47 protein-coding genes and 5 pseudogenes (1 of these 52 only partly in view) are annotated in these 57,671 nt (G+C 66.0%); 22 read left to right on the top strand and 30 right to left on the bottom strand.

The window, feature by feature from the left end; all coding sequences use genetic code 11:
- From addA to QO058_RS17235, 4 genes are all read right to left on the bottom strand, one after another.
- Positions 1–1,288 carry the 5' end (the start) of a double-strand break repair helicase AddA gene (gene addA, locus QO058_RS17250; RefSeq protein ID WP_284167513.1) on the bottom strand. 2,198 nt of this gene lie to the left of the window's left edge, so the window shows 1,288 of its 3,486 coding nt (coding positions 1–1,288); it begins with the start codon at positions 1,286–1,288; its stop codon lies off the left edge, out of view.
- Positions 1,285–4,389, bottom strand: a complete 3,105-nt coding sequence (gene addB / locus QO058_RS17245; protein WP_284167512.1) for a double-strand break repair protein AddB — start codon at positions 4,387–4,389, stop codon at positions 1,285–1,287. The genes addA and addB overlap by 4 nt, the downstream gene beginning before the upstream one ends.
- 4 nt (positions 4,390–4,393) lie before the next feature.
- Positions 4,394–5,128, bottom strand: coding sequence for a nucleotidyltransferase family protein (locus tag QO058_RS17240; RefSeq protein WP_284167511.1), 735 nt, complete (start codon positions 5,126–5,128; stop codon positions 4,394–4,396).
- Positions 5,129–5,428: 300 nt separating this feature from the next.
- On the bottom strand, positions 5,429–6,094 hold the full coding sequence (locus tag QO058_RS17235) for a nitroreductase family protein (protein ID WP_284167510.1): 666 nt from the start codon (positions 6,092–6,094) through the stop codon (positions 5,429–5,431).
- An 82-nt stretch (positions 6,095–6,176) separates the two neighbouring features.
- Here QO058_RS17235 and polA point away from each other — a divergent pair, with 82 nt between their 5' ends.
- From polA to QO058_RS17210, 5 genes are all read left to right on the top strand, one after another.
- The gene (gene polA / locus QO058_RS17230) at positions 6,177–9,209 is read left to right on the top strand and encodes a DNA polymerase I (protein ID WP_284167509.1); all 3,033 of its coding nucleotides are present in this window, start codon (positions 6,177–6,179) and stop codon (positions 9,207–9,209) included.
- Between the two features lie 92 nt (positions 9,210–9,301).
- Positions 9,302–10,477: an AI-2E family transporter gene (locus QO058_RS17225; RefSeq protein WP_284167508.1), complete on the top strand. Its 1,176-nt coding sequence runs from the start codon at positions 9,302–9,304 to the stop codon at positions 10,475–10,477.
- Between the two features lie 61 nt (positions 10,478–10,538).
- Entirely contained in the window at positions 10,539–10,901 is a 363-nt protein-coding gene (locus QO058_RS17220; protein WP_284167507.1) for a DUF883 C-terminal domain-containing protein, read from the top strand.
- 51 nt (positions 10,902–10,952) lie between these two features.
- Entirely contained in the window at positions 10,953–11,321 is a 369-nt protein-coding gene (locus QO058_RS17215) for a hypothetical protein (RefSeq protein WP_284167506.1), read from the top strand.
- Between the two features lie 12 nt (positions 11,322–11,333).
- Positions 11,334–12,812, top strand: coding sequence for a sensor histidine kinase (locus QO058_RS17210; protein WP_284167505.1), 1,479 nt, complete (start codon positions 11,334–11,336; stop codon positions 12,810–12,812).
- Between the two features lie 10 nt (positions 12,813–12,822).
- Here QO058_RS17210 and QO058_RS17205 read toward each other — a convergent pair whose 3' ends face one another.
- The 4 genes from QO058_RS17205 to QO058_RS17190 all read right to left on the bottom strand — a co-directional run bounded on the left by QO058_RS17205 (position 12,823) and on the right by QO058_RS17190 (position 15,998).
- Positions 12,823–13,209 (bottom strand): response regulator, encoded by a 387-nt coding sequence (locus QO058_RS17205; protein ID WP_284167504.1) that lies wholly within the window; start codon positions 13,207–13,209, stop codon positions 12,823–12,825.
- A gap of 152 nt (positions 13,210–13,361) precedes the next feature.
- Complete coding sequence (locus QO058_RS17200; RefSeq protein WP_284167503.1) at positions 13,362–13,823, bottom strand: DUF992 domain-containing protein; 462 nt, start codon at positions 13,821–13,823, stop codon at positions 13,362–13,364.
- Between the two features lie 426 nt (positions 13,824–14,249).
- Positions 14,250–15,050 (bottom strand): extensin-like domain-containing protein, encoded by an 801-nt coding sequence (locus tag QO058_RS17195; protein WP_284167502.1) that lies wholly within the window; start codon positions 15,048–15,050, stop codon positions 14,250–14,252.
- A 153-nt stretch (positions 15,051–15,203) separates the two neighbouring features.
- Positions 15,204–15,998: a response regulator gene (locus QO058_RS17190; protein ID WP_284172936.1), complete on the bottom strand. Its 795-nt coding sequence runs from the start codon at positions 15,996–15,998 to the stop codon at positions 15,204–15,206.
- Between the two features lie 224 nt (positions 15,999–16,222).
- On the opposite strand from QO058_RS17190, the gene QO058_RS17185 reads away from it, so the two are divergent.
- From QO058_RS17185 to QO058_RS17170, 4 genes and pseudogenes are all read left to right on the top strand, one after another.
- Complete coding sequence (locus tag QO058_RS17185) at positions 16,223–16,549, top strand: NepR family anti-sigma factor (protein ID WP_284167501.1); 327 nt, start codon at positions 16,223–16,225, stop codon at positions 16,547–16,549.
- Positions 16,536–17,096 (top strand): sigma-70 family RNA polymerase sigma factor, encoded by a 561-nt coding sequence (locus QO058_RS17180; protein ID WP_284167500.1) that lies wholly within the window; start codon positions 16,536–16,538, stop codon positions 17,094–17,096. The genes QO058_RS17185 and QO058_RS17180 overlap by 14 nt, the downstream gene beginning before the upstream one ends.
- Entirely contained in the window at positions 17,096–17,974 is an 879-nt protein-coding gene (locus tag QO058_RS17175; protein ID WP_284167499.1) for a hypothetical protein, read from the top strand. The genes QO058_RS17180 and QO058_RS17175 overlap by 1 nt, the downstream gene beginning before the upstream one ends.
- Positions 17,971–18,396: pseudogene (locus QO058_RS17170) on the top strand (histidine kinase dimerization/phosphoacceptor domain -containing protein); the annotation flags it as partial. The gene QO058_RS17175 and the pseudogene QO058_RS17170, both read left to right, overlap by 4 nt.
- Before the next feature lie 420 nt (positions 18,397–18,816).
- On the opposite strand, the gene QO058_RS17165 reads toward QO058_RS17170, so the two are convergent.
- The 3 genes from QO058_RS17165 to QO058_RS17155 all read right to left on the bottom strand — a co-directional run bounded on the left by QO058_RS17165 (position 18,817) and on the right by QO058_RS17155 (position 22,007).
- Complete coding sequence (locus QO058_RS17165) at positions 18,817–19,689, bottom strand: transglutaminase family protein (RefSeq protein ID WP_284167498.1); 873 nt, start codon at positions 19,687–19,689, stop codon at positions 18,817–18,819.
- Between the two features lie 119 nt (positions 19,690–19,808).
- Positions 19,809–20,084, bottom strand: coding sequence for a hypothetical protein (locus QO058_RS17160; RefSeq protein WP_284167497.1), 276 nt, complete (start codon positions 20,082–20,084; stop codon positions 19,809–19,811).
- Between the two features lie 111 nt (positions 20,085–20,195).
- Positions 20,196–22,007, bottom strand: coding sequence for an ABC transporter ATP-binding protein/permease (locus tag QO058_RS17155; protein WP_284167496.1), 1,812 nt, complete (start codon positions 22,005–22,007; stop codon positions 20,196–20,198).
- Positions 22,008–22,129: 122 nt separating this feature from the next.
- Between QO058_RS17155 and QO058_RS17150 the strand changes: the two genes are divergently transcribed.
- The 3 genes from QO058_RS17150 (at position 22,130) to QO058_RS17140 (ending at position 24,569) form a co-directional block, all read left to right on the top strand.
- A complete protein-coding gene (locus QO058_RS17150) occupies positions 22,130–22,891 on the top strand; it encodes a Crp/Fnr family transcriptional regulator (protein ID WP_284167495.1) in 762 nt (253 codons plus the stop codon).
- 123 nt (positions 22,892–23,014) lie between these two features.
- The gene (locus QO058_RS17145) at positions 23,015–23,815 is read left to right on the top strand and encodes a class I SAM-dependent methyltransferase (RefSeq protein WP_284167494.1); all 801 of its coding nucleotides are present in this window, start codon (positions 23,015–23,017) and stop codon (positions 23,813–23,815) included.
- A 193-nt stretch (positions 23,816–24,008) separates the two neighbouring features.
- Positions 24,009–24,569, top strand: a complete 561-nt coding sequence (locus QO058_RS17140; protein ID WP_284167493.1) for an NADPH-dependent FMN reductase — start codon at positions 24,009–24,011, stop codon at positions 24,567–24,569.
- A gap of 15 nt (positions 24,570–24,584) precedes the next feature.
- On the opposite strand, the gene QO058_RS17135 is transcribed toward QO058_RS17140, so the two are convergent.
- A complete protein-coding gene (locus QO058_RS17135) occupies positions 24,585–24,950 on the bottom strand; it encodes a hypothetical protein (protein WP_284167492.1) in 366 nt (121 codons plus the stop codon).
- Positions 24,951–25,225: 275 nt separating this feature from the next.
- Between QO058_RS17135 and recQ the strand changes: the two are divergent.
- Positions 25,226–27,080, top strand: a pseudogene (gene recQ / locus QO058_RS17130) (DNA helicase RecQ).
- Positions 27,081–27,198: 118 nt separating this feature from the next.
- The gene (gyrB, locus tag QO058_RS17125; RefSeq protein WP_284167491.1) at positions 27,199–29,637 is read left to right on the top strand and encodes a DNA topoisomerase (ATP-hydrolyzing) subunit B; all 2,439 of its coding nucleotides are present in this window, start codon (positions 27,199–27,201) and stop codon (positions 29,635–29,637) included.
- A gap of 194 nt (positions 29,638–29,831) precedes the next feature.
- Here the strand turns inward: gyrB and QO058_RS17120 are convergent, their stop codons facing one another.
- The 6 genes and pseudogenes from QO058_RS17120 to QO058_RS17095 form a co-directional block, all read right to left on the bottom strand.
- Positions 29,832–30,212 carry a hypothetical protein gene (locus QO058_RS17120; protein ID WP_284167490.1) on the bottom strand — a complete coding sequence of 127 codons (381 nt, stop codon included), beginning with the start codon at positions 30,210–30,212 and terminating at the stop codon, positions 29,832–29,834.
- Between the two features lie 154 nt (positions 30,213–30,366).
- Positions 30,367–31,416, bottom strand: coding sequence for a methyltransferase domain-containing protein (locus QO058_RS17115; RefSeq protein WP_284167489.1), 1,050 nt, complete (start codon positions 31,414–31,416; stop codon positions 30,367–30,369).
- Between the two features lie 132 nt (positions 31,417–31,548).
- Positions 31,549–32,625, bottom strand: a complete 1,077-nt coding sequence (locus tag QO058_RS17110) for an alpha/beta fold hydrolase (RefSeq protein ID WP_347975387.1) — start codon at positions 32,623–32,625, stop codon at positions 31,549–31,551.
- Positions 32,626–32,986: 361 nt separating this feature from the next.
- Positions 32,987–33,856, bottom strand: a pseudogene (locus QO058_RS17105) (transposase); the annotation flags it as partial.
- A 292-nt stretch (positions 33,857–34,148) separates the two neighbouring features.
- Complete coding sequence (locus tag QO058_RS17100) at positions 34,149–37,259, bottom strand: efflux RND transporter permease subunit (RefSeq protein ID WP_284167487.1); 3,111 nt, start codon at positions 37,257–37,259, stop codon at positions 34,149–34,151.
- Positions 37,259–38,368, bottom strand: a complete 1,110-nt coding sequence (locus QO058_RS17095; RefSeq protein WP_284167486.1) for an efflux RND transporter periplasmic adaptor subunit — start codon at positions 38,366–38,368, stop codon at positions 37,259–37,261. Before QO058_RS17095 ends, QO058_RS17100 begins: the two co-directional genes overlap by 1 nt.
- Before the next feature lie 83 nt (positions 38,369–38,451).
- Here QO058_RS17095 and QO058_RS17090 point away from each other — a divergent pair, with 83 nt between their 5' ends.
- From QO058_RS17090 to QO058_RS17065, 6 genes and pseudogenes are all read left to right on the top strand, one after another.
- On the top strand, positions 38,452–39,057 hold the full coding sequence (locus QO058_RS17090) for a TetR/AcrR family transcriptional regulator (protein ID WP_284172935.1): 606 nt from the start codon (positions 38,452–38,454) through the stop codon (positions 39,055–39,057).
- Entirely contained in the window at positions 39,054–39,413 is a 360-nt protein-coding gene (locus tag QO058_RS17085; RefSeq protein WP_284167485.1) for a hotdog family protein, read from the top strand. Before QO058_RS17090 ends, QO058_RS17085 begins: the two co-directional genes overlap by 4 nt.
- On the top strand, positions 39,386–39,535 hold the full coding sequence (locus QO058_RS17080) for a PaaI family thioesterase (RefSeq protein WP_284167484.1): 150 nt from the start codon (positions 39,386–39,388) through the stop codon (positions 39,533–39,535). Before QO058_RS17085 ends, QO058_RS17080 begins: the two co-directional genes overlap by 28 nt.
- On the top strand, positions 39,535–40,791 hold the full coding sequence (locus QO058_RS17075) for a multidrug effflux MFS transporter (RefSeq protein ID WP_284167483.1): 1,257 nt from the start codon (positions 39,535–39,537) through the stop codon (positions 40,789–40,791). The genes QO058_RS17080 and QO058_RS17075 overlap by 1 nt, the downstream gene beginning before the upstream one ends.
- Complete coding sequence (locus QO058_RS31445; protein WP_432211946.1) at positions 40,792–40,950, top strand: beta-ketoacyl synthase N-terminal-like domain-containing protein; 159 nt, start codon at positions 40,792–40,794, stop codon at positions 40,948–40,950.
- A pseudogene (locus QO058_RS17065) lies at positions 40,877–41,215 on the top strand (Rossmann-fold NAD(P)-binding domain-containing protein); the annotation flags it as partial. The gene QO058_RS31445 and the pseudogene QO058_RS17065, both read left to right, overlap by 74 nt.
- A gap of 153 nt (positions 41,216–41,368) precedes the next feature.
- Here the strand turns inward: QO058_RS17065 and QO058_RS17060 are convergent.
- The 7 genes from QO058_RS17060 to QO058_RS17030 form a co-directional block, all read right to left on the bottom strand.
- Entirely contained in the window at positions 41,369–41,710 is a 342-nt protein-coding gene (locus QO058_RS17060; RefSeq protein WP_284167482.1) for a 2Fe-2S iron-sulfur cluster-binding protein, read from the bottom strand.
- Entirely contained in the window at positions 41,707–43,482 is a 1,776-nt protein-coding gene (locus tag QO058_RS17055; RefSeq protein WP_284167481.1) for a molybdopterin dinucleotide binding domain-containing protein, read from the bottom strand. Before QO058_RS17055 ends, QO058_RS17060 begins: the two co-directional genes overlap by 4 nt.
- The gene (locus QO058_RS17050; protein WP_284167480.1) at positions 43,374–44,750 is read right to left on the bottom strand and encodes a molybdopterin-dependent oxidoreductase; all 1,377 of its coding nucleotides are present in this window, start codon (positions 44,748–44,750) and stop codon (positions 43,374–43,376) included. The genes QO058_RS17055 and QO058_RS17050 overlap by 109 nt, the downstream gene beginning before the upstream one ends.
- A gap of 92 nt (positions 44,751–44,842) precedes the next feature.
- Positions 44,843–45,904 carry an ABC transporter ATP-binding protein gene (locus QO058_RS17045; RefSeq protein ID WP_284167479.1) on the bottom strand — a complete coding sequence of 354 codons (1,062 nt, stop codon included), beginning with the start codon at positions 45,902–45,904 and terminating at the stop codon, positions 44,843–44,845.
- Positions 45,905–45,914: 10 nt separating this feature from the next.
- On the bottom strand, positions 45,915–46,739 hold the full coding sequence (locus QO058_RS17040) for an ABC transporter permease (protein WP_284167478.1): 825 nt from the start codon (positions 46,737–46,739) through the stop codon (positions 45,915–45,917).
- A gap of 2 nt (positions 46,740–46,741) precedes the next feature.
- Positions 46,742–47,656, bottom strand: coding sequence for an ABC transporter permease (locus QO058_RS17035; protein ID WP_284167477.1), 915 nt, complete (start codon positions 47,654–47,656; stop codon positions 46,742–46,744).
- On the bottom strand, positions 47,653–48,717 hold the full coding sequence (locus QO058_RS17030) for an ABC transporter substrate-binding protein (RefSeq protein ID WP_284167476.1): 1,065 nt from the start codon (positions 48,715–48,717) through the stop codon (positions 47,653–47,655). The genes QO058_RS17035 and QO058_RS17030 overlap by 4 nt, the downstream gene beginning before the upstream one ends.
- Positions 48,718–48,894: 177 nt before the next feature.
- On the opposite strand from QO058_RS17030, the gene QO058_RS17025 reads away from it, so the two are divergent.
- Entirely contained in the window at positions 48,895–49,608 is a 714-nt protein-coding gene (locus QO058_RS17025; RefSeq protein ID WP_347976588.1) for a response regulator transcription factor, read from the top strand.
- Here the strand turns inward: QO058_RS17025 and QO058_RS17020 are convergent.
- From QO058_RS17020 to QO058_RS17000, 5 genes and pseudogenes are all read right to left on the bottom strand, one after another.
- Positions 49,589–51,721 carry a response regulator gene (locus QO058_RS17020; RefSeq protein ID WP_284167475.1) on the bottom strand — a complete coding sequence of 711 codons (2,133 nt, stop codon included), beginning with the start codon at positions 51,719–51,721 and terminating at the stop codon, positions 49,589–49,591. The two genes, QO058_RS17025 and QO058_RS17020, sit on opposite strands and share 20 nt — an antisense overlap.
- Before the next feature lie 319 nt (positions 51,722–52,040).
- Positions 52,041–52,457 (bottom strand): tannase/feruloyl esterase family alpha/beta hydrolase, encoded by a 417-nt coding sequence (locus tag QO058_RS17015; RefSeq protein WP_284167474.1) that lies wholly within the window; start codon positions 52,455–52,457, stop codon positions 52,041–52,043.
- A 2-nt stretch (positions 52,458–52,459) separates the two neighbouring features.
- Entirely contained in the window at positions 52,460–53,719 is a 1,260-nt protein-coding gene (locus tag QO058_RS17010) for a tannase/feruloyl esterase family alpha/beta hydrolase (protein WP_284167473.1), read from the bottom strand.
- A gap of 235 nt (positions 53,720–53,954) precedes the next feature.
- Positions 53,955–54,902, bottom strand: a complete 948-nt coding sequence (locus QO058_RS17005; protein ID WP_284167472.1) for a Bug family tripartite tricarboxylate transporter substrate binding protein — start codon at positions 54,900–54,902, stop codon at positions 53,955–53,957.
- A gap of 73 nt (positions 54,903–54,975) precedes the next feature.
- Positions 54,976–56,045 (bottom strand): annotated as a pseudogene (locus QO058_RS17000) (mandelate racemase/muconate lactonizing enzyme family protein).
- 168 nt (positions 56,046–56,213) lie between these two features.
- On the opposite strand from QO058_RS17000, the gene QO058_RS16995 reads away from it, so the two are divergent.
- Entirely contained in the window at positions 56,214–57,149 is a 936-nt protein-coding gene (locus tag QO058_RS16995; protein ID WP_284167470.1) for a LysR family transcriptional regulator, read from the top strand.
- The last annotated feature ends 522 nt before the right edge of the window (positions 57,150–57,671 follow it).

The raw sequence follows: 57,671 nt of genomic DNA, 5'->3' as shown, positions 1-57,671 counted from the left end.
CTCCGGCCGAGAACTCCTCGGAGAGGCGGCGCAGGATCGCCCATTGCGCCTCGCTGGTGTCCTGCGCCTCGTCAAGCAGGATATGATCGATGCCGGCGTCGAGCTTGTAGAGCGCCCAGGCCGGATCGACCCGGTCGAGCAGCGAACGCGTCTTGGCGATCAGATCGTCATAGTCGAGCAGCGAACGCTGCGCCTTCAACTTGCGATAGGCGGCAAGGATATGCGTCACCAGCACCGCCAGCGCCGCGCTGCGCTCGCGCACGGCGATGGCGTTGAGCTGGTCGATCGCTTCGGTCAGGCAGGCGGCGAGCGCATCGAGAGCCGCGTCGAGATCGGCCGGCAGCGCGCTGTTGCCCTTGCCGCGAACATGCTGGGCGACATTGCCTTCGGCTGTGAGCAGGCCGGCACGGCAGGCTGCGACCGGATCGATGCCGGGCGCGTCCGCAACTGCGACCCTGATCGCGACCGCGGCCTTGATGCGCGTCGCGCTGCCGGTCTCGAAGGTGGCGAGCAAGCGCTCGAGATCGGGTACGGTGACGAGTTCGCGCTGAAAGCGCTGGCGTGCTGCCTCGGCCGTCAGCTCCGGCGAGATGCCGAGGAAAGCACTGAGCCCCTCGACGATCTCCTCCGATTTCCGCGCCCGCCCTTCCGCATCGCTGAACACGGCGCGCTGGTGCAAGGCCTCGCGCATGATCTGGTCGAAGGTGTCCTGCGCCGCATGCTCGGCCATGAAACGCAGCGCCCTGGCCTGCGGGCCATCAGAATCGGCCTCGGCCGCTGCCAGCAGATCCCGCCTGGCGTCGCGCATCAATTCGCTCTGGGCGAGATCGTCGGCGACCTCGAAGCGCGGCGGGACGTTGGCCTCGAAGGGCGCGCTCTGCAGCACGCGGGTGCAGAAGGCATGGATCGTCTCGATCTTCAGCCCGCCCGGCGTCTCCAGCGCCTGCGCGAACAGCCGCCGCGCCCGGCCGATATCGCTCGGCGCAGGCAATTGTCCAGTCAGCTCCGTCAGCACCTTCCAGAGGATCGTATCTGTGGCCACGGCCCAGGCCGAGAGCGCCCTGAACACCCGGTTCGACATGTTGGCGGCGGCGGCCTTGGTATAGGTGATGCAGAGCATGCGGCCGGGCGCGACGCCGTCGAGCAGCAGCCTGAGCACGCGGTTGACCAGCACATGGGTCTTGCCAGAGCCGGCATTGGCCGAGACCCAGGCACTGAGGTCCGGCTCGGTCGCCAATGACTGCGCCCGGCTGGTCTGCGCGGGGATGGTCCAGCCGACCGGCGTCATGCCTCGTCTCCAGCTTCGCTGCCGAGATCGGGCGCGGCCGACCATTCCTTGACCCGGGCGAGCTGGTCATAGGGGCTGGCGTATTTGATGTAGGCCGGCGCGCGGCGCGACAGCCAGGGCTCGCGGCCGACGCGCAGCGCGGCAAGATGATCGAGCAACTGGGCGAGATGGCGGGCGGTGACGTCTGCCTGCTGCTCATCCTTGAACGACAGCTTCTTGTCCTTCTCCCAGCTCTTCGGATCGTGGTTGAGCCGCAGATACATCAGCGCCGCGACCGGGCCGGGCAGGATGTCGGGCGAGAAACCGTGGCGCTGGGCGAGTTCGGCTTCAAGCGTCAATTGCGGGGCGAAGCCGAGTCGGACCTGGTCATCGCTCGGCGGCGCGCCGGTCTTGAAATCGATGATGCGTAAGGACCCCTCGCGCGTGACCTCGACGCGGTCGGCGCGGCCGGTCAGCAGGATCGAAGAACCGTCCGCCAGTGGGAATTCGCCTTGTGTGTCGCGCTCGACCGCGATGCGGGCGAGGTCCGGCCGCCGCCTTTCCTCCCAGCCGAGGAAGTTCTGCGCAATCAACAGAAAACGCGGCCACCAGAAGGCGCGCACCTCGGGGGTGTCCTCATAGGCACGGAAGAAGCGCTCGCCGATCTCGATCAGGCTGCCGAGCGCGCCGGCAGGCACCTGCTCGGGATAGGTCTCGGCGAAGGTTCCGACGATATCGTGCAGCAGCGAGCCGCGATCGGTCGCGCCGGGATCCTCTACCAGCTCCGGCAGGGCATCGAGCCTGAGAATCTTGCGGGCATAGACCGCATAGGGGTCGCGATAGAGCGTCTCGACCTCGGTGACGCTGAACCGGCGCGGCTGCAGATGCGGCGCTGGATAGGGTTTTGGCCGCGGCACAGGCAAAAGATCGGCCGGCGCGGTCAGCAATCCCGCCCAGGTCACCAGCTCCTGGCCACGCGCTTCGGCTACCGCCCAGGCGTCCGCCGGCGCCACCGCCTTGAGCCGCTGCCAGAAGCGCGAGGGGATCGTCTCGGCCTCGCCCGCCTTGCGGGCGCGGGTCAGCGTCACCTTGCCGGCGAGCGCCGCCGCAACGAAGTCATGCGCGGTCTGGCCGATGCGCCGTTCCGGTGGCGAGAGGCCGAGCTCGGCCCGCATCGGCCGGTTGATGAAGGAATCCGTCTCCGCCGCCGGCGGCCAGACGCTTTCGATCAGCCCGCCGAGCACGACATGCTCGGCCTCGAGCAGACGGGCTTCGAGCAGTCCCCAGATCTTGACCCGGGGATGGCCGGGATCGCTGCGGTGCACGACGCGCTCGCCGATCAGCCCTTCGAGGATCGCGATCCAGTCGCGGGCGCGGCCCTCGCCCGGCGCCTCCGGCAGTGCGGCGTCGAGATCATCGAACAGGGCGGTCAATGCCTCGCCATCCGGGCCGCGCCAGGCGAGGATTGCGCCGGTCTCGTCGCAACTCAGTGTCTCGATCGCATGGCGAGCTTGCGCCGCGATCTCGCGCAATCCCGGCGAGGAACCCGCCAGTGCCGCAGCGAGCGGGGCGAGCGCGTCCTCCAGCGCAGCGAGCACCTCTTCAGCGGCGCCGATATCCTCGTCGGTCAGCCTGCGGCGCGGCCGCGGAGCGTAGGTCGCCTCGCGCAAATCCGGCATCGCCTCGAAGGCGCGGCGCAGGCCTGCAAAGCCGGGACCGACCGCCTCGCCGCGCCAGCAGCCGATCTCCAGCGCCGCAGCGCCCTGTCGCAAGCGCGGCTCGGGCAGGCCCAGCCGGCAGTGCGGATGCGCCAGCAGCGCGACCAAGCTCGCAGGCGAGAGCTCCGCCTCGACCGCATCGAGCGCGAGGCGCAGCAGAGCGCCGGCCGGCCAGCGCCCAAGCGGCATTCCGGCGGAATCATCGGCCTGGATGCCCCAGCGCCGGAGCTCGACGGCGACGCGTTCGGCGAGGCCACGATCCGGCGTGATCAGGGCGGCGCGGGCGCCCGGTTCCTCCAGCGCCTCGCGCAAGGCAAGCGCTGCGGCGAGCGCCTCCTCGCGCTCATCCGCCGCCTCGACGATGCGCAGACCGTCCAGCGCCCCGGGTGCAATGGGGGCAGCCCCGGCCCAATCATCAGTGATCGAAGCCGGCAGCAGGGCCCGGCGCAGCAGGTCGCGGCGCGATTCCAGCCCAGGCGAAGGCTCGGCAAGGGTGACGATCTCGTCTCGGCTCGCGCCGATCTCATCGAGCAGCCGATGCAGCGCTGCCTGCGGATGCGAGGGCGCCGGCTCCTGGATGATGGCGCGCCAGCCCTGCTCGGAAAGCGCCTCGTCGAGATCGGGCAGCACGACGGCGCCGTTCGGGGCGCGGGCGAGCGCGGCGAGCAGACGGGCCGTCGCCGGAACCGTGCCGGTCGAGCCGGCCGCGATCACCGGCCCATGGAAATCGCCGGCAAGCAGGCGGTCGCGCTCGGCGGCGAGCATGCGATTGCGGAATTCGGCCGGATCGCATTCGGCCCGCTGTTCAAGGATCGCCGGCCAGGCTTCGGCGATGATGTCGAGGAAACGCGCGTTGAACTGCCAGATCTCGTCGAAGCGGGCAGCGTCGAGCCCCTTCAGCCGGGCCGGCAAGACGCCTTCGGTCTGCAACTGGTCGAGCAGATGGGCGAGATCGCCGGCGAGCCCCCAGGCCTCGGCCAGCGTCGCCGGCATGAGCGAGGGCTCGGCCGGATCGAGCTTGAGGTGCTGGCGGTTGGCGGTGCGGCCCCAGGCCGAGATCAGCGTCGTCAAGATGAAGCGGCGGCGCAGCGGGTCGATCGGAGCGAGCCGCTCCAGCGCCAAAGCATCACTCGCCCCAGCGATCAGCGCCGTCTCGGCCTCGTCGACATCGCCGAGCGGGACGATCCGCGGCAGCAGCAGCGGCCTGCCGCCGAGCTTTTCCGCGAGGACCGCCGAGAAGGCGCGCGCGGCGCGGCGTGTCGGCAGATAGAGCGTGGTGCGCGAAAGTGCGGCGGGGTCGCCGGGGTCGAACGCCCGGCCGAAGCGGCCGGCGATCAGCGCCTGCGCGAGCACGGAGAGGAAGGGCGCGCCGGCCGGGATGCTGAACAGGTTGAGCCCGGCCATCCTGTCAGCTGCCCTGATGGGCGGCGTAGGCCTGCTCCGCCAGCGGGATCGCCTCGGGCGTGCCGACATGCAGCCAGCGGCCGTCGAGCAGATGCCCGAAAAGAGTCCCCGCGGCGATGCAGCGGTCGAACAGCAGGTTGAGCGAGAACGGCCCATCAGGCGTATCGGCGAACAGCTCCGGCTTGATGATCGCGACACCGGCATAGATGTGAGGCGCGCTCGCGACCCCACCGCGCCTCCTCAGCCGGCCGGCCTCGTCGCGGAAGAAGTCGCCGGCGCCGTCGAAGCCGACGCTGCTCTCACGCTCGGCGAGCAGGAGCAGCATGTCCATGCGCGCGGCATCCCAGGCGGCAGCCATGGCGGCGAGATTCGATGCCCCTCGCTCACTCCAGAGCGAATCCGAATTGACGTGGAAGAACGGCTCGGCGCCGAGCAGCGGCAGCGCCTTCTTCACCCCGCCGCCGGTTTCGAGCAGGACGTCGCGCTCGTCGGAGATGGTGATCTGCGGGCGTGTGCGCCCGGCGACGCGCGCCTCGATCTGCTCGGCGAGATAATGGACATTGACCACAGCGTCCGCGACCCCGGCCTCGGCCAGACGGTCGAGCGCATGGTCGAGCATGGTCTTGCCGGCGATCGCGACCAGCGGCTTCGGCATGGTGTCGGTGACCGGGCGCATGCGCTTGCCGAGCCCGGCGGCGAGCACCATGGCCCGGCGGATCGGCGGCGAACTGGTCTGCATGACGTGAACGAATCTCCCGCCGGCCAAGATTGCTACATCAGCCATGGCCAGCGCGATTGCTCAAGTGGGGCGGGAGGGATGTGTAGTCCGCCCTCTTCGACGAAACGCTGATCGCCTGAGCTCCTCCCTTCCCCCTTGTGGGGAAGGGTTTGGGGATGGGGGGCGGGCGACTGGGCGAGCGGAAGGATAGTAGGACTGAAGCAGTGCGGCTGTCGGCAGAACCGCTCCGACTTTGCGCCCCCACCCCCTGCCCCTCCCCACAAGGGGGAGGGGTTCCCCGTCGCGCCTTTCACAAAAGGCTCAGAGGAAGCTCGCGATCTCCTCCAGCGGTTTCTTGCCGATCGCCGGGACGACGCAGCCCTCGACGGGATAGCCGACGACCAGCAGGATCAGCGCCTTCTCGTTGTCCGGCCGGCCGCAGAGCTCGTTGAGGAAATTCATCGGCGCCGGCGTATGCGTCAGCGTCGCAAGACCTGCCTGGTGCAGCGAGGCGATCAGGAAGCCGGCGGCGATGCCGACCGATTCCGGCACGTAATAGTGCTTCACCTTGCGGCCTTCGGTGTCATAGCCCCAGCGCTGGGCGAAGATCGCGATCAGCCAGGGCGCGGTATCGAGAAAGGGCTTGTGCTCGTCGGTGCCGAGATGGGCGAGCGCATCCAGCCATTCCTCGCCCGCCCGGCCGGCATAGAAGACGCGCTCCTCTTCTTCGGCGCCCTCGCGGATCTTCTTTTTGATCTCCGGGTCGGAGATGCAGACGAAGGTCCAGGGCTGTTGGTTGGCGCCCGACGGCGCGGTGCCGGCGGTCGCGACCGCGGCCTCGATCACCTCGCGCGGCACCGGCTTATCGGAATAATCGCGCACGGTGCGGCGCTTGCGCATCGTCTCGAGGAACTGGGCGGCACGCGCCTTCATCTCCGCCTCGGGCAGCCCCTCGAAGGCAAGCGGCATGGTGACATAGGCATTCATCACATTTCCTCCTGACAGCTTCTTGCGAGCCGGCCTGCTTGCACAATAGACCATCCCGGTCCGCCGCCCTATGGTCCCGCCCATGACGAACCCGGCCTCCCAGCTCAAGCCCGGCGACCACCTCTTCCTGGTCGATGGCTCGAATTTCATCTTCCGCGCCTATTTCCAGTCGATCAATCAGGATCGGAAGTACAATGCCCGCTCGGACGGACTGCCTTCGGGCGCAGTCCGATTGTTCGCGACCAAGCTCTTCCAGTTCGTGCGCGAAGGCGTGCTCGGCGTGAAGCCGACCCATCTCGCCATCGTCTTCGACAAGAGCGAGAACTCCTTCCGCAAGGAGATCTACCCGGCCTACAAGGGCAACCGCTCCGACCCGCCGCCGGATCTGATCCCGCAATTCCCGCTGATGCGCGATGCGGTGCGCGCCTTTGGGCTGATCCCGGTCGAGCAGGACATCTACGAGGCCGACGACCTGATCGCGACCTATGCGCGCCAGGCGCGCGAGGCCGGCGCCGACGTGCTGATCGTCTCGGCCGACAAGGATTTGATGCAGCTCGTGCGTCCGGGCGTCGCGATGTACGATCCGGCCTCGGGCGACGCCAAGAAGGGCGTCGGCTTCCGGCCGGAGCGGCGCATCGGCGAGCCCGAAGTGGTCGAGTATTTCGGCGTCACGCCGGACAAGGTCACCGATGTCCAGGCGCTCGCCGGCGACGCAACAGACAATGTCCCGGGTGCGCCCGGGATCGGCATCAAGACGGCGGCGCAGCTGATCGGCGAATATGGCGACCTCGAAACGCTCTTGAAGCGCGCCGGCGAGATCAAGCAGCCCAAGCGCCGGGAGACGCTGACCAATCCCGAGGTGATCGAGAAGATCCGCATCTCACACAAGCTGGTGACGCTCGTCGAGGATGTGCCGGTCGAGACGCCGGTCGGCGAGCTGACCCTGAACCAGCCCGATCCGGCAAAACTCATCGCCTTCCTCAAGGCGATGGAGTTCACCACCATCACCAAGCGCGCGGCCGAGGCCTATGAAGCCGATGTCGCGGCGATCGACGCCGATCCCGACCTCGCCCCGGGTGGTGCTCGCGCCGCTGCGCTGAAAGCGCTCTATGTCGGGGCAGACGGAGCTGAAATCGTCGCCGGAACCGCCCCGACCGCCTTGGCTGCGAGCCCCGCGGCAGTCAATGGCGCCGCCGCGCCTGCCGGCGATGGCTGGCTGAGGCCGGCCGATCTGGCGCTGGCGCGCAAGGACGAGGCGATCCAGCTCAAGGTCGACCGCGAGGCCTACGAATGCGTGCGGACGCTGGCCGATCTGACGCGCTGGATCGGCTGGGCCTATGAGGCGGGTTTCGTCGCGCTCGACACCGAGACCAGCTCGCTCGACGCGATGCAGGCCGACCTTGTCGGTATTTCGCTCTGCGTCGCGCCGGGCAAGGCCTGCTATATCCCGCTGCAGCATCGCGGCGCCACCGACCTGTTCGGCGGCGGCATGCTGGAAGGCCAGATTCCGCTGAGCGATGCGGTCGAGGCGTTGAAGCCCCTGCTCGCCGACCCCGGCGTGCTGAAGATCGGCCAGAACCTGAAATACGACCTGACGCTGCTGGAGCGGCACGGGATGCGCGTGGCCCCGGTCGAGGACACGATGCTGATCTCCTATGCGCTCGATGCCGGCAAGAACAACCACGGCATGGACCGGCTCTCCGAGCTGCATCTCGGCCACAAGACGATAACCTTCGCCGAGGTCGCCGGCACCGGCAAGGCGCAGGTCAGCTTCGACAAGGTCGATATCGAGAAGGCCACCGCCTATGCCGCCGAGGACGCCGACGTCACGCTGCGGCTCTGGCGGGCGCTGAAGCCGCGGCTGGCGGCGGAGGGCAAGACCGCCGTCTACGAGGTGCTGGAGCGGCCGCTCATCGCCGTCCTGGCCCAGATGGAACAACGCGGCATCGCCATCGACCGCCAGATCCTGTCGCGTCTCTCGGGCGAGTTCGCGCAGTCGCTGGCAAGGCTCGAGGACGAGATCCACACGCTCGCCGGCGAGAAGTTCACGATCGGCAGCCCCAAGCAGCTCGGCGACATCCTGTTCGGCAAGATGGGCCTTTCGGGCGCCCAGAAAACCGCGACCGGGCAATGGGCGACCGGCGCGGGCGTGCTCGAGGACCTGGCCGAGCAGGGCCATGAGCTGCCGGCCCGCATCCTGGACTGGCGCCAGCTCGCAAAGCTGAAATCGACCTATACCGACTCGCTGCCGAGCTACGTGAATCCGCAGACCCACCGGGTCCATACGTCTTACGCCTTGGCTGCGACCACCACCGGCCGGCTCTCCTCTTCCGAGCCCAACCTGCAGAACATCCCGATCCGCACCGAGGCCGGCCGCAAGATCCGCACCGCCTTCGTCGCTGAAAAGGGCCACAAGCTGATCTCGGCCGACTACAGCCAGATCGAGCTGCGCATCCTCGCCCATATCGCGGATATCCCGCAGCTCCGGCAGGCCTTCGCCGATAGCGTCGACATCCATGCGATGACGGCGTCCGAGATGTTCGGCGTCCCCGTCGAGGGCATGCCGAGCGAGGTGCGCCGGCGCGCCAAGGCGATCAATTTCGGCATCATCTACGGCATCTCGGCCTTCGGCCTCGCCAACCAGCTCGGCATATCCCGCGAGGAGGCCAGCGCCTATATCCGCAAGTACTTCGAACGCTTCCCGGGCATCCGCGACTATATGGACCAGGCCCGCACCACGGTGCGCGCCAAGGGCGCGGTCAAGACGATCTTCGGCCGCGTCTGCCATTTCCCGGCGGTCGCCTCGAAGAACCCGTCCGAGCGCGCCTTCGTCGAGCGCCAGGCGATCAACGCGCCAATCCAGGGCTCGGCCTCCGACATCATCCGCCGCGCCATGATCCGGATGGAGGATGCGCTGGCGGAAGCCAAGCTCGATGCGCGCATGCTGCTGCAGGTGCATGACGAACTCGTCTTCGAGGTGCCGGAGGCTGAGGTCGAGGCGGCACTGCCAGTGATCCGCAAGGTCATGGTCGAGGCGCCGCAGCCGGCGGTCGCGCTCAAGGTGCCGCTCGTCGTCGATGCGCGCGCCGCCGACAACTGGGACGAGGCGCACTGAGAGCAGCTCGAACCCCGGAACCTTCGCCGCGGCAGCTGCGTTGAGCAGGCGAAGTGCGCCGGGGGCGCCATTTGCGCGCTGGATTCGCCGACATGCTCAACGCATCCGCCTGGAAGCCGTTTCCACGCTACATGGCCGAGCCGGAGGTCGAGGAGACCTCGTCCAGCGAGATCACGCCCCAGGACCATGACCTCATCGTCCGTTACGCGATCGTCGGCATCTTCGTCATCCTCGCCACCGCCTCGCTCTACCTGACGCGGGTCATCGCGCTGCCGATAACCGCGGGCGTGATCTTCGGCCTGGTGCTCGGGCCCCCGGTCGACGCGATGGTGCGGCGCGGTATGCCGCAACACCTCGCCGCGGCGCTGGTGGTTCTCTTCGGGACGTTCCTGATGCTGCTGCTGATCGGCACGCTGACCGTCCCGATCGCCGCCTGGAGCGATCAGTTCCCGAAGATGGTGATCGCGCTGAAGCTCAAGCTCGTCGGCGTTCTCGCCTTCATGGAGGACTTCAAGAAGTTCGCCGAGAATTTCTCCACCAGCGACGGCGCCAAGGTCAGCGTCTCCGACGGCAATCCGCTTGTATCCATCGCGGTCTCATCGACCACCGCGGCCGGCGGCCTCCTGATCTTCGTCGCGACCGTCTATTTCTGGCTGGCGACGCGGCGCCATCTCAAGGCCCGTGTGCTCAGGCTCTGCTTCGGACGCGGCGCACGTCGATCGGCAGGATCCTTCTTTGAGGAAATCGAGATCCGCACCGCCCGCTATTTCGGCCTGGTAACGCTGATCAATCTCGGCATGGGCCTGATCTCGATGGCGATCGCCTGGGCCGCCGGCCTGCCCTATCCGGTGTTCTGGGGCGCGCTCGCCTTCTTCCTCAACTACCTCGCCTTCATCGGGCCGATCATGGTCACGGTCGCGTTCTTCGCCGCCGGTCTGCTGTCGCCGTCCTCGCTGCTCGTCGCGGCGTGGCCGGCGGTGGCCTATTTCATCGTCCACCTGATCGAGGGCAATGCGGTTACGCCGATCTTCGTCGGCCGCCGCCTGACGATTTCGCCCTTCCTGGTCTTCATCTCCTTCATCTTCTGGCTCTGGCTGTGGGGGCCGATCGGCGCGGTGCTCTCAACGCCGATCCTGCTGGTCGGCCTCCTCGCCCGTGAGGAGATCGCTAACTACCGAAAAGCGCAGCAGGACGCCGAGCAAGCCGAAAGCGGGACAGCGCCCGACACTTCGGCCGCTGCCGGAACTGCTCCGGCACTGGCGCGTTGAGCTTTGCGCCATGCCATTGCGCATGGCATCGTCACCATTCCAACTACGAAGGAGCCGTTTGATGGCCGCCACCAGCACCACTGCGAAGCGACAGGCCGCGGCCTCGGTCAAACGCGCCAAGGACGAAGTGGCCGACGCCGCCTCCGACACGACCGAGCGTGCCCGCCGCGCCGGCCGTCGCGTGCAGAACGAGGCCGAGGAAATCGAGGCCAGCCTGACGCGCGGCGCCGAAGACCTCGCCGCGACCGTCAGCAGCAAGCTTAAGGCTGTCGGCGTCGACACTGACCGCATGGTCGAGATCGCCCGCGAGCAGGCCGGAGACCTGGAAGAGCTGATCATCCGCGAGATCCGCGAGCGGCCCTTGCGGGCGCTCGGCCTGGCGGCCGCGGTCGGGCTGTTCGTCGGCTTCCTCTCGGCGCGCTAAGGCCATGCTGGGGGGCTGACCGGTCTGGTCACGCGCGAGATCGGCGGCGTCGTGCGCCGCAACGTCACGGTCGTTGTGCTCTATCTGCTCGCTGGCGTGCTGGCCACTGCTGCGGTCGGGTACGCCCTCAATGCGCTGCACACGGTGCTGACGCTGCATTACGGGGCGATCACCGCCAGCCTGTCGATCGCCGGCGGTCTCCTCGTCGCGTCGTTGCTCGCCGTCGGGGTCGCGCTTTATGTGAAGAACCGGCGGCGCCCGGATCGGCGCCTGGCCGCCGCCGTCGCGGCCGCCCCGCTCGCCGCATCGCTCGTCGGCAGCCGCAAGCTCGGCTGGCGCACGGGGCTGGTCGGCGGCGTCGTCCTGCTCGGGCTCATTCTGGGCCGGCAATTTGCACAGGGCGATGACTCTGAAAAATAAGGCGTATCTGGCTTGAAGCGGCGGCCTTTATCGCGGCCGCTTCACTGCGACCTGTCTTTTTTACCTTTGGCGATCGGTCTTCAGCGTCTATTCAAGGCATTAATGAATGCCCAGCTGAAGCTCCGTCAACGCTGGCTGTTACCGGGACTCCCCTTGCTCGGTGCGCGCCTCTACACCGCATCCTCGGCGGCGATCGCGATCGCCGTGGTCACAGCCGCAGTTCTCATCGCCACCTGGATCAACATGCAGGCTGACGAGGCCTCGCGGCTGGTCGCGCGTTCGATCGACGTGCGCGAGCGCAGCGAGCGGTTTCTGAGCAACCTGCTCGACGCGGAAACCGGGCAGCGTGGCTTCCTGCTCAGCGGCGACGAGCATTATCTCGAGCCTTACAACGAGCGGCGGGTGGAACTGCTGCCGAGCCTGGACGCGATAGAGCGCCTCGTTGCTTACAGCCCGACTCAGACCGAGCGCATCCAGCACGCGCGCACCATCACCATCCGCAAGCTTGCCGAGATGGCCGAGACCATCGCGCTGATGCGCGCCGGCAAGCGCAGCGACGCCGTCACCTTGGTGACGCAAGGTACGGGCAACCGACTCACCCAGGATCTGCGCGACATCGTCGGCATGATCCAGCTGGAGGAGAACCATCGCCTGAATGCCAGCAGTCGCCAGGAGGCGCGCCGCCGTCTCCTCGCCAGCGTCGGCATCCTCGTCGCTCTCGCCGGCCTGTGCTTTGCAGCCTGGCTGCAGTTGCGGGTTCGGCATCGGCGAGCCGTCTCGCTCTCCAGCTCGAACGCCGAGCTGGAACGGAAGGTCGCCGAGCGAACGCTCGAGCTCGAGAACGAACGGCTGCGCATCGAGGCGCTGCTGCGCGACGTGAACCATCGCGTCGGCAACAATCTCGCGATGGTCTCGGCGCTGCTCAACGTCCAGAGCCGGCAGACGCGCGAGCCGGCCGTCAAGCAGGCGCTCGCCCAGGCGCAGTCTCGCATCCAGGCGATCGCGGCGGGCCAACGCCGCCTGCGGCTCGACATCGAGGCCGACGAGATCGAGGCTCAGCCCTATCTGGAGGACCTGTTGGCCGAGATCGGCAAGGCAGCGGAAGGCCGGCCGATCGAGATCGACCTGGCGATGGACGCGATCCGCCTGCCGGGTCGCGACGCCGTCTCCTTCGTCGTTGTGATCAACGAACTGGTGACGAATGCGATCAAACACGCCTTTCCCGACGGCGCCGCGGGCAAGATCACGATCCGCCTCGGTCGCACTCCGGAGGACGACCTCGTCCTGTCCGTTGAGGATGACGGCATCGGAATGTCGGACAATCAGGAGAAGGCTGGGCTGGGCAAATCGGTCATCAGCAGTCTGCTGCGTAGCATGCGAGGCAATATGGAGGTTACTCCACTTGCCCTTGGCGCCGCTCGCCCCGGCACGCGCGTCGCCGTCACCTTCCCGAAACGGGAGCAGCCGGTCGAGGAAGAGGCTGCGGAGTAGCCGGCCGGCCTCAGGCCTTGTTCACGACCTTGGAGACGAAGCGACCAAGCTCGTCGGCGGAGAAGGGCTTGCGCACGAAGCGGACATCACGCAGCTCGGGCGGCACCTCGCTCGGGGCCGAGCCTGACACGAAAACCAGCGGCGTTCCCTTGGCGCGCAGACTGGCGGCGATGGCGAAGGTCTTGCCGCCGACGACGTCGATGTCGAGCAAAGCGCATGACAGCGGCAGATCGGCCGCGCGGCGCGCCTGCGATATCGATTCGACCACGATCAACTCGGCATCGTCACCGAGCTCTTCGCTCACGGCGCTTTCGATATCCATTGCGATGAAGGGGTCGTCCTCGACAATGAGGACCCGAATACCGGCCATAAGCCCGAGATAACCTTCTAACTTCACGATACGCCCCCAAGCTGATTTACTTGCTTGTGAGCCTCATGAACGCCTGCTCGATCAGCCTTGTTCCACTCTGGGCCGGATTCTCCCCTTTAAACTCCTCAAATTCAATTCAAATTGCTGGGATATGGTTAGGAAAGCGTAAGCATCGACCATCAGCGCTTGCGCGGCGACCGGACGAGATTGAGCTCGAAGGCGGTGACGCCGAGGGCGACATTGGCGCCGCGCTGCAGGGGCAGGCTCCGAGGCACCAGCCGGACATCGTTGTCGACGCTGCCGGTCAGGGCGACCTCGCCCTGCTTGCGCGCATAGGGTCCGTTGAGGACACCGAGCGGCGCACGCGCATAGGGACCGTAGACCCGCCAAGCGAGCAGGCTGCGCCCAACCGTCCTGGCATCCAGCGCGAAGCCGCGAATCACACCTGAATAGGTTTGCAGGGGCCCGCGCCGCGGCCGAAAGCGGCAATCGAGCGGCTTCTGAGTCGCGACGGCCTGGGCAAGGCCTGCACCGATCGTACAGGTCAGGCGCCCGGCCGGCGCGCCACTCTGAGCCAGGGCCGAAGGCGCAGACAGGCTCGATCCGGCTACCAGGAGGATCATCCCGATTAAATCTCTCATTCAACCTCTCCTGCGCCCTGTCTTGGAAGCATTCTCGCTGCCCGCTGGCCCGGAACCGATTCGACCACCCGTACCGCGTCTCGAAACCGCACCAAAGCGCCCCAATCGCTCCATAGTTCCCAAATAATCCGGAACCTCAATCCGGTGCTTGCGTTGACGGGAACAGAACAGTGGACGCGCACATGCCAAGGCAAGGACGGGCCGACCCAGTGTGGATATTTCCAACGCCCACCCTGGCGCGCGATCTTCCGCCATTCTGGGAGCTCGAACAACTTCTGCGCGAGGGCTTCGACCACGATTCGGCCCTCGCCGAGCTCGCGTGCCGGCGCGACAGCTGGTCGAGCGGCAGATGCCCGCCGCCAACAGCCGCGCAGTCGGATGCCTCGGACAGCATCTTCACGATCGTGTCATAGGGCTGGGCCGAACTCATTGGCAGAAGCGGCTGGATGCCGCACGGCGCGGCTGAATATCGACATGTATGTGATTGGCATGCGCTGCGTCCGAGCCGGGACCGAGTACGGTCATGAAGGCGCCGCAGGCCGATTGGCGCACCGCATCCAGGAAGCGTACCTGCTCCAGACCGTTCGGCTCCTCGACTGACACCGCCGTTCCACCCTGCTTCTCGTCGCCGATCTGGAAGGCGAAGATGTCGAGCGCCCGCCCCGTGGCATGCTCGCTCAGCTGACCTTGCGCCTGGCGATTGCGCCGGCGGCATTCATGACCACCGCCAACGCGAAGCGCCGTCAGCTCGCGACCGAATACCCCGCGCGTCAATGGCTGCAAGCTCGTGTCGAGCCAGAGCGAAACCGCGCGCGCCAGCTCGCAGCTCACCGTCGGTGGCGGGAGCAGCCTGACCTGTCCCGGCCCTGAGGACGTGCGGACCGCAAGCGCTTCGACCACGACCGGATCGACCACCCGGCAATCCTCCGCCTCCGGCTTTGCGGCCGGGATGGAGGAACGAATCTGGTTACCGGTCACGCCCGCCAGCATCCGGACGCAGGCGCTGCCCTCCACAACAGCGGCAGGTTCGGTATTGACCGGGGCCGCCGGCGCCGGGGCCGCTGGGGCGGGTATGGGCGCTACGGCCGGCAACGAAGCAGGTCGCGGCGGGGGCAAAAGCGTGGTGGCCGGGCGGGATTCACGGCCGGAGGCGGGGCCGATGGCGGCGAGCGCGGCTACCGCGATCACCGCTGCGTAGCCTTGCCGGGCGAGCGAGCGTTTGCGCATGCCGTCAGTCGACGGCCGCGAACAGAACCGTCAGAGAGGCTGCGACGATCAACGCCGCCAGCAGAGCCATGGACATGACCGATCTCCTTCGCATTGCCCGGGCCGGGGCAACGCGAGGGACGGCCGGTTTGTTCCCGGTCACCTGGGTTAGTGTCAGGCGGCTTTGCGACCGGCGCGGCGGTCGAAGAACAGCGCCTGGCTGATCGCGGCTTTCACGGCTTCGGGCTGGAACGGCTTGGTGATCAGGAAGGCCGGCTCTGGTCTATCCCCTGTCAGCAAGCGCTCCGGATAGGCAGTGATGAAGATCACCGGCACCTCGATCGCTTCGAGAATCTCGTTGACCGCCTCGAGGCCGGAACTGCCATCCGCCAGTTGGATGTCTGCGAGCACCAGGCCGGGCCGCTTCTTGGCAACCAGCGCGATCGCTTCGCGATGAGTCCTGGCGACACCGATGACCTTGTGGCCGAGCTCCTCGACCATGGTCTCGATGTCGAGGGCGATGATCGGCTCGTCCTCGATGATCAGCACATCTGTTGCAACCTGCTCGGCAATCTCCTGGCCGGCGGACTGCACGAGGCCGGCAGCGTCCCCTGTCGTGACATTCATGATCTGGGCGACCTCCTCGATCGGGAACCCTTCGACCGTCCGCAGCAGGAAGGCCTGGCGCGACCGCGGCGTCAGCCCATCGAGATTGCGCTCTGCGGCCGAGCGTTCGGATTCCGGCACCCCGGCCTGCGTGTTGAGCCCAACGGACGTCCACATCTGCAGGAACAGACGGTAAAGGCCGATTCGAGGAGCAAACTCCCGTGGAAAGGTGCCGGGATCGGCGATCAGCGCTTCCAGCGTGGCGACGACATAGGCGTCGCCACTCGCCTGGGTGCCGCTCAGCGCCCGGGCGAAACGGCGCAAATAAGGCAAGTGCGGCGCGATTTCAGTGGCGATCGACATCATGCTATCCCCCGAAGCCCGTCCCGAGCAGCTTGCACCCAAGCTGATCGGAACGGGCTTCAACCAAAAGTGAGAGACGGATTCACCGATCGGGCTGTTCCAGCTTGATCGGATCCGGCTCCAGACAAAGTTGCTGGAGAAAAGCACCCAAGTCACTGTTATGACAAGAAAAATATTTTTTGTTCCCGACGGAACCTTTTGCATCCAGCCTCGTTATTGGCCGAATGAACGTGCGTTTCGGGACAGTCGCGCGCAGCGCGTCAGCGAGCGTGCGATGCGTGGAAGGGCGTGATCGACGGAATGTCGTCGCGCCGATAGAGCGAGGGATCATGAATCTGATGAATGTCGACCCGCCCGAAGCGGCCCGTGCCGAAGCAGATGAGGACGTGGTGCTCGACCCAAGGGTGCAAGACTCGATCGGCCGATCCCTCAAGGCTCATTACGATGACCTCGTCAACGCGCCGATCCCGGATCGCTTCCTCGCGCTGCTGGCCCAGCTCGAGGCGACCGAACAGCGACTGAGCAGCGAGGGCGCCAATGAGCGCGGCTGACTTCAAGGACGGGCTGATTGCCGAAATCCCGAACCTGCGCGCCTTCGCGGCGTCGTTGTCAGGGTCGATGCAGCTCGCCGATGATCTGGTTCAGGACACGCTTCTCAAGGCCTGGGGCAACGCCGAAAAATTCCAGCCCGGTACGAGCCTGCGAGCCTGGCTCTTCACCATCCTGCGTAACACCTATTACTCGCTTTATCGCAAGCGCGGACGCGAGGTGCAGGACAGCGACGGCACCTATGCCGACCGGCTCGCCACGCATGGCAACCAGGAGAGCTATCTCGATCTCGCCGATTTCCGCAAGGCGTTGGCCAAGCTGCCCGAGGAGCAGCGCGAGGTGCTGATCATGGTGGGTGCCACCGGGCTTTCCTACGAGGAGACGGCGGAGATCTGCGGCGTCGCCATCGGCACGATCAAGAGTCGGGTCAACCGGGCGCGCGCCAAACTGGCGGAGCTTTTGTCCATCGGCGGCGTCGACGATCTTGGCCCCGATCACCGGATCACCGCAGCCGTCCAGCGCGCCGGGCCCGAAACCGTCAGCAGCTGATGGCTCTCTCGGCGTTCAGGACGGTCCGCGGCCGCCTGCTGGCACTGATGGTCGCAATCGTCCTGCCGATAGCCTGCCTCACGGCAGCGGCGGCGGTCGCGACCTACCGGACCGTCTTCGAGGCGATCCAAACGGCGCAAACGCGGGCGGCGGACGATTTCGCCGTGCGCACCCGCGTCTGGTATCGTGGCGCGCTGCGTTCGCTGGTCGCCAGTGCTACGGCGATTCGGGCCTTGCCGCCGCCCTCGGATATTTGCGACCGGATTGCCGAGAAAACGATTGCCGCAGTCTCGGGCTATGAGGCGCTGCTGCTGCGCGCGTCCGGCCGGCCGGATTGCCTCGGCGGGCTCGGCAGCAGCATTGCCCACGGCGAGATTATCGCGATCGCCAACCAGCTCGCGACCCACCCGCCGATCAAGCTCTGGGGCGGCACCGAATTCGCAAAGGCCCGCTACGACCAGGTCGCGATCGCCGGCCGCTCCTATCTCGCCATCTACACGCAGTTCGACGAGGGAGACGCCCTCCTGCTGACCAAGCCGGACCCGCTCGACGACGTCTTCGACCTGGGCGGCGGCGACACGGGCATGATGGCGGCGCTCGTCCGAAGGGGGGCGAGGTCGTGGTTGCGCGCGGTGGTGCGCAGGCCGACGCCTCCTGGCTTCCGAAGGCTGAGACGGTGCCGGCCCAGACGGCGCAATGGACGGCCCCGAGCCTGGCCGGGCCGGGCCGGGCCTATGCCGCCCGGATGGTCGCAGAGCCGGACCTTTACGTCGTCGTCAGCTTCGACGGCAAGGCCGAGCAAGCTGCCACGACCCAGTTCTATACCCTGTTGCTGGCACCATTGCTCACCCTCGCTTTGCTCGGGCTGGTCTACATGAAGGCGATCGACCAGCATTGCGTACGCTGGCTGCGCAGCATCGAAGCGACTGCCCGGGCGAGATCCAGCTCGGCCGGTGCTCGAGTCGCGCTCTCCGACGAGATGCCGCGCGACATCCGCAGCGTCGCCGAAGCGTTCAACGCGATGGTGAACGAGCAGGAGGTCCGTCAGAGCAGGCTTCGGCTGGCGCTCGACGATAATCGCTTCCTGGTCCGCGAGCTGCACCACCGGGTCAAGAACAGCCTGCAGGTGGTGCAGAGCTATATCGGCCTCACCAAACGCGATCATCAGGGCGAGGCGCGCATGGCGCTCTCGGACGCCGAATGCCGTGTCCACGTGCTGTCGGCGGCTTATCGTTTTACTCTCGCCGACGGCGAGATGCAGCCTGTTCGCATCGACCTCTTCCTCGACGATGTCGTCGCGATGATCTCAAGCCTGATCCTCGCCCGGACGCAGCGGCTGGAGAGCCGGATCGAGACGGAAGCGGCCCTGCCGATCGACCGGATCATCCCGCTCGGCTTCCTGATCGTCGATGTCGTCACCCGCGCGCTGCGGGCCGCTCCCGGCATCTCCGTAGACCTTGCGGTGACGAAGGTCGGGGAGGATCTCATCGACATTGCGATCACGACCGATCGCGATGCTCCGCGAAGCACGCCGCCGCGCCTGTTCGCCGGGCTGCTGATGCAAATCGAGGCAACCGAGATCAGCCCCCGCAAGGTCGGAGTCTCGGCGTCTGGCGCCTCGGCCACGGCGTTCCGCGCAAGGGCGACGAGGCCTAGAGCATACCTTGTTTTATCGCATTTTCTTCACGCGAGCTGGTGCCCGCTTCGCTCGAAAAATGCTCTAGCCCAATCCTTCCGCCGGCGTGATCGCCACCCCGACGCTGAGACCGAGGAAAGCCCCGGCCGGGCCGACATAGCTGCCGGCGATCGGCGAGGCATCCTCCGGCACCCGTGCCACCGCGACGCGTAGCAATTGCCGGTCCGCGACGAGGTCGTTGGTCGGATCGAACTCGACCCAGCCGTCATTGGGAATGAAGACGTCGGCCCAGGCATGAGTCAGCCCGGCTACGGAGGCCATAGCCCCGGCCTCCGGAGACCGATCATGGATGTAGCCGGTGACGAAACGCGCGGCGAAGCCGAGCCGGCGCGCCAGCTCGATGAACAACCAGGCGTAGTCGCGGCAGGAGCCAGTCTTCATCTGCAATGTGTCTAGCGGATGCTGGGTGCCCTCATCATAGCGGACCGAATAGGTCAGACCGGTGCTGATCTCGTGCGCCAGCGCCCGCAGCAGGTGGCCCCCGTTCAGCCGCGCCCTGAACTCCTGCAGCCAGGCTTCGAGAGCACCGTTGGGATCGGCCGCGGCCAGATCGAGATAAGGCTGAAGCACCGCGCGCTCGGCCGTCGTGTAGCTTATCTCCGAACTTTCGATGTCGGGCTCCACCCTGCTACGCGGCAGGGCCGAGCCGAAGCGCTGGACGACGAGCTCGCTGACGACATCGAGCGTGTCGGAGCTGCCGGCGAACGTCGCCATGGCCACCGGATTGCCATAGGCGTCGTGCATCCAGCGCAGGCTGGCCTGTGGCGAGATCGTGATCGCCGTGTCGATCACGCGCAGATCGAAGGAATCGCGCGGGCGCAACATCAGCCGGTGCGGGCCGAAGCTGACCGGGTTGGCATAGCGATAGGTCGTCGCGTGGCGAATGCGCAGATGCATGTTCGTCCCCAGCCGGGCTGATCTCGCGGTCACGGCAAAAAGCCGCCTCGCGGCGGCTTTGCTGATCGGTCACACCTGACTACGCGCGAGCGGCGGATCGGTTCCGCCAGAAGCTCGGATCAGCGCAGGATAGTATTGCCCTTGAGGCTGGCCTCGCGCTGCGAGGTCGGCACCACGCGGTGCGCGAAGTCACGGCGCATTTCGGCCGGATTGACCGCCGCAAACTGGACGTCGGTCGGAGCGCCACGCTGGATTTTGGCCTGGGCGACCGCTTCCGAGCTCTCGCCGAAGCCGTTCTGGATCGAGGCGCCCATGGTGAGCGCGGTTACGACCAACGCCATGCCGCCGAAGAAAGTGGCAGCGCGCTTGAGGGGGGCAAGGCTGGCGGTGGTCATCTTCGCTCTCCCGGTTCGTGTGATCGCTTTGAAAGTCGGTACGGCTTCTCAACCCGTTCGGCGGGGACTTGTTCCGATCTGCCTGGAATTCGCAGCAAGCCCGATTCTTTTTCAGGCTGCCCGCTCGTCGTTGGCGGCCTCGCGGCGGCGGAACAGCCGCCAGAGCGACCTGGTCAGGCGCTTCGAGGTCAGGTGCGCGCCAGCCTCGCGCTTCTCGAAAGTGATCTTGCGTTCGTGGAAATCCTCGAGGCCGGGCCGATGCCCGACACTGATGATCGTCGCATAGGAGAGTTCGGTCTCGATCAGCCCGAGCAGCGAGTCCTGGCTGGCTTCGTCGAGCGCCGAGGTCGCTTCGTCCATGATGATGATGTCGGGTTTCTGGATCAGCAACCGCGCGAAGGCGACGCGCTGGCGCTCGCCGCCCGACAGGGTCTGGTCCCAACGCTCCTCCTCGTCGAGGCGTCGGCCGAGCGAGGCGAGACCGCAGCGTCTCAGCGCATCCCTGACCGCCTCGTCGTCGACGCGGCTCTCAGCTTCCGGATAAAGCATCACGTCGCGCAGCATACCCATCGGCAGATAGGGCTTCTGCGGCACGAAGGCGATGCGCTTGCCCGGTGGCAGCTTGATCGAGCCCGAGCCCCAGGGCCAGAGGCCCGCGATCGCCCGGATCAAGGTGCTTTTACCCGTTCCGCTCTCGCCGGCGATCAGCACCTTCTCGCCGGCGGCAATCACCACCGATGCGTCGGCGATGACGATCCGCCCATTGCTGTGGGCGATCGAAAGATCGGCGATATGGATGCCTCCATCCTCGCTCTCGCCCAGCTCGATCTGCGTCTCGCCTTCCATGATCGTACCGATATCGAGCGCCTCCAGCGCTTCCACCAGCTCATCGACGCGGGTCACCGAGGCGAACCACTCTGCCAATCGCACGAAATTATCGACGAACCAGATCAAGGCCGCCTGCACGGCGCTGAAGGCGGCGACGACCTGCATGACCGCGCCGAGCGAGATCTCGCCCGAGAGGTATTTCGGTGCGATGAGCAGCAGCGGCACGATCGGAAACAGCGCGCCGTTGGTATTCAGCACGATCGCGATGACGCCTTGCTGCCGGATCACCTTCAGCCAGGCGGCGACGACCCGGCCATAGTTTTCGCCGACGGAATCGCGCTCGTCGGCGTCGCCCTTGATCAGGGCGATGCTCTCGGCGTTCTCGCGCAGCCGCGTCATCTCGGCGCGGAACTGCGCCTCGGCCTCGTTCTTGGCGGCGATGCGTGGCACCAGCGGCCGCCCGGCAAAGTAGGCCGCGAGCGAGGCGATCGTCGCATAGCCGATGGCGGCGATCGCCATATAGCTGGGTATCACGATCTCGGACCCGCCAAGCGTGAAGTGCGCCGAGCCGGCGACCTGCCAGAGAATCGCGGCAAAGGTCACCCCCGTGACGAAAGCACTGAGCAGCCCGATCGCAAACTCGACCAGGGGCTCGATGGCGAGGCGCACATCCTCGGCGATGCGGTACTCGGGCGCGCTCTGCTCCCGCGCGACGAACTGCATTCGGTAATAGCGCTGGTCGGCGATCCACCAGCCGGCGAGGCGATGCGTCAGCCATTCGCGCCAGCGCACCTGCAACAGCATCCGGCTGATGACCAGGCAGGACAACGATGCTGCCGAGGCCGCGACGATCAACGGCAGCCAGCCGACTGCCGTCCAGACCTTGTCGAGGTCGCGCTTCTCCAGCGCGTCGAAAAACAGGCGATTCCAGCTATTGACGCCGACAGCGGCGCCGAGCTGGGCAGCGACGAATAGCAGCACCGCGAGGGTGAGGCCCCAGGCGTGCGCCCGGCTCCGCCCGGTCCAGAAGCGCCGGGCCACGCGAAAGAACTGACGCAGACGCGAGCGCCGCAACCCGGAGGCGGGTGGTTTCATGCGATGGCCTCCAGAGCCGATCAGGTGTGTTGAGACGGGCGCGATTGCTATGCAGCGGGTTTCACGCCAAACAGAAAACGCAAGCGTTCGCCGAGAGTTCCCGGCGAGCGAGGGAGCCCGGCGTGATCGTCGCAACGAGCAATCATCGCAATCAGCGTGGCCTGTCCTGTCTCGCCTGCCCCTTGCGGCTGAAGCCAGCCTTCAAGGACAAGTCGGACGAGGAAATCCGCTTCATCGAGGCGATGAAGCTCGACCATCGCCAAGTACCGGCTGGCAGCGACATCATCCATCCCGGCCAGGAGGATGCCGAGCTCTACACGCTCTTCTCCGGCTGGGCCTTCCGCTACAAATCGCTGCCGGACGGGCGCAGACAAATCCTCAACTTCCTCCTGCCCGGCGATCTCGTCGGCCTGCAGGCCTCGCTGCTGAGTGCCGCCCAGCACGGCATCGAGGCTTTGACCGAGGTCGAGCTCTGCGTCTTCCCGCGCCGGCGCACCTATGAACTCTTCGGACGGATGCCCGCACTGGCTTACGAACTCGCCTGGCTCGGATCGCGCGAGGAGAGCCTGATCGACGAGAACCTGACCTCGGTCGGCCAGCGCAGCGCCCAGGAACGGATCGCAGCGCTAGTGATCTCGCTCTACCGCCGGGCCGAGGTGCTCGGGCTCGTCGCCGAGAACAGCTTCGTCTTCCCACTGACGCAGCAGCAGCTCGCCGACGCCCTCGGCCTTTCGCTCGTCCATACCAGCAAGACCTGGGCCCGGCTGCGCAAGGCCGGGATGTTCTCGCTCGAACGTGGCCGCCTCACTGTCCATAACCCGCGGCTGACGGAACGCATGGCGCTACTCTTCGACAGCGAATTGCAGCCGCGCCCGCTGATCTGAGCGCCCGCTTGAGAAATCGCTGGCTTCGACCTGCTCTTGACCCCATATGACAGCGGCGTAACGTCACATCGTTGTCATGTCGCTTCGGTGCGGGCCAATTCCCTCGCCAAACTGAGGTTCTGGATGGCCCAACCCGCTTCCGGTCAGCGCTTGCGCACCACTCGCCTCGGGCGCTCGTCCGTCGCCGCGCGGCTGGAGCACGAGGTGCGGTTGACCGCCGCCGATCTCGTCGACAGCGTCGCCGAAGCGAGATTGCGGGTCGCTGCGGCGCGTTACAAGGTCGAGGATGAAGTCCGCAACACCGCCGACAAGTTCAAGTCGCGCGTCCGCAAGGCTGCCGACGAGGCCAAGGCCCGTTTCGGCGACGATGCCCGCTTCCTCAAATCCTGGATCGATTCGCCTGGCCGCACCGGCGCCGTCGCGCCATCGAGCCCGTTCCTGGCCAAGCGCATGGCATCCTATGTCGACCCGTTGGCCGAGGGGCCGGTGGTCGAGATCGGGCCCGGCACCGGCCCGGTCACCGAGGCACTGATCGCGCGCGGGATCGACGAGTCCAGGCTGATCCTGGTCGAGTACAGTCCGGAATTCTGCGAGCTGCTGCGCCGGCGCTTCCCGCAGGCCACGGTCATCGAGGGCGATGCCTATGCGCTCTCGACCACGCTCGCCGGACACCTGACCGAAAAGGCGAGCGCAGTAGTGTCCTCGCTGCCTCTGTTCAACAAGCCGCCGGCGGAGCGTGTCGAGCTGGTACAGGACGCCTTCACCAATGTGCTGCGCCCCGGCGCGCCCTTCATCCAGTTCACCTATGCGGTGATCTCGCCGGTGCCGCGCAAGGGCTCCCATCTCAAGGCGCAGGTCTCCGACTGGGTGCTGCGCAACATCCCGCCGGCGCGCGTCTGGGTCTATCGCCGCGCCAAGCCATGATGGCGCGGGCTTGACGGGACGCCTGCATCGCTTCGACATCGCGCGATGAGAACGCCGGAGCGATCACTCCGGCTCGAGCATTCCCGCGTTTCTCCGAATCGCGTGAATACTCCAAGTTTTTGGTTTGACGCATTTTCTTCACGCGAACCGGTGCCCACTTCGCTCGAAAATGCTCTAGTTTGTCGGAGTGACCATGCCCAAAATCCTCGTCTTCGCCGGCTCCTGGCGGCCGGGCTCGATGAATGCCCGGCTCGCGACCTTGATCGCCGGGAATCTCAAGGATGCCGGCGCTGAGGTGACGCAGATCTCGCTCGGCGACTATCCGCTGCCGCTGATCGACGCCCGCGCCTATGACAACGACCCGCCTGGCGAGGCGAAGGCGCTGGCGGCGCTGGTCGATGCACATGACGGGCTCTTCATCGCCAGCCCGGAATACAATGCCGGCTATCCGCCGGCGCTGAAGAACGCGCTCGACTGGATCAGCATCGTGCGCTCCGGAGGACCCGGCCTCAGGGGCAAGGTCGTCGCCATCGGGGGCGCCTCGGCGGGCAATCTCGGCACCTATCGCTGCCTGACGCAGCTGCGCACCGTGCTCGAGCTCGGCTTCGGCGCGCTGCTGGTCCCGGAGATGCTTGCCGTCAACGGCGCCGACAAGGCCTATGGCGAAGACGGCGACCTCTCCGACAAGCGCCTGAAGGGCATGCGCGACAAGCTGGTGGCGCGGCTGGTGAAGGTCGCCGGGCTGGCGCCCTGAACGATCAGGGCAGCCTTACTCGATCTGGCATTTGTCCCTGGCAGGAGAGAGCCGCCAGGTGCCGTCGTCGGGTTTGGCGGGGATCCGCGCGGCGTTGTCGGCGATCTCTTCGGCATCGTACGGGTTGGGATTGACCCAGATGCCAGCATTGCGGATGTCGAGCGTGCCGTTTGGCCCGCGCTCGATCTGCCAGCTGCCCGCCTCCCATTCCGGCACGCAGCGCAGCCCCTGCCCCGCCGCCTTGCAGAAGCCGCTCAGCTGATAATCATAGCCGGTGATGGCGTTGCGCTCGCGCAGGTTGAAGTAAAGCATCACGAAGAAGCTGCCGCCCTGTCCGGGCTGCCAGCCTCCCGGCAGGTGCACCAGCCGAATACGCGTCACCAGCTGCTTCGGATGGGCGCGAAGATGCGCCTCGTCATATTTGCGTTCCCAGCAGGCTGCAGCCCGAAGCGGCAGCTCGCGCTCGAGCGGCCGGGCTTGCGCCGCCGCAAGCAAGACAACAGACGGCGCCCGTCAGAAGCAGTCGCATGGAGGCCTCCTCGGCAATTGCCGTAGCGTGAGGCAGCCAGGGTGGCCGATCAAGCGGACTTGCAGGAATCGGGGATGGTTTCGCCGCGGCACTGGCCTTCATGGAGCGAATCCGGCACATCCGGCCGATGTCGTCGCCTCGCGAATCAGAAGCCCGCGCGATCCTGAAGTCGGTTTTCGGCTATGATGATTTCCGCCCTGGGCAATGGGAGGTGATCGAGGCTGCGCTCGCGGGCCGCGATGTCTTCGCGGTGATGCCGACCGGCTCGGGCAAATCGATGTGCTACCAGCTGCCGGCGCTGGTCGCCGGAGGGCTAACGCTGGTGGTCTCACCGCTGATCGCGCTGATGCGCGACCAGGTCGGGCAGTTGACGCGGGCCGGCGTCGCGGCGGCGTCGCTCAACTCGATGAACAGCGAAGCTGAGGCGAGCGACGCCTGGGCGAAGCTCAACGCCGGCGAACTCAGACTGCTCTTCGTCTCGCCCGAGCGGCTGGCGGGAGAGGGGCTGGTTGCCCGCCTGCGCCGCCTCGGCGTCACCAGGCTCGCCATCGACGAAGCGCATTGCGTCTCGCAATGGGGCCACGACTTCCGCCCGGAATACCGGCTGCTCTCGAAGGTGCGCGAGGCGCTCGGCGATGTCCCTGTGACGGCGCTGACGGCGACGGCCGACCGCCAGACGCGCGACGACATCGCCCAGCAGCTCTTCCCGGCGCCGCCGCACCTCGTCGTCCACTCCTTCGACCGGCCAAATCTGAAGCTCGCCTTCGCGCCGAAGGAGCAACCGCGCCGGCAGATCGACGATTTCCTGAAAGTGCACCGCGGCGGCTCGGGCATCGTCTACTGCTCCTCGCGCGGGCGCACCGAGCGTCTCGCAGCGGGCCTGAGCGAGAAGGGCTGGAAGGCCTATGCCTATCATGCCGGGCTGGAACAGGCCGAGCGCAACCGCAACCAGGACATCTTCCTGCAAGAGGATGGCGTCGTCGTCTGCGCCACGATCGCCTTCGGCATGGGCATCAACAAGCCCGATGTGCGCTTCGTCGTCCATGCCGACATGCCGGGCTCAATCGAGAGCTACTACCAGGAGATCGGCCGCGCCGGCCGCGACGGCCTGCCGGCGGATACGCTGACTCTCTACGGCGTCGACGACATGGCGCTGCGCCGCCGCCAGATCGACGAGAAGCAGATCGACGAGGAGCGCCGCCGGATCGAGCACAAGCGCCTCAACGCGATGATCGACCTGTGCGAGTCGGCGCTGTGCCGACGCTCGGCCCTGCTGTCCTATTTCGGCGAGGCGGTAGAGCCCTGCCGGCATGGCCAAGTGAACTCTGGCAACGCTCCGTTCCGCTGCGACCTCTGCGGACCCGCGACTCCCGAGCTCACCGATGCCACGCTCGACGCGCGCAAGCTGCTCTCGGCCGTCATCCGGTCCGGCCAGCGCTTCGGCGCCTGCCACCTCGCCGACATCCTGACCGGCACGACAACCGACACGATCCGCCGCCAGAACCATGACGGCCTGAAGACCTTCGGCGTCGGCAACGACAAGCCCAAGGTCGCCTGGATGGCGCTGACGCGAAAGCTCTTCGCCGCCGGCGCGCTTGCAGAGGCCAGCAGCGAGCATGGCGGCTTCTGCCTGACGGCGAAGGGCGAGGACATCCTGTTCGGCCGCGAGCCGATCGCGCTGCGCGTCGACCCCCTGGGCGAACGACGCTCGCGCCGCGGCCAGCGCGAGGCGGCGCGTGCCGACGGGCTCGACGGCGATACCGCCGCGCTGTTCGAGCATCTGCGCCAGCTGCGCCTGACCCTCGCCCGCGAGGAGGGGGGTGGCGGCCTATATCATCTTCACCGACCGGACGCTGATCGCGATGGCGCGTGAGCGCCCGCTCGGGCTGGAGGAGATGCGCGCCATCGAAGGCGTCGGCGAACGCAAGCTCGCACAGTACGGCGAGGTTTTCCTCGATGCGATCGCGACATTCTCTGGCTAAATCCGCCACTCTCGCGTACGCGGGCGTGCGCACGTGAAAAAGCCATCCTGAAGCCCTATATTCTCCTGACGAATCAAGATCATCGCGGGCGCCTGCTCGCCCGCCGAAGGACCCCACCATGAGCGATGCTGCCCGCGACCTCGAGGATGCCGCCTATGGCGCCGATTCCATCAAGGTTCTCAAGGGCCTGGACGCGGTGCGCAAGCGCCCAGGGATGTATATCGGCGACACCGATGACGGCTCGGGCCTGCACCACATGGTCTATGAGGTGGTCGACAACGCCATCGACGAGGCGCTCGGCGGCCATGCCGACCTCGTCACGGTGACGCTGAATGCCGAAGGCTCGGTCACCGTAACCGACAATGGTCGCGGCATCCCGACCGCCATCCACAGCGAGGAAGGCATCTCGGCGGCCGAGGTCATCATGACCCAGCTTCATGCCGGCGGTAAGTTCGACCAAAACTCCTACAAGGTCTCCGGCGGTCTGCATGGCGTCGGCGTCTCGGTCGTCAACGCACTCTCGGTCTCGCTGAAGCTGCGGATCTGGCGCGGCGGCAGCGAGCATTTCATGGAGTTCCGCCATGGCGACGCGGTTGCCCCGCTCGCAATCGTCGGGCCGGCCGGCGACAAGCGCGGCACGGAGGTGACGTTCACGCCCTCCCAAGAAACCTTCACGATGATCGAGTTCGACTACAAGACGCTCGAGCACCGACTGCGCGAACTCGCCTTCCTGAATTCGGGCGTGCGCATCGTGCTGACCGATGCCCGCCATGCCGAGGTCGTCCGCGAGGAGCTGATGTACGAGGGTGGTGTCGAAGCCTTCGTGCGCTATCTCGACCGCGCCAAGACGCCGATCATCAGCCAGCCCGTGATGCTCACGAACGAGAAGGACGGCATCACCGTCGACGTCGCGCTGTGGTGGAACGACAGCTACCACGAGAATGTGCTCTGCTTCACCAACAACATCCCGCAACGCGATGGCGGCACCCACCTCGCCGGTTTCCGCGCCGCGCTGACGAGGCAGGTCACGGGCTATGCCGAGACCTCCGGCATCTCGAAGAAGGAGAAGGTCTCGCTCACCGGCGACGATTGCCGCGAGGGCCTGACCGCGATCGTCTCGGTCAAGGTGCCGGATCCGAAGTTCTCCTCGCAGACCAAGGACAAGCTGGTCTCCTCCGAGGTCCGCCCCGTTGTCGAGAACGTCGTCAACCAGGCGCTCTCGACCTGGCTCGAGGAGCATCCGAATGAGGCCAAGACCATCGTCGGCAAGGTCGCCGAGGCAGCCGCCGCCCGCGAGGCCGCCCGCAAGGCGCGCGACCTCACCCGCCGCAAGGGCGCGCTCGACATCGCCTCTCTCCCAGGCAAATTGGCTGACTGCCAAGAGAGAGATCCGGCCAAATCCGAGCTCTTCATCGTCGAGGGCGACTCGGCCGGCGGCTCGGCCAAGCAGGGCCGGGCTCGCGAGTACCAGGCCGTGCTGCCGCTGCGCGGCAAGATCCTCAATGTCGAGCGGGCGCGCTTCGACAAGATGCTGTCCTCCGACCAGGTCGGCACGCTGATCACCGCGCTCGGCACCGGTATCGGCCGCGACGAGAAGGACTCCGGCGCCTTCAACATCGAGAAGCTGCGCTACCACAAGATCATCATCATGACCGACGCGGACGTGGACGGCGCCCACATTCGCACGCTGCTGCTCACCTTCTTCTACCGGCAGATGCCGGAGCTGATCGAGCGCGGCCACCTCTTCATCGCCCAGCCGCCGCTCTACAAGGCGGCGCGCGGCAAGTCGCAGACCTATCTCAAGGACGAGCGCGCGCTGGAGGACTATCTCGTCGACAGCGCGCTCGACGGTGCCGTCTTCCGCACCGGCGAGGGCAGCGAGCGCGGCGGCGCTGATCTCCGCGCCCTGATCGAGGAAGCGCGCAGCATCCGCAACACGCTCTCGCAGCTGCATTCGCGCTATGATCGGCGCGTTGTCGAGCAGACCGCCATCGCCGGCGCGCTGCGTCCGCAGGGCGAACGCGGCGAGGCCGAGCTCAACGAGGCCGCGACCTATGTCGCGCGCCGGCTCGATGCGATCTCGGACGAGATCGAGCGCGGCTGGGAGGGCAAGGCGGCCGATGGCGGCTTTGTGTTCTCGCGGCTGGTGCGCGGCGTAAAGCAGGTCGTCTCGCTCGATTCCGGGCTTCTCGCCAGCGCCGAAGCACGCCGGCTCGACGCCGCCGCCGTTTCGCTGCGGGAGGCCTATGGCCGGCCCGGCGTGCTCAGCCGCAAGGGCGACGACCATGCCGTCAATGGGCCGAGCGATCTGTTCGACGCGGTCAATGCCATCGGCAAGAAGGGCGTTTCGCTGCAGCGCTACAAAGGCCTCGGCGAGATGAACCCCGGCCAGCTCTGGGAGACGACGCTCGACCGTGACGTCCGCTCGCTGCTGCGCGTCAAGAACGACCAGAACGACGAGGCCGACGACCTCTTCGTCAAGCTGATGGGCGACGTCGTCGAGCCGCGGCGCGAGTTCATCCAGGCCAATGCGCTGAACGCGACTGTCGATACCTGAGCGGCACAGTTCTAGGAGATCCGCGCAGTGAAGACAGTCGAGGGCAGGCCGATCAGCCTGATGGTCAAGCCGGCCGGCTCGCTCTGCTCCAGGGCCCGGCCAAATGGGCCGGCGCCGACGCCAGGGCGTTGATCACGGCCGCGATCGGCCGGCGCTGAGCTTCAGTAGGCAACGACCGTCCATTCGATAGCGCCCTATGGGCTGACATTGTAGGTCAAAATGCCCTTTCCGCTACCGGCGCCCTGACTGCCGCTGCCCCCGAACTTGCCCTCCGCATTCCGCCGAATGCCGGTCAGCGTGATCAAGACCTGGAAGTATTCCTCTTCGCCGGCTTTGTGCGATGCGCGCGGCGTTTTCGACCCGATCAGCATCGTGGCAGGCGATTCGGACTTCCACTCCCAGTACAGGTATTCCTTGCTGTCGCTGGTGAAGCTGATCTTGCCTTTGTCCGTGCTGTCCTTTTCGTGCAACCAACGTCCGAAAGCCGATGTTCCGGAATTCTCCCGCTTGTCGGTGAGCCCCAGTATCGCCCAGGCGCTGCCTTGTTCGATCATGATCCTATGCGCCCTCAGCATGACGGACTCTCCTGAGTGAGTTCGGAAAAGGCGACGACAACATCGGCATGGCGAGCGTGGCCCGCACTGGCACACACCCACAAACATCATCGGATCGCTCCGGGAATGGCACGAGCGATGAGAAAGCTGGGGAAGCGGCGCCCATCGCACCGGCTCAGGTCGCTTCGAGCACCATGTTGAGCGGCGTCTCTGCAGCGCGGCGCACCTGATTGAACCCGCCGGAGCGGATCACCGCGGCGATCCGCTTCTCGCCCGCCTGGGCGCCAAGCGCGAGGCCGGTCTCCTGCGCCAGCGATGTCGGAACGCAGATCATCGTCGACGCGGAGTAGTAGATGCGCCCGACCGGATTGATGTTGTCGTCGAGTGCGTCGCCCGCCATTGGCTCGACCACCATCCATGTGCCGCCGGCTTTCAGCGCTTTGCGGATATGCGACGCGGCGCCTTGCGGATCGCCCATGTCGTGAAGGCAGTCGAAGCAGGTGATCAGGTCGAGGTCGCGGCCGCCGAAGTCCTGCGCGCGGCCGACCTCGAATGTCAGATTGGTCAGCCCGTGCGATCGCGCATGCGCGGTGGCGGCTGCGATCGACGCGGGGTGGAAATCGTATCCAGTGAAGTGTGATTTCGGGAACGCCTGCGCCATCAGGATGGTCGAGAGCCCGTGGCCGCAGCCGACATCGGCGACCGTCGCGCCGGCCTTCAGCCTGTCGACGACGCCGTCGAGCGCCGGCAGCCAATCCTGCACGAGGGCGTTGACGTAACCCGGACGGAACAGCCGCGCCACCGCGCAGAACATGCAGCCCGCCTGCTCGCCCCAGGCGACGCCGCGTCCGGTCTTGAACGCCGCCTGCACCTTCGGCTGGTTCTCGACCATCGCCGCCGCCGTATCGAACGCACCGATCAGGTGGACCGGGCTGTCGGGCTCCGCGAAGATGAAGGACTGCTCCGGCGTCAGCGAGAATGTCCCGCCTTCGTGGCGCACATAGCCGGAGGCCGCCTGGGCCGACAGCCACTCGCGCACATAGCGGCTGGCGCATCCGGCTGCGCTCGCAAGCTCGTCGGCGGTGGCCGGGCCGATCTCCTTCAGCGTCCTGTAGAGACCGAGCGCGTCACCGATCCGGACCAGGGGCACGCTGACCGCTCCGCCGATGTCGCCGAGCACGCGGCCGACGAGTTCGTTAAGGGTGGCTTCGTTGAACTGGGTCATGGCGGGTCCTCCTCCCCTTTGGCCGGCAGGCTTGAAGGATGAGGCCAATCTTGGTCGCCGCGCATGAGGCGGCAGTCCCGCGCGGGCGGGGAAATGGGACCAACCGGAAGGACAAATGTCCCAAGCTCGGCGTCAATCGGTCGGTGGCTGCTCGCTGCCGAGTGCCAGGACGATCGCCTGGGACCGACTATGCACGCCGAGCTTGCTGAAGATCACCGACAACTGGTTGCGCACCGTCTTGGCACTCTTGCCGAGCCTCTGCGCGATCGCCCGGTTGTCGAGCCCCTCTGCGATGAGCTTCAGGATCGCCGTTTCGGCGGCCGTCAGGCCGGCCTGAACGATGGCGCGTGGCTGTGCGGGCTTGTCCCAGCCGAGGAAGGCGGCAAGCTCGGCATGAAACACCGCCCAGGCCGGCTCGTCCGGCAGCAGCACATGGTTCTTGCTCTCGAGCGGCACGAAGCGCGCGCCAGGGATCGCGGCCGCGAGCTTGCAGCCCTCGCTGAACGGCACGCGCATGTCGCCGCGGCTGTGGAGTATCAAGGTCGGGACGCTGATTTTCCTGGACAGTTCGGCCACATCGATCCCCTGCATATTGCTAAGCAGTTGAGCGGCGACGTCCGCGCTCGCGGTAACGCGTTCGAGATCGCCCCACCAGCGATGCTGTTCGGGCGTTCCGTCGGGGATGAAGAGATTGGTGAAGAACTGGCAGAATGCCGGATTGTCGCGCCCCCACCCGATGCGGATGAAATTCACCAGCGTCTCGGCCTCCAGTCGTTCGGCCTCCGTCTGCGCGCGAACCCTTCCGCCTTGGCCATACGCGTTGAGCAGAACCAGATGCGAGACGCGTTCGGGATGACGAAGTGCATAGGCAACCGCGAGCGCGCCGCCTTGCGAGAGACCGAGAAGCACGAAGCGCGGTTCGTCGATCGACGCCGCCACGGCATCCAGGTCCGCGTTCCACGCCTCGATCGAAAGATCGGCGACGTATCGCTCGGACAGGCCGCTGCCGCGCGGATCGTATCTCACGAAACGGTTTTGAGCTGAAAGCGTCTGAAGCCAGGGGCGCCAGACCGGGCTTTCGAGGTCGTAGTCGACGTGGCTCAGCCAGTGCGCCGCGCGCAGGATCACCGGTCCTTCCCCGCACGATGCGACTGCGATGCGAGTGCCGTCGGCAGATGTGCAGAACCGTATGCTCTGGCTAAGCTTCATAGCCGGAGGATATCGCAGTCGGATGGGAGGCGACAGGATGGTCCGGTGGCTGTTCAGCCGGTTTACGCTGCAATACGGGAAACCGGATCGTGGCTTTTCGGTCCGCGGACAAGGTCCGCTTCCTGGCATCGTCTCCCCGAGACCTCATTCGAAGCGGCTGGTCGCGTTCGCCCCAAATTGTTTCGCACACCGGCAGGTCGCGGATTGAGCTTGAATCCCCGCAGCCTCCCCCCTGAACCGTTGCGAGTGTCCGGTTTCTGGCAGGACGCCAATGTCAGGTTATGGCGGATAGCGTTGAAAAAGTCGGTCCTGAGATCGGCGCTGGTGCGGATTGGATTTGGCGGCGGGGGCCTTCGCTGGGTCAGGCAGGCCTGAACTGCGGGCCATTCGGCAGAAGCTTGGCGAGCTTCCTGAGGTTCTGGGCTGCTGCGGCGAGGTGGAACTCGTCTCTGGCGCCATTGGGTCCGCGTAGTCGCAGCCGGTCGAGGCGCAGGATGCGTTTGAGGTGGGCGAAGAGCATCTCGACCTTTTTCCGCTCGCGCCGCGACGTGACATAGGCATCGGTCTCAGCGATGTCCCTGGCCATATCGCGGGCACCCTCATGGATCGAGCGCAGGATTTTGCGAGCGGGCATGTTGGGTGAGCACTGCGGCTTCAGCGAGCAGGCGTCGCAATCGAGCTTGCTGGCGCGGTAACGCATCATGCCCTCGTCGTCGACGAGCGGTCGCTCGGTTCGATAGACCTTCTGGCGTGGTCGCAACTCTTTCCCGCCCGGGCAGGTGTAGAGATCGCGGTCATGGTCATAGGCAAAGTCGGAGCGGCTGAAGGTGCCGTCGCTGCGCTGGGATTTGTCGAAGACCGGGATATGCGGCTCGATCCCGCGCTCGTGCACCAGCCAGGCGAGGTTCTCGGCCGAGTCATAGGCGCTGTCGGCGGCAAGCCTCGCCGGCCAAAAGCCGAAACGCTCCTGCGTCCGGTCAAGCATGGTCCGGGCCGCGCCGACTTCCGCCTGCCGGATGGCGCGACTGGCCTCGACATCGACGATGACCGCGTGGTCGAGATCGATCAGGTAGTTGGTCGCATAGGCGAAGAAGGCATGGCCCTTCAAAGCGCCGGTCCATTGCGCCGCCGGATCGGAGCGCGAGACGAACTTCGGCTTCGGCTCGCTGGCCGCGCCCCAGGCGGCCTCGTCGAGGGTATCGAGATACTCGCGCACCGACCGGCGGGTCCGGGCGCCGCTACAGGCGTGGTCTTCAGCGCGCCGTTATAGGTGCTGATCGGCGTACGGACCGGATGAGCGAGGATGATCTGGGTCTTCGTCATTTGCATCTTCCCTCCTGGATCACGCGATCGCGTCACCCGTTTCGTGGATTTCGTGATCAGTCGTGCCTTGACCGTGCGGACGACCAGAGGCGACGCTTAAAGAGTGAGGGCGTCACGTCCCCGTTTCGGGAATGCTGTCAGGCGTCGCGAAGCGCTCGATCAGTACCAACCGAGTCCGTGCGGTGATTGCCGGCAAAGCCCTACTCGGCAGCGATTGGGATGCGCAGCGCCAGTTCCTTCGTCGAAGTCTTGTGGAGCCCATCTGCAGTCGGCTTGATCCGAAACCAGACCGCGTAGAGGGCGGGGAGGAAGAGCAAGATTAGCACCGTGCCCACGGCGGTCCCGCCGATCAGCGTGTAGGCCATTGAGCCCCAGAAGACCGAGTGTGTCAGCGGGATGAAGGCTAAAACTGCGGCCAGCGCCGTCAGGATGACGGGTCGGGTTCGCTGCACGGTAGCCTCGATAACCGCGTGATAGTCGTTCAGGCCGGCGATTTTGTTCTCGTTGATCTGGTCCGTCAGGATCAACGTGTTCCGCATCAGGATGCCGGCCAGGCCGATCAGCCCCAGTATGGCGTTGAACCCGAACGGCTGGTTGAACGCGAGCAAAGTCGGAACCACTCCGATCAACCCGAGTGGCGCGGTGAGCAGCACCATCGTCATCATCGAGAACGATCGCACCTGCAGCATCACGACGATCAAGGTGACGGCGATCATGAGCGGGAAGATCTTCGCGAGCGCATCGTTCGCCTTTGTCGCTTCCTCGATCGATCCACCCATGTCGATGCGGTAGCCAGCCGGAAGCGAAGCGATCAGCGGCTGGAGTGCGGTCATGACCTGCTTGGACACCTCCGGAGGCTGCGTCGCTTCGTTGATCTCCGAGCGAACTGTGATCGTAGGCATGCGATCGCGGCGCTTTAGGATCGGCTCCTCGAGGCGGATCTCGGAGTGCCCGATCTGGTCGAGCGGAACCTGGCGGCCGTCCCGGCTCATCAGGGAGAAGTCGGCAAGACGGGATGGGTCCAGCCGGACTTCCCCCGCGCTGCGAGCAACGACGGGCACGTTACGGATGTCCTCTCGAACCTGCGTAACTGCGATGCCGGTCAGCAGGAACTGAAGCTGCTGTCCCACTTGCGCCGGCGACAGACCGATGAGGTTGAGCCGATCCTGGTCGGGCACGAAGCGAAGGACGGGCGTGCGATTGCCCCAGTCGCGGTTGGCTTCCCTGACGTCTGCCACGCCGCGCATGATCTCAAGTGCCCGGTCGGATATTTTGTAGAGCTCCGCGGGGTCAGGGCCGACGACGCGGAACTCGACCGGGAACACCGACGGAGGACCGAAGACGAACTGCGTCGCGCGCACGTAAGCCTCGGGTGCGAGCCCCTGAGCGACTGCTTCCCGAAGGCGATGCTTCAGCGTCTCGCGTGCTTTGGCATCCGGCGTCAGCACGACGATTTTCGCGAAGGCTGTGTCGGGCAATTCGGGCGACAGGGCGAGAAAGAACCTCGGAGCGCCCTGGCCGACATAGCTTGTGACGATCTTTGCCTCGGCCTGCGTCTGCAGCCACCGCTCGACCTTTTCGACCGCAGCCGTCGTCGTCTCGATGCTGCTTCCTTCCGGCAGTCGGATTTCGATGAGCACCTCGGGACGATCGGAGGTCGGGAAGAACTGCTGCTTCAAGCCGCCCATGCCGATGCCCGCGAGCGCAAAGGCGACGCCTACGATAGCGGAGGTCAGGAACTTTTGGTCGACCGCGAAGGTGATGAGCCGCCGCAGACGCCGATAGTTCGGCGTATCGTAGATCGCGTGGGTGCCGCCTTCGACCGGCTTGATCTCCGGCAGCATCTTGACCCCGAGATAGGGCGTGAAGACCACCGCGACGATCCAGGAGACGATCAGGGCAAAGCCCACGACCCAGAAGATGTTGCCGGCATACTCGCCGGCCGTCGAAGGCGCGAAACCGACCGGCAGGAAGCCGGCGATCGTCACGAGCGTGCCCGAGAGCATGGGGGCTGCGGTGTGGCTCCAGGCATAGGCTGCCGCCTTGATGCGGTCCATGCCCTCTTCCATCTTCACGACCATCACCTCGATGGCGATGATGGCGTCGTCGACGAGCAGTCCCAACGCAAGAATGAGTGCCCCGAGGGTGATGCGGTCGAAGAACCGGCCGGTCTCCAGCATGATGAAGAACACGACGGCAAGAGTGAGCGGAATGGCGGCCGCCACGACGATGCCGACACGCCCGCCGAGGCTGAGCAGGCTGACGAGGAGCACCACGCCGAGTGCCATCGCAAACTTCATCATGAACTCGTCGACCGCCGAGGAGATGTTGACGGCCTGGTCCGTCACCTTGTCGAGCGTCATCCCGAGCGGCAGCGTCTGGGCAATCGACGCGGTCTTGTTCTCCAGCGCCTTGCCCAAGGCGAGACCGTCCCAGCCCTCCTGCATGACGGCGGCGAGCATGATGGCCGGCTCGCCCTGGTGCCGGATGACGAAGCTCGGCGGGTCTTCATAACCTCGGCGGATCTGCGCGATATCGGCCAGCTTCAGCGTCCGCCCTCCGGCAGCGATCGGCGTGTCGGCAATGGCCTGGACGCTGTCATACGCGCCATCGACTCGGATGAAGACCCGCGGCCCTTTTGTGTCGATCGTGCCTGCCGGCGTGACAGTGTTCTGCCTCTGCAACGCGGCGACGATGTCCTGTGCCGAGACGCCAAGGGTCGCCAACTTGGCGTAGGAAAATTCGACGAAGATCTGCTCGGGGCGCTCGCCCAGGATATTGACCTTCTTGACGCCGGGCACGTGCAGGAGATCCTGGCGGATGGTCTCGGCCTGCCGAGCCAGTTCCCGCAGAGGCATGCCCTTGGCCTTGAGCGTGTAGAGGGCGAAGCTGACGTCCGAGTACTCGTCGTTGACGAATGGGCCAAGCACGCCCTGCGGCAGGTTGCGCGCCTCGTCCGCAAGCTTCTTTCGGGCCTGGTAGAACTCTTCCTGCACCCGTGACGGCGGCGTGGCGTCCTTCAGGTTGACCGTCATATAGGCGTAGCCCGGTCGTGTCGTGGTTTCGACGCGGTCGTACCAAGTGAGCTCCTGGATCCGTTTCTCCAACGGCTCGGCGACCAGGTCCTGCATCTCGCGGGCCGTCGCGCCCGGCCATACGGATGTGACCGTCAGTGTTTTGATGGTGAAGTTCGGATCCTCGGCCCGCCCGAGCTTGACGAATGCGTAGGCCCCAGCGGCGACGAGCAGGATGATGGTGAACAGGGTGACGGCGCGTTCGCGGACGGCGATCGCTGAAAGATTGAGGCCCATCAGTTGCCCCCGGCTTTGGACGAGGTCCGAACGCGAGCCCCCTCCCGCAGGAGATGAGCACCGAGCGAGACCACCGGGTCGCCAGCCTTCAGTCCGGAGATCACAGCGGTTTCGTTGGTCACACGCAAAAGCTTGACGGGCCGAAAGAGCACGGTCGAATTGGCGTTGTCCAAAACCCAAACGCCGGTCTTCTCGCCGTTATCGAGCACTGCTCCCAACGGAACTTGGACTTGTTGTTGGCCCCTCTGGTTCACCAACCGAATGGTGACCGTCGCGCCAAGCGGGGCCTGCGCGGCCTCGCCGTCGAGCACATAGCGCGCCTCGTAGGTGCGGGTCTGAGGATCGGCGGAATCCGATAGCTGACGCAGATGTGCGGCATAGTGACGACCATCGCCTCCATACACGCTCGCCTCGGCCGTTGAACCGATCTCCGGCCGGATCGTCTCAGGCAGAGCGACCACCGCTTCGCGAGGTCCCGCCTGGGCGAGACGGACCACTGGCTGCCCGGCAGAGACGACCTGGCCCGGTTCGCCAAGAGTTTCGATAACCGTGCCGTCGGCGTCCGCCACCAGAACCGAATAGGTCGCCTCGTTCTCGGCGACGCGCGCGTCAGCTTCGGCCGCCGCAAGTTGCGCCGTGGCTGTATCCAGCGCGGCTTTCGCCTGTTCGTAACGCTGCCGGGAAGACCAGCCATTGCTGACCAGGTTCGCGTACCGTCGCTCATCCGCCTCCGCCTGGACGAAAGCTGCACGTGCCGCCACGGCCGCATTGCGCTTCGCCGTCAGCGCAAGGCGAAGGTCAGTTTCATCGATCCGCATGAGCAGCTGACCGGCTTTGACCTGCTCGCCGACGTTCACCCGACGCTCCACGACCTTGCCGGGAACGCGAAAGCCGAGATTGCTTTGCACCCGCGCCCCGATAATGCCGGTGAAGCCGCGGTCGGAGCCGTTCACCCGCGCAGCCGTCGCCAACCTGACGATCGGAGCTTCCTGTCTCGGATCGCCTACGGCCACGGCCTCTCGCGTCCGCAGGGAAAGCGTGACAAATGCGGCCGCTCCCACCGCTGCCGTCAGGATGCCTGCCAACACAATAGCGGGTCTCTTTTTCATGCCCGTGGCCTTGCCAAATTAGATTGCATTCGCACTCTATATCGAATATAGATGCTGAACGCAATCTAATTATGGAGGTTCCGATGAGGGTCAGTCGCGTCCAGGCTGAGGAAAACCGGCAGACGGTTATTGATGTGGCGAGCCGCCTTTTCCGGGAGCACGGCTTCGACGGCATTGGCCTCAAGGATTTGATGGCGGGTGCCGGGCTGACGCAGGGCGCCTTCTACAAGCAGTTTGAATCCAAGGACGACCTTGCGGCGCAGGCGTCCCGGCGCGCTTTGGAGAGCGCCTCGGGCAGGTGGTCGGCCGCCGCCCAGACCAATCCGCAGAACCCGCTATCGGCCGTGGTCGACTTCTATCTCAGCATGGGGCATCGCGCGGAGAGGATGGATGGCTGCCCCGTCGTCGCGCTCGGCTCGGATGCTGCCAGGCAAGGCCCGGACGTGAAGGCGTCCTTCGAAGCCGGGATCAAGGAATATCTGGAAATGCTGGGCGGCTGGGTCGGCAAGGAGGGCGGCGAGGAGCCGAGCAGCAAGGCCATGGTCGTTCTCTCGACCATGGTCGGCGCGGTGCTCCTCTCGCGCGCTGTCAACGACGAGCAGATGTCGAAGCGGTTTCTGAAGGCGGCCGCCGAGAGCGTGCTGGCGGAGTCGTCTGCGGATGATGCCGGGCAAGGAGCGCGCCAATGACGACGTCTCCGGCCGAAATGCGCAGCGCCACTGTTTCAATCGCCGACCTGGCGGGCTGGTCCGGGCTCGAGCTCGTTGCACGGCTGGCGGACGGGAGCGTCCGCCGCCCGCTGAGGGCGGAGACGCTGCCTTTCACCTTGCTTCCTCCGGAGGAAGGCAAGGTCGCGCTCCTGGCCACGCCCGAGCCGCGCTTTTGCAACCTGACCAATACGGTTCACGGCGGCTGGATCATGACGATGCTCGACTCCGTCATGGCGCCCAGACGACGCTTTCACCCGGCGAAACCTGTCCGTCGCATGAAACCACCGCCAAGTTTGTCCGCCCGCTCTTGGCCGATTCCGGCGAAGTGCGTGTGAGCGGCCATGTGGTCTCGCGCGGCCGGAGCGTGATCACGCTGGAGGGCAGTATCGAGGACGCGCAAGGGCGGCTCTGCGCGCATGGCAGCTCGACCTGCCTGGTCGTGGGCAGGAAGCTGTGATGTCCGCGCGTTCGATCGCAACCCCGGCCCCTTCCGAGCGCCTGACCGGCGGAATCCTGTTCTTGCTCGCCGGTCTGGCGGCGCTCGGCGCGCTTGCCACCAACATCATCCTTCCGGCCTTTCCGCGGATGGGCGCCGAGCTTGCGATTTCCTCACGGGAACTCGGTCTCCTGCTCAGCAGCTTCTTCGTCGCGTTCGCGCTCGGGCAGCTTGTGGTCGGGCCGCTCTCCGACCAGTTCGGCCGCAAATGGCTGGTGCTGGGAGGGCTTGCGGTCTTCACCGCGGGCAGCATCGTTTGCGCACTGGCCGGTACTTTGCCCCTGCTGGTTTTAGGGCGGATCATTCAGGCGCTGGGAGCCTGCGCGGCTTCGGTCCTGTCGCGCGCCATTGCACGCGATCTGTTTGACGGTGAGGCGCTCGGCCGGGCCCTGGCGCTCACCATGATCGCCGGGGCGGTTGCGCCGGGCTTTTCGCCGCTGCTAGGCAGTATCCTGTCCGGCCTGTTCGGGTGGCGGATCACCTTCCTGGTCGTTGCAGTCTTCGGCGTAGCGCTCGCGTTGCACTATGTCGCTCGCATCGGGGAATCCCATCCTCTCGACCGCAGAACGCCGCTGAGGCTTCCGGCCGTGGCATCCGCTTATGGCCGCCTTGCCGCCGATCCTCGCTTTTTATTGCCCGCGCTTGCGGTGAGCCTCGTCATCGGCGGGCTTTACAGTTTCTTCGCGGCCGCCCCTGGCGTGCTGATGAACGAGCTGGGCCTCAGCGCATTGCAGCTCGGATTGTCGTTCGCGGCGACGGTTCTGGTCGTCTTTCTGGCAGGCTTTTTCGCGCCGCGCCTGGCGCATCGCCGGGGCCAGCGCACCGTCGGCATGATTGGCCTGTTCATCGCGCTCGCGGGCAGTGTCGGCATGTTCGCGTTCGCGGCAGCACCGACCTTCACGACCTTCACCATAGCGATCGCGCTGTATCTGTTTGGGATGGGTTTGATCAATCCGCTCGGCACAGCAATCGCGCTTCATCCTTTCGGGCGCCAGGCCGGGCTTGCATCGGCGCTGCTCGGCTTTCTGCAGATGGGCTGCGCCGCCATCGGCGCGTCGTTTGCCAGTGCCTTGCCATTTCCGCCGTCTGTTTCCCTTGCTGCCGTCCTGACCACGGGTTCGGCGCTGGCCCTTCTGGTCTTTCTTCCGGTCGCGCTGCGCCAGCCCCTGGCGGCGCCGAGCGGTCCTGGCAGCGTGCCGGAATCGACAGGAGGATAGATGCGACGGATTGTTATCACAGGTCTTGGAGCGGTCACGCCACTCGCCGCAGGTGTCGAAGCATCCTGGTCGCGTCTTCTCGCCGCTCGACCACGAACTGCGCACGTTTGGGATTCGGGTTGTGCTGGTCGAGCCGGCCTATACCCGAACGTCGTTTGAACAAAACCTCGCAAAGCCAGACCGGGCGTTGGACATCTATGATGCCGCACGCGCCGGCATGAACGGGGTCTTGCGCAAAGCGATCGAAACCGGCGATGCGCCTGAAGCCGTGGCGAGGACGATCCTTGAAGCGGCGAGCGCGCCCTCCCCGAAGAGACGCTACGCAGCGGGGAAAATGGCGCGCCAGGTCAGTCTGCTGCGCCGTTTCGTCCCTGCATCTGCGTTCGACAAAAGCCTACGAAAGCAGAACGGGTTGCCGGTCTGAGGGCGACATCAGCGACATCGGCAGCGATCATTCGGACAGTGCCGCGAAAGGACATCCAACAATAACGGGATGATCGGCTCTGGAAACATCGGCGCGAGGCTAGCGCAGCAGCTCGCCAGCAGCGGTCACTATATCCGACGGTCAATTCGGCCGTCAAAGCGAGATGACCAGGTCTGAAAGCGGCACTGCCTGGCAGGTTAGGCATTGGTGGGGTTCGCCGTCGAAATCGACGAGATGGGCGAAGCGGCCGTCCAGGACCTTCACGATGCAGCTCTCGCATTGGCCGACCCGACAGCCGCTCGGGAGTGGCAATCCCGCGGCAAGTGCTGCTTCGAGGATGGACCGCGAAGGCGCTCTCCATGTGAAGCTCTCGCTCGTCCCGGCGATGGCGATCTTGCGAGACGGCAGCGCCTGGGGGACTTCGTTAGAGGCAGAGAAGGCTTCTGCAAAAATGTCGTAGCGCGGCATCCCGCGCCTGACGAGTTCGGCTATCATCGTGTCGTTGAATTCCGGCGAGCCGCAGAGATAGGCGAGTGGACTCTGCGCCAGCACTTCCGCGATCGCGCCGAGATCCAGCCGACCGTCCTGCTGGAAACGTCCGGTATCGCGATCTGCGTCCCTTGGCCTGGGTAGGCGGTGACGCGCTTAAGCGTCGGGATTGCGCGAGCGAGTTCGTCGAGACGATCGGCAAGCGGATGTTCCGACCCACTGCGGCAGCCATGCAGCAAATGGATCGGATGCTCCGGTTGCGGGTGGAGTTGCGCGATCGTTTCCAGATAGCCGGCGAAGGGCGTGATGCCGATGCCGTTGGCGAGCAGGATCAGCGGGCGCGCGCTGCGGACAGGGATGGTGAAGACACCGCCGGGCGCCTCGATCAGCACTTCGTCACCCGGGCGAAGGGATTGAACCTGGCGCGACAGCGAAACTGATTGCTCCGGGCGGGCGCTGTCCCACCGCACGGAGAGGGACAGTTCCTCTGGGGAGCGGGCGTTGCCCGTCAGCGAGTATGCTCTTGCCGGCGACTGGCCAGGGAGCCGCAGAACCACATGCTGTCCCGGTAGAAAATCCGGCAGGCCTTCGTCGTCGCAGGGAGCGAGCGACAATGTGACGGCGGACGAGCCTTCCGGCTGCGCGTCTGCGACGCGAAACCGGCGGGTGCCGGACCAACGTCCCCGGTTCACGCCGGGGGTGGCCTCGATGTCGCAAGTGACCGCGCGCAGCGGCACGGAACCACTGATCGGGTCGCGCTGCAGGTCGCTGAGGACGGCGTTGACGTTGACGGTGTCCTCGCCCTCGACGGCTCCCCCGTCCCGCCCCAGCGGCTCGCAATCTTCCCACCAGCCGAACTCGGCGACGACCGTGCGCGCGTCGAGCGCCCCATTCAGGCGAACGCGCAGCCGGGCCGCGCCATGTCGCGTGCGCAACCGGATCCAGTCGCCGGTGATGACGCCCCGTGCGGTCGCGAGGTCCGGACTGATCTCGACCGAAGGATCGGGAGCCTTGCGGCGCAGTGAGGCGATAGCGCGGTGGGAGGTGTGGACGAAGAAACCGCTCTTGGCGGTCGTCAGCACCAGAGGCAGGGCATCGCCGGAGGCCGGCCCGTCCCGTGGCTCGACGAAATCCGGCAAGGCGTCGTGACCGTGCTCGTGCAGGCGCTGGGAGTAGAGCTCGACGCGCCGGGTCGGAGTATTGAAGCCGCGCACGCGTCCGCTCTCGTCTGCATTGGCGAATTTCCGATGCGAGAAAGGCTGCGGAACCCGCATACCATCCGGCCTGTCGCGCAGATCCTTGACGGTGATGCCGAGCGGGGCGAGCTGATGATTCCAGCCGGCGGCGATATCCCCGCCGAAGAAACGGTCGCCGAAACCCATGCGCGTCGCCAGAGACATGACGATCTCGTAGTCGGCGCGGCTCTCGGCGAAGCGCGGCAGCATGCTCCTGCGGAACTGGATGGTTTCCGCCGCAGTTTGCGTTATCTCGAAGCCGATGCGCAGTGCGTCGCGCTCCCAGGGCATGCTGACGGGTAGGACCAGATCGGCGCATTCGGCAGTCGGGTTCATGAACATGTCGGCATGGACATGGAATTCGAGCGCATGCAGTGCCGCGAGGTTGCGGCTGGTATCGATCTGCGAGACGGCGAAGTTGGTGCCGAAGCTCATCAGCGCCCGGACGGGGTAGGGGCGCTTCTCGATCGCCGCCGCGGCGAAGTCGCGTGCGGTGATCCAGCCATGGGCAGGAGGGCCGAGCGGCAGATCGGCCAGTCCCAACGCCTTTTGAGTTGCCCGGGCGGCAGCAGCGAGAGGTCATTGATGGCGTTTGCCGGTGGCGGCACCGTCCAGATATTGCCGCCTTCGCGATCGCAGGAGCCGACCAGGGCAGCAAGCGTAGCGATTGCCCGCTCGGTCATGGTGGCGTTTGTGTGCTGTCCGACGCCCGTCCAAGTATAGTAGGCGAGGCGAGGGGCGCCCTCTAGCAAGGCGTAGAAGGCGGCGATGTCCGACGGCTCTAGCCAGGTGACCTCGGCGACGCGCTCGGGCGAATAGCTCCTGGCCCGCTCGGACAGAAGCGTGAAGGCGGTGGCGGCGGTCACATGCCGGCCGTCCAGCGTCGTCAGCGGGATGCGTCCTTGAAGCGTCACGGATAGCCCATCGGCCAGGCACGCGCGCGTATCGTAGGGCTCGACGCGGCCATCAGCGCGGAGCACGAGAAAGGCGTCGCCGCCGGCGCCTTCGACGACCTCGGCGGCCTTGACGAAGGCACCGGTTCGCTCGTCGACGAGCAGGGGGCCGTTGGTCCAGTTTCGCACGAAGGCGTCGTCATAGCGGCGGGTCTCGATCAGATGCCTGATGGCCCCCATCGCAAGCGCGCCATCCGCCCCCGGACGGATCCGCATCCAGAGATCGGCCTGCTGGCCCGACCCGTCGGGCTTGGGATCGACGACGACGACCTTGGCGCCGCGCCGGCGCGCCTCGGCGACGCGGCTGGCCTGGGCGAGCCAGGTCCGCGCCGGATTATGTCCCCAGAGCAGAATGAGCTCGGCCTTGTCGTAATCAGGCACGCCGAGGCCCCGGCCGAAGGTCAGCGCGTGGGCATAATCCTTGTGCCAACCGCAGACCTCGATCGCGTAAATCAGGTTGGGGCTCCCGAAGCAGCGGATGAAGCGCTCGACCCAGTCATAGCTGTCGACGATCGGCGTACCGCTGAAGGTGGTGAGCGCAAAGGCCACGGCCTCCGCCCCGGATTCTGAGCGGATCGCCAGCAGGCGCTGCGCGATCTCGTCGAGGGCCTCGTCCCAGCCGATCTCCGCCCAGCGAACCGGGATCTCGCCCTTCGCGCTCAGCCGGCGCAGGGGACGGCGCAAACGCTTCGGACTATGGACCATCTCCGGGGCGGCGCGCCCCTTGGCGCAGAGCGCGCCGCCGGTCGGGTGATCGGCGCGCGGTTCGACGCCGACCATCCGATCGCCGTCGACGAGCGTGATCGAGCCGCAGCGCGACCGGCACAGCGTGCAGTATCCCGGATGCCTCTCGATCATGATGCGCACCTCCGCCGACTGCGCAGCCCAGCCGCTTGCCGGCGGCTCTTCGTGTAGTTTGGAACTCGGTCGTCTGCCGCTGGTCGCTGCGGTCAGAACAGCATCGCTGCTCCCGTCGGCCAGGACGCGACGACCGTCTGCCCCGGCCGCAGATCGTCCCCGCTCGGAAGATCGGCGTTCTGGCGATGCACGACGATCGGCATGCCCGAGCCCATCCGCACGACGATTTCCGTCAACGAACCGCGATAGACCACGTCCTCGACCGTCGCGGGCACGGTGCAGACGTCGGAGCCCATGCCGGCATCGGCCTGCAGCGAGATCTGTTCCGGCCGTACGGCGAAAGCGGTGACCCCAGCCGCGCCCCGATCGGGCGATACCGCGAAGTGCTCGCCTCCCTTCGTCAGGAAGCTGCCTGCGGACTCGATGCTGCCGGCGAAGATGTTGGTGAGCCCGATGAATTCGGCGACGAAGCGGCTGGCGGGGCGCTGATAGATCTCGCGCGGCGTGCCGACCTGTTCGACCTTTCCGGCCGACATCACGACGATCCGGTCCGCGACCGCCAGCGCCTCATCCTGATCATGCGTGACGAAGATCGTGGTCAGGCCCAGGCGGGATTGGAGGCGCCTGAGATCGGTGCGCACCTCGTGCCGCAGCTTGGCGTCGAGCGCCGAGAGCGGTTCGTCGAGGAGCAGGACCTCCGGTTCGTAGACGATGGCGCGGGCGAGCGCGACGCGCTGCTGCTGGCCCCCAGAAAGCTGCTTCGGCAGGCGGTCGGCGAGATGGTCGAGCTTGACGAGCGCCAGCGCCTCCTGCACGCGGCGCTCGGCCTGCGTGCGGTCGATCCCGCGCATTTCCAGCCCGAACACGACGTTCTGCGCGACGCTCATGTGCGGGAAGAGCGCGTAGCCCTGGAAGACGAGCCCGGCATTGCGCAGATAGGGCGGCAGGTCGGTCACGTCGCGCGTGCCGAAGCGGATGCTGCCTTCGCTCGCCAGCGTCAGCCCCGCGATCATGCGCAAGGTTGTGGTCTTGCCGCAGCCCGACGGGCCGAGGAAGGCGACGAACTCGCCCTGGCCGATCTCGAGCGAGACACGGTCGACCGTGGTCAGGGCGCCGTAGCGCTTGGTGACGTCCTGAAGGGATATTTGCGACATGGGGGGCCTCTCAGAAGGCTCGCGCCAGTTTGAAGTAGCGATCGGTGATGATGAGGCCGGCCGCGATCAGGGCGATCTGGACGGTGGCGACCGCGGCGATGGTCGGATCGACGCTCCATTCCAGATAGTTGACGATGACGATCGGCAGCGTGGTCGTGCCCGGTCCGACCAGGAAGATCGATTTCTCGAGGTCGACGAAGGAGACGACGAAGGAGAAGAGCGCGCCCGCGACGACGCCGGGCCGGATCACTGGCCATGTCACGCGTCGAAAGGCCGTGAACGGACGCGCGCCCATCGTCAGCGCAGCTTCGCGCAGCTGCGGATCGACACCGAGCAGCGAAGCGGTCACGAGCCGCACCGTCCAGGGCAGGGCGATCAGGCTGTGGGCGATCACCAGCCCCGTGAAGGTGGTCGCGACCTGGACGCCGGTCACGATCTCGGCCTCGATCAGGAACATATAGAAGGCCGCGCCCGCCACGATGCCCGGCACGATCAGCGGCGCCAGCAGCAGCGACTGGATCGCCTCGCGCCCAGGAAAGCGCCCGCGCGCCAGCACCACGGAGGCCGGGATGCCGACCGCGAGGCTGATCGCGGTGGCGAGCACGCCGAGCTTCAGGCTGGTCGCGAAGCCGTCGCGGAAGCGCGGCATCTCCCAAGCCGTCGCGTACCAGCTCAGCGTATAGCCGGTCGGCGGGAAGCTGATGATCTTGTTCTCGAAGAAGCTCACCCAGATGATCGCGACCAGCGGGGCGAGCACCATGACGAATGCCAGGATGCAGCCGCCGATCATCGCCGGCCTGAAGGAACGCGTCACGGAGATGCCGGTGTGTTGCATGGTCAAAGCGCCCCGTAGCGCTTCTGCAGGGTGATGCTGGACAGCACGGTCAAGGCGAACGTCACCCCCATGAGGATGAAGGCCAGAGTCGCGGCGAAGGGCCAGTTGTAGACCTTGATCGCCTGCTCGTAGACCTTGGGTGCCATCATCTGGAAGGACGGCCCGCCGATCAGCACGGGTGTTGCATAGGCGTTCACCGCCAGCACGAAGCAGAGCAGGCAGCCGGAGAAGACGCCGGGCATGGCGAGCGGCAGCGTCACGCGGAAGAACGTCGTCCAGGGGCGTGCCCCCATGGTCGCGGCCGCCTCCTCATAGGTTTCGCCGATGCCCTCGAACACGCTCTGCAGCGAGATGATCATGAAGGGCAGCAGCACGGCGATCAGGCCGATGACGACGGCCGAACCCGTATAGAGGATGCGCACCGGCTCGGAGATGACGCCGGTGACCAGCAGCGCCGAGTTGATCAGACCCTTGTCGGCGAGCAGGACCATCCAGCCGGCGGCGCGAACGGCATTGCCCATTAGCAGAGGAATGACGGTCGCCAGGATCAGCGCGGTCTTGAGCCTGCGGCTCGGCACCCGGCTGATGACATAGGCCGCCGGCACGCCAAGCAGCAGGCAGATCGCCGTGCAGGCCAGGGCGACCGTCAGCGTCCGCGCCAGGATCCAGAGATAGAAGGGATCGCCGAAGAAGCGGGTGTAGTTCTCTACCCCGAAGCCCGACACCTCCGTAGCCGCCGGGTCGAAATGCGCGAGGCTGTAGCGCGCCATCAGCACCAGCGGCAGCATCAGCCCTGCCAGAACCAGCGCCAGGCTCGGAGCCAACAGCCAGCCGGCATCCGATCGGGGCCCGCGTCGGACGGGGCGGCCCGGCGCAGCGGCCGCGCCGCCCTCGTCGACCATGGTGGCGGCGGTCAAGCCTTGAATTCCTTGTTCCACCACTCGACCCATTTCGGGTCGCTCTTGGCCGCATAGGGGTAGTCGACGAAGTTCAGCTTCGCGATCTGGTCCTGCGTGAACTCGAGGCGCTTGCGTTCCTCCGGCGGAAGTTCGGCGTTGTCGGTGACGACCGAATAGGAAGTCGCCTGCGAGATGGCGCCCATCGGCTTGGGCTGCAGCATCGCTTCGAGATAGCTGTAGGTCGCCTCGACATTGCGCGCCTTCTTGGGGATGCCGGCGCCGAAGGAGATGAAGATCGCGCCTTCCTTCGGATAGGCCCAGCGGATCGGCAACCCTTCCTTCTCCCACTGCACGGCACGCGCGCTGTAGTTCGCCGAGATCCAGATCTCCTCGGACTGGAAAGCCCCCGCGAGAGCCTGATGCGAGGGGTAGAGCCGCGGCTGCACTGCTTTCTTCATGTCCAGCAGCGCCGGGAACGCCTTCGAGACGTCGCCCATCGTGCCGCCATGGCTCAGCGAGGCGGCATAGATGTAGTTGAAGTGCAACTGGTCCATGACGCCGACGCGGCCGGCATATTTCGGGTTCCAGAGGTCGGCGAAGCTCGTCGGCGGCTCGGGGATCTTGGCCGGGTTGTAGAGCACGACGACGCCGCCATAGATGGCCGGCACGAGATAGGGCAGGCGCAGTTTCTCGATGATGTTCTTGCCGCTGGCGAGGCGGGACATGTCGAGCGTTTCGAGCACGCCCTGCGCGCTCATCTCATATGCGTCGGCGTCGCTGAGCCAGGTCACGTCGATGCTGCCGCGGGGCAGGCGCCGCTCGGCCAGAAGCTTCGTCTTGCGCTCCGGAACGGGTGCCAGATCGTGGACGATGCGAAGCGGCGAGCCGCCGAAGGCCGGCGCCTCGAATCCCCTCACGATACGATCGTTCCAGTCGCCGCCCCAGTTGGAGACGACGAGTTCGCCGGTCGCCTGGGCCTGCGCGCCGCGCGGCAACATCGCCGCCGCGCCCAGCGCCGTGCCGGCTGCGAGGAACCGGCGCCGGTCGAGCCGGCCGGGAAAAGCTGTCAGGTCTGTCACGGTTGCTCCCCTGCTTGCTGGCCGGCGTTTGCGCCGGCAGCGCGGGCTGCTTCGGCCCGACAAGCAGATTAGGTGACGCGCATTTCGGCGATGTGTTGAAAATGTTTCATCAAGGTTTCATGATCGAGGGCGCCTGCCCGGCGCGAAGGCAGGGCGTTCCGGCAGGAGAGGCGAGCCATCAAGAGGATTCTGCTCATCGAGGACGACGACACGTTCGGGCTGCTGCTCGCCGCCTATTTCAGGACGGCCGGCTACGCGACGGACCGTGCCACCTCGGCGAAGGAAGGTCTGCGCAAGCTCGACTCGGGTACCTGGGACGCCGCGATCGTAGACCTGACGCTACCCGACGAGGACGGCATCGTGCTGACGCGGATGCTGCGCGCCCGCTCGTCGATCCCGATCATCGTCTCGACGGGCCGGAGCGGCCGCGAAGACCGGCTCGCCGCGCTGGAACTCGGTGCGGATGATTTCGTCACGAAGCCGTTCGAGCCGCGCGAGCTGGTGCTGCGGCTCAACAACATCCTGCGCCGCAGCGAGCGGCGCGCGCGCCCGTCTGGCTCCCGCCTGTCCTGTGCGGGCGGCGAGCTCGATCTGGCGGGGCACGCGCTCGTCGCCCCCTCGGGAGAATGCCTTGATCTCGGCGCGACCGAGTTCGCGCTGTTGAGGTTTCTGGCGCGCAATCCTGACCGTGTGCTGACCCGCGCCCAGATCATCGACGCCATCGCCGAAGGCGAGCCGCCTGAATCGGAGCGCGCGGTCGATATCAGGATGTCACGGCTGCGCCACCGCCTGAAGTCGATCGGCCTCGACGCCGCTCTGCTGAAGACGGTTCACGGCGCCGGTTACAAGCTGACCCTGCCGCGCAGGCCGCTTAGTCCGGCGGGGCTGTGACCTCGAGGTCCAGCGCGTAGAGTTCCATCTGCGCGATCGCCTTGGCGAGCATGTCCTTCAAAGCGCCGCGTTGCTCCGGCGTCAGCGCCGAGGCGTTGCGTTCGTCGCGTTGCGCGTTACTCGCCAGTTCGTCCAACCCGAGAAGGCCCGCGACCGCGTGGACCTTGTGCAGCAGCCGGCGGAGCGCCTCGCCGTCCTCCGAAGCGAGCTTCTCGATGGTCTCGCCGAAGGTCGCGATGCCGGTCGCGACAATCGAGGCGACGCTGTCGTGGCCGATATCCGCCACCATGCGGTCGAGCGGCGTCCTGTCGAAGACACGGGCGCTTTCGGCACGCGGAAAGCGGACACGCTCGCCGGGCCCGAGCGCGCCATGCCCCGCCAGATCCCGCCGGACCGAGACGAGCAGCTCGCCAAGATCGTCGAACTCGACCGGCTTCTCGATGAAGCCGGTGAAGCCCGCGGCGAGATAGGCCTTGATGTCCTCGGGCATCACATTGCCGGTCATGGCGATGATCGCAAAGCCGGGGCCGCCCAGCTTTTCCGCCGCGATCCGCCGCGCTATCTCGATGCCTGATATCTCCGGCATCGAGATGTCGAGGAGCACGGCGTCGTAGCCCCCTGCGCGCAACGCCCTCATGCCCTCCTGTCCGTCATGCGCGGTTGCGACATTGTGCCCGAGTCGCTGCAGCAGGGCGTCCGCCACGATGAGATTGGTCTGCTCGTCGTCGATGACGAGGATGTTGAGGGGCGGCCCCGGCTGGAGCTTTTCACTCGCGGCCGGCACCACGCGCGGATGATCCTGCTCGCCTGCCGGCCTGACCGGAATGGTGATCCAGGCGCGCGTTCCGCCGCGCGGGCCAGGTCCGATGCCGAGACGTGCACCGATCGCGACGGCCAGTTCCTCGCTAATCGATAGCCCGAGGCCCAGGCCCTCGACTCCGGCCGTGACATGTTCCCGCTGCCGGGCATAGGGTTGGAGCATCCGGCCCGTCAGCCGCGGCGCTATGCCGGGGCCTGAATCGGTGACGGAGATTTCGAGGACGTCCTGGCCTCCGGGCGGCGAACGCAGCGAGCACGCCAGCGTGATCGAGCCGGAAGGCGTGTATTTCACCGCGTTGCCGAGCAGGTTGAACAGGATTTGCCGCAGGCGCCGCGGGTCTGTCACGAAGTGGCCCGGGAGCGTCGTCTCGATGCGGGAGCGCATGGCGAGGCCCTTCTGCACCGTCATGGTCCGGGCGATGTTGACCATCTCCTGCATGAAGGGTCTGGTCTCGACGGTCTCAAGACGGATGTCGATTTGCCCCGACTGCACCTTGGCGATGTCCAGCACGTCGTTGAGCACGTCGCGCATCGCCCGCGAGGCGCCGACGAGGCTGTCTATCATCGCTCGCTGCCGCTTCGGCAAGGCCTCGCCGGCGAGGATCTGGGCAATCCCGAGGATGACGTTGAGCGGGTTGCGCAGCTCATGCCCGACCTTGGCGATGAAGGCCGTCCGTGCCGCGGCCTCGGACTCCGCCTTGGCGCGCGCCGCTCGCAAATCCCGCTCGCGCTCCTTCAGCACGGTGATGTCCGCGCGGATGCTGGTCGTGCCGCCGAAGGCGGTCCGCCGCTCGCTGACCTGGATCCAGCGTCCGTCCGAGAGGTGCTGCTCGAAGAAGCCGATGCCGGCCTGGTGGAAGGAGATGCGCCGCTCCGCCCAGGTCTTGCTGTTCTCGTCGATCTGGAAGACGCCGCGCGCGACGCTCTCGTGGACGACGTCGCTGAAGCGCATGCCAGGCTTCATCATGTCCGCGACCAGTGGATAGAGACGCCGGTACTGCTCGTTGCAGATGATCATCCGGTCCTGGTCGTCATACAGGACGAATGCTTCGGGCAGGGCTTCGATGCCCTCGATCAGCGCGGCGGTAAGCTCGTTGGGGCGCGCTGCAGGGAGGCTGTCTCCCCAGTCCGCGACGCCGCTCGCGACGGCGTCGCTCCGGAACCCCGAAAGACGAGCGCCCTCGAACTCGGGACGCTCCGGCCACACCACGATCGTCGCCGCCAGGACGCCGCTGTCCGCCTTCAGCGATGCCAGCACCTCGCTAAGCCGTATCTGCTCGGCCCCAGTCGTCACGAGGGGATCGCCAGCATGGACGGCTCGAGCGTCCGGCGCAGCTGCCTCATCGCAGCTATCCTGCGCCGGCCTCCACGATATCCGCCCGGTGGCGGCTTTCCAGTGCCAAAAGATGATCATGCACCAGCAGGGGCCCCGCAGCGCCTCGATGTGGTCGATGCCACCTGACCATCACGCTCGGATTCCAGATACGCGTCAACCAGAGCGGCACGATCGCCGGGCGCTACTCGTTGCGGGGCCGATCGCGGTCCTGGCGTTGAGCAGCCGCCGCTCGCCGATACGCGCGGAGTTGGCACCGCGGACAGTCCGCGGTCACGCGTCACCTCGCGCAAGTGAAGCTCGTAGCTTGGTCTGGGTCGCCACCTTGATATCTGGGGTAGCTCGGGTATTCGCAGAGCGGGCGGGCACGGCCCGGCTTGAAGTGCGTATCAGTAATGACTGGAGCCGTCGGCGCGGCGCCGCCGGCGACCCACGCATCCAGTGCGCCGAGAACGTCCCAGCTCGGATTGAAGGAGACTCCGAAGCCGCTATGGGCAGTGCCGGGCACCTCGTAGAACCTTAAGAACTGGGAGACAGCCTCATTGCCCATGGTGGCGACGAGGCGCTCGTAATAATCGGCCGACGCTTGAGGCGGCACGATCTGATCGGCGAGACCATGCATCAAGATGATCTTGCCGCCGCGCTTTTGGAAGCTGGAGAGATTTGTGCCGCTCATGTCGAGCAATCCGGCGAGCATGCTCAGGCGATCCTGCCACTCGCCTGGTCTCTCCGGGTCGATATTCTGCCAGCTTCCCCCGGGTTTCTCGTGACGAAAAAGCGCGCGTACTGGTCGGCGAAAGCATGAAGAAACGGCATGCCGGGAGCAGCGGGATAGGCCGGGGCAACCTTGCCGAGCCCCTGCGTCAACACGCCCTTGGCAAGGTCGTCGGTTTCCCGCCAGCCAAGGTCCACGCCCCAGACGTAAAACCCCGGATAGCCCTTTTCCCCACTCGCGAGCGGTGCGTCGAGCTTCAAGGGGGAGCCCATGACTTTGAGGGCACCAATCTGGACGTCCGAGAGGCAACTGTCGCGGTCGACGGCACCGTCCAGACAGCGCAACGGTCTGCCGTCGACGGTGGCTTTATCGGGATCGAAGGTCTGCTGGCAGGCGCGGGCATTCGAGATCACCTCGTCACGGATGCCATCGAGTCCGTCGCAAGCCTCCAATGCAGCGTCTAGGACGACCTTGCGCTGGGACATCGACAGATAGGCGCCGGGCGCAGCGAAGGCGCGCGCGATGCGACCGAACTGGAGATGGGCCGTGCCAATGTGCGTCGCCGGCCAGAACACCATGGCGCCGTCGAGGTCGTCAGGATACCGCTGGATGAGGCCCAGCGCCTCCTTGCCTCCGTTGGAACTGCCATGAAAGTAGAGCTTCTCGTGAGGCCGCCCGTAACGGAGCTTGATCAGGTGCGTGGCGACATCGCGCGTCTTCTTGACGGAGTCGAAAGCGTAATTCCTCAGGGCCTCCTCATTGAGGGCAAAATCGCCGCGGTTCGCGCCCTCGTGGCCGGAATCGCCGCCAAAGGTGACGAAGCCACGCGCGAGCGGGATCGGCACGTCGGGCGGCTGCAAGCGTAGGGTCCCGCCGGTACTGAGAATCACGCCGTTATAGCCGCCTCCGCCATACATCAGCGCCTTGCCGTTCCAATGCTCCGGGAAATTGACCTCGGCCTTGATAGGTGGTGCCTTCGGATCGACTGGGGCGATCTCGACCAGTACGCGGCAGAATGCGCCGACCGCTTTGGCGCCCGTGCCGGAAGCCGGCTGCGCCGCCACAGACGTGACCTTGGCCCCGCTCGTTGCCAACGACGTCACGCTTGCCGGGATGGAGAGTCCGGCAAGTTCGTCGCAGGCGATCGGCTTCGTCTCGGCTGCCGGCGCCTGGGCGACCTGCTCGGCCCGAGTCGTCGAGGGCAATCCTGCCATCGACGCCACGAAGACGGCAGCGTGGGGCATAAGCCTATGATATCGCAACATGGTATACCTCCCTGCTAGCGAGTGTGTGGCCGGGTGCGAAGCCGATCGATGGTGTTAAACACGCTGGCACGCCGGGGGAGTTCAAGGCTCCGCCGAGCGCTTATCTGAGTGGACGGCCCGGCACGACGTTCGGACACTTGTGTAGGGCCGGCGCCGGCGTCCACGTCACTCCATTCCCACTCTGATCTCGTACCTCACGACCCGGGCTGCTGGCTCACTCGATCGAGATCCCATTCTCTTGCACTACCGCGGCCCATTTGGTGATCTCCCGCCCAATGAACTGCGCGTAATCGTCCGGACTCCCGCCGCCGGCCACATAGCCGCCTGCCGCAAAGCGCTGCTTGATTTTCTCCTCCTTGAGAACCTCGTTGGCGAGCTTGTTCATTTTCTCAACGATAGTGCGCGGTGTCTTGGCGGGCGCCGACAAGCCGAACCAGCCTTGCGCTTCGAATCCTGGGAAACCACTCTCGGCGACAGTCGGGACATCGGGGTAGAGGGGGCTCCGACTGGAGCTCGTCACAGCAAGCGCCCGGATTTTTCCGCCCTGGATATGTGAAAGCGGGATATCGGCGTTGACGATGCCTGCCGAAACATGCCCGCCTAGGATATCGGTGACCAGCGGAGCTGCTCCGCGATAGGGGACATGCCGCACTTTGATCTTTGCGGCGCTCTCAAGCATCGCCAAAGAGAGGTGACCGGATGATCCGGCCCCCGGGCTTGCGAAGGAGAGATCGCCACCAGATCGGCGAGCGCCGGCGATGAGTTCTTCGAGTGTTCGGATCGGCGAAGCCGCTGGCACGATGATCACGTTAGGTGTCATGGCCAACAGGCAGATGTGTTCGAAATCCTTGATTGAATCGTACGACATCCGGGCATAGAGCGAGTGATTCATGGCATTCTGGCCGTTGCCCGACACAAGGATGGTGTACCCGTCGGGCTGCGCCTTCGCGACCGCCGCGGCCGCGATGTTGCCGTTCGCGCCGGGCCGGTTCTCGACCACGAAGCTCTGGCGCAGGCGTTCGGCAAAGCGTTCAGCGAATAGTCGTGCCACAATGTCGGTGCTTCCGCCCGCCGGGAACGGCACGACAAAAGTTGATCCGCGTTCGGGCCAATCCGCAGCGTTTGCCCCTCCTGTCGCGCCGACGGCGACAAGGGAGAGCATGAAGGTCCGCCTCCTCATGAGCATTCTGTCCTCCCATTACTCTTCTTCTTGATGCAGTGGCTGCCGCACTCAGTCAGCGGCAGACCCATGTTTCCCGTCGCCAGGGCTCCAATCGTGCCGCATCCAGGTCGAGCCCTGTTCCCGGAAGATCGGGAATTTCGAGCGTGCCGGTCGCCGTGAGCTTGATCGCGCCCTGGAGCGCGAGAAGCGGATTGCTGGAGATATCGACTTCGACATAGGGATAAGGCGCAGGGCCTCCACCGCGCCGCGCCGGAAGCAGGCTGGCGACCTGCAGTGCCGCCTGATGATTGACGATCGTGCCGAAGACATGGGGCATGACCGGTAGATCGAAGGCCGCCGCCAATGCGGCGATCCGCAGGAAGCCGGTATAACCGCCACAGACCGTGAGATCCGGCTGGAGAATGGACATCGTGCCCGCCACCAGGAAATCGCGGAATGCCCCGGCGCTGGGGAGTGCTTCCCCCCGGCCACGGCCGTCGAAACCGCCCCAGCGACCGCGGCGTATCCCGTGATGTCTTCTGGCTCCACCGGCTCCTCGATCCAGAGCAAATCAGAAGGTTCCATCCGGCGAGCTGACGCGATGGCGGCACGGGCGGTGTAGGCCTGGTTGATGTCGACCATCAGCCCGATCTCGGGGCCCACCAGCTTGCGCGCGTGCGCCAGCATCTCGCCATCGGCTCGCGGAGAGACACCCGCGCGCGGCTTCAATGCGCGATAGCCTTCCCCAAGAGCGTGCTCGATCACGCCGGCGTAGTGTCCGTAGGGTTCGTCGGCGTCCGAGATGAACGGGCCGCTGCCATAGGCGAAGACGTCGCTGCGAAGCGCGCCGCCCAACATGGCGGCGACGCCGACGCCGCGTTCTTGCGCGGCGAGATCGCACAGCGCCATATCGAGCGCAGAGATCGCCATCATGGCAGGCCCTCGGCGATCATAGCCCAGGTTGGCGACCATGTGCTCCCAAAGCGCGCGGTAGCGCGCCGGCGCTGCTCCGATGACGACCTGCGCATAACGTGAGCGAATGATAGCGGCCGCCGCGTCCGGCGACGAAAATACCTCGCCCCAACCGCTTTTGCCGGTATCCGTGACGACTTCCAGCAGAAGGAAATCGCGGCGACGGATCATGGTCCGGGCGTTGCCGATCGCCGGCGCTGGAACGAAGCCGACATGATGGCCGCGGATCTCGGTGACTCGCATCGGGTTCCCACTCACGCGAACGATCGGTAGCGATCTTGACGCTGAAGGGTTCATGCGGGCCAATACAAAGATCGCCTGACTTAATGCCCGTGGATTATGACATTCGACTCCCGTGAACTCTCAGTGCTTCGTGCCGTGATCGAGAAGGGCAGCGTCACTGCAGCGGCCGCGGCGCTGAACGTGTCGCAGCCGGCCGTCAGCCGTACGCTGCAACAGATGGAGGAGCGCATCGGCATCGTCCTGTTCAGGCGCGAAAAGCAGCGACTACATCCGACGCGGGAAACGGAGCTGCTATACCCAGATGTCGTGCAGGCGGTCTCTTCCATCGAGACCGTTGCGCGGCGCGCTCGCGATCTCAGGGAAGGCCGAACAGGCGCACTTCGGATTGCGACGATTGCTGCGTTCGCGAACTCTATCCTGCCTTATGCCATTTCGCGGCTCCGAAGCAGGAAGCCCGGCGTCGAGTTCGTCGTTGAAATCCTGACGGCACGTGATGTCGCCCAACGTGTGGCAAGCTTCAAGAGCGAACTCGGACTGCTGATCGACGCGGCTGCGGTCTCGGGGATCGTCCTGGAGGATCTGTGCACTTCGCACTTTGGCTGCGTACTGCCGAGCGACCACGCCTTGGCGCAGAAGCCGCACCTCACGATCGACGATCTGTCTCGGCAACCCATGATCTGCCTCGACCGGATGTTGCCGCTCGGGGCACTTGCGCATCGAATATTCGAGCGAGCCGACCTCCAACTCCGGCCCGCCGTCGAGGTATCGCAATCGAACATCGCATGCGTGCTCGTTGAGGCCGGCGCAGGCATCGCGTTGATCGACAAGCTTGGCGTCCTCGGGCGGTCCGGATCGGATAAGCTGACTTTCGTCCCGCTTTTCCCAACGGAGACGATTGTCGGACGGCTCGCGCTTCCCGTCGGAACGGCGCAGACCGCGTCATCGCGAGAGTTCTGCGCAGCGCTTCGGGAAGTGGTAGCGGAGCTGGCCGCCACAGATAGCGGCTTCTCGACGCGAGCGCTGCTGACCTGAGTTCGTGCCCGCCGCACCTGTCGTCCAGGCGTTCAACTACTCCGGTGCTCAGATCGATATGCTCGATACGACCACCGCGGTAATCGACGCTTTGCCCATAGTGTAAATCGGCGCACCGATTGACCCCGGTTAGGCATCCAAGTCAGCCCCCGAAAATTAGTCGCAAGACGCTGAGAAGATTAGAGTAATATTGTTGGCAATGGGGTCAGACCGCGTGCCGACGATGGGGCCAAAGCGCCTGCCGCTTCTCATTCTGAAGGGAGAGCTTCCCAAGCCGACCAACCCTCCGTCCGGTTCGCCTCTGTTCGCCCTACCGTGAAAGCGTCGCCTGTAATCCGGCACCCTACTTGCAATTAGCTACGAGCCTGCGAGTGAACCGCTGCCCTTTCTCCGCACTCGCGAGGTCGAACATGTATGGTAACGAGTGAGGCGCAACTGAAACGCTGGTGGACTAACCTCAAGATTGCACGGCCTGTTGATTGTCCGGGAAAGTCAGCTTCCGGCAGTCCGTTTGGGGGCTCG

Origin of the sequence: Bosea vestrisii (genome assembly GCF_030144325.1) — a bacterium.
Taxonomy (GTDB): Bacteria; Pseudomonadota; Alphaproteobacteria; order Rhizobiales; family Beijerinckiaceae; genus Allobosea; species Allobosea vestrisii_A.
This window is presented reverse-complemented; position numbering and strand designations above follow the sequence as displayed.

Bases quoted from the DNA above. Each gene is read 5' to 3' on its own strand.
- QO058_RS17195 (WP_284167502.1), bottom strand. From the start codon at position 15,050: ATGCGCAAACGCTCGCTCGCCCGGCAAGGCTACGCAGCGGTGATCGCG.
- gyrB (WP_284167491.1), top strand. From the start codon at position 27,199: ATGAGCGATGCTGCCCGCGACCTCGAGGATGCCGCCTATGGCGCCGAT.
- QO058_RS17040 (WP_284167478.1), bottom strand. From the start codon at position 46,739: ATGCAACACACCGGCATCTCCGTGACGCGTTCCTTCAGGCCGGCGATG.
- QO058_RS17200 (WP_284167503.1), bottom strand. From the start codon at position 13,823: ATGAGAGATTTAATCGGGATGATCCTCCTGGTAGCCGGATCGAGCCTG.
- QO058_RS17090 (WP_284172935.1), top strand. From the start codon at position 38,452: ATGAGGGTCAGTCGCGTCCAGGCTGAGGAAAACCGGCAGACGGTTATT.
- QO058_RS16995 (WP_284167470.1), top strand. From the start codon at position 56,214: ATGACATTCGACTCCCGTGAACTCTCAGTGCTTCGTGCCGTGATCGAG.
- QO058_RS17050 (WP_284167480.1), bottom strand. From the start codon at position 44,750: ATGATCGAGAGGCATCCGGGATACTGCACGCTGTGCCGGTCGCGCTGC.
- QO058_RS17115 (WP_284167489.1), bottom strand. From the start codon at position 31,416: ATGACCCAGTTCAACGAAGCCACCCTTAACGAACTCGTCGGCCGCGTG.
- QO058_RS17100 (WP_284167487.1), bottom strand. From the start codon at position 37,259: ATGGGCCTCAATCTTTCAGCGATCGCCGTCCGCGAACGCGCCGTCACC.
- QO058_RS17225 (WP_284167508.1), top strand. From the start codon at position 9,302: ATGCTCAACGCATCCGCCTGGAAGCCGTTTCCACGCTACATGGCCGAG.
- QO058_RS17160 (WP_284167497.1), bottom strand. From the start codon at position 20,084: ATGACCACCGCCAGCCTTGCCCCCCTCAAGCGCGCTGCCACTTTCTTC.
- QO058_RS17235 (WP_284167510.1), bottom strand. From the start codon at position 6,094: ATGAATGCCTATGTCACCATGCCGCTTGCCTTCGAGGGGCTGCCCGAG.
- QO058_RS17045 (WP_284167479.1), bottom strand. From the start codon at position 45,904: ATGTCGCAAATATCCCTTCAGGACGTCACCAAGCGCTACGGCGCCCTG.
- QO058_RS17180 (WP_284167500.1), top strand. From the start codon at position 16,536: ATGAGCGCGGCTGACTTCAAGGACGGGCTGATTGCCGAAATCCCGAAC.
- QO058_RS17010 (WP_284167473.1), bottom strand. From the start codon at position 53,719: ATGCCCCACGCTGCCGTCTTCGTGGCGTCGATGGCAGGATTGCCCTCG.
- QO058_RS31445 (WP_432211946.1), top strand. From the start codon at position 40,792: ATGCGACGGATTGTTATCACAGGTCTTGGAGCGGTCACGCCACTCGCC.
- addB (WP_284167512.1), bottom strand. From the start codon at position 4,389: ATGGCCGGGCTCAACCTGTTCAGCATCCCGGCCGGCGCGCCCTTCCTC.
- QO058_RS17145 (WP_284167494.1), top strand. From the start codon at position 23,015: ATGGCCCAACCCGCTTCCGGTCAGCGCTTGCGCACCACTCGCCTCGGG.
- QO058_RS17155 (WP_284167496.1), bottom strand. From the start codon at position 22,007: ATGAAACCACCCGCCTCCGGGTTGCGGCGCTCGCGTCTGCGTCAGTTC.
- QO058_RS17240 (WP_284167511.1), bottom strand. From the start codon at position 5,128: ATGCAGACCAGTTCGCCGCCGATCCGCCGGGCCATGGTGCTCGCCGCC.
- QO058_RS17165 (WP_284167498.1), bottom strand. From the start codon at position 19,689: ATGCATCTGCGCATTCGCCACGCGACGACCTATCGCTATGCCAACCCG.
- QO058_RS17005 (WP_284167472.1), bottom strand. From the start codon at position 54,902: ATGCTCTCCCTTGTCGCCGTCGGCGCGACAGGAGGGGCAAACGCTGCG.
- QO058_RS17095 (WP_284167486.1), bottom strand. From the start codon at position 38,368: ATGAAAAAGAGACCCGCTATTGTGTTGGCAGGCATCCTGACGGCAGCG.
- QO058_RS17140 (WP_284167493.1), top strand. From the start codon at position 24,009: ATGCCCAAAATCCTCGTCTTCGCCGGCTCCTGGCGGCCGGGCTCGATG.
- QO058_RS17085 (WP_284167485.1), top strand. From the start codon at position 39,054: ATGACGACGTCTCCGGCCGAAATGCGCAGCGCCACTGTTTCAATCGCC.
- QO058_RS17185 (WP_284167501.1), top strand. From the start codon at position 16,223: ATGAACGTGCGTTTCGGGACAGTCGCGCGCAGCGCGTCAGCGAGCGTG.
- QO058_RS17120 (WP_284167490.1), bottom strand. From the start codon at position 30,212: ATGCTGAGGGCGCATAGGATCATGATCGAACAAGGCAGCGCCTGGGCG.
- QO058_RS17190 (WP_284172936.1), bottom strand. From the start codon at position 15,998: ATGTCGATCGCCACTGAAATCGCGCCGCACTTGCCTTATTTGCGCCGT.
- QO058_RS17110 (WP_347975387.1), bottom strand. From the start codon at position 32,625: ATGAAGCTTAGCCAGAGCATACGGTTCTGCACATCTGCCGACGGCACT.
- polA (WP_284167509.1), top strand. From the start codon at position 6,177: ATGACGAACCCGGCCTCCCAGCTCAAGCCCGGCGACCACCTCTTCCTG.
- QO058_RS17220 (WP_284167507.1), top strand. From the start codon at position 10,539: ATGGCCGCCACCAGCACCACTGCGAAGCGACAGGCCGCGGCCTCGGTC.
- QO058_RS17075 (WP_284167483.1), top strand. From the start codon at position 39,535: ATGTCCGCGCGTTCGATCGCAACCCCGGCCCCTTCCGAGCGCCTGACC.
- QO058_RS17175 (WP_284167499.1), top strand. From the start codon at position 17,096: ATGGCTCTCTCGGCGTTCAGGACGGTCCGCGGCCGCCTGCTGGCACTG.
- QO058_RS17015 (WP_284167474.1), bottom strand. From the start codon at position 52,457: ATGCTCGCCGGATTGCTCGACATGAGCGGCACAAATCTCTCCAGCTTC.
- QO058_RS17060 (WP_284167482.1), bottom strand. From the start codon at position 41,710: ATGATAGCCGAACTCGTCAGGCGCGGGATGCCGCGCTACGACATTTTT.